This window comes from Arthrobacter sp. HLT1-20, assembly GCF_054510895.1.
The window spans coordinates 1-55,629 of the sequence record NZ_JBTNDR010000015.1 but is presented as its reverse complement, the minus strand read 5'-3'; the positions used below and the strand labels follow the sequence as shown (position 1 = coordinate 55,629).

At 63.2% G+C, this 55,629-nt stretch carries 57 protein-coding genes, 2 tRNA genes and 1 other RNA gene (1 of these 60 only partly in view); 28 read left to right on the top strand and 32 right to left on the bottom strand.

What is annotated here, in order from left to right; genetic code table 11:
• Positions 1–692, bottom strand: the 5' end (the start) of a protein-coding gene (locus ACX80Q_RS10105) for an alkaline phosphatase family protein (protein ID WP_459330402.1). The gene continues 1,480 nt to the left of window position 1, outside the view; the window shows 692 of its 2,172 coding nt (coding positions 1–692); its start codon is at positions 690–692; the stop codon falls past the left edge of the window.
• Positions 693–852: 160 nt separating this feature from the next.
• A complete protein-coding gene (locus ACX80Q_RS10100; RefSeq protein ID WP_459330401.1) occupies positions 853–1,575 on the bottom strand; it encodes a GntR family transcriptional regulator in 723 nt (240 codons plus the stop codon).
• A gap of 205 nt (positions 1,576–1,780) precedes the next feature.
• Between ACX80Q_RS10100 and ACX80Q_RS10095 the strand changes: the two genes are divergently transcribed.
• From ACX80Q_RS10095 to ACX80Q_RS10070, 6 genes are all read left to right on the top strand, one after another.
• Positions 1,781–2,074: a hypothetical protein gene (locus ACX80Q_RS10095; RefSeq protein WP_459330400.1), complete on the top strand. Its 294-nt coding sequence runs from the start codon at positions 1,781–1,783 to the stop codon at positions 2,072–2,074.
• A gap of 233 nt (positions 2,075–2,307) precedes the next feature.
• Positions 2,308–2,796, top strand: coding sequence for a histidine kinase (locus ACX80Q_RS10090; RefSeq protein ID WP_459330399.1), 489 nt, complete (start codon positions 2,308–2,310; stop codon positions 2,794–2,796).
• An 88-nt stretch (positions 2,797–2,884) separates the two neighbouring features.
• Positions 2,885–3,736, top strand: a complete 852-nt coding sequence (locus ACX80Q_RS10085; protein WP_459330398.1) for a DUF4097 family beta strand repeat-containing protein — start codon at positions 2,885–2,887, stop codon at positions 3,734–3,736.
• 33 nt (positions 3,737–3,769) lie between these two features.
• The gene (locus tag ACX80Q_RS10080; RefSeq protein WP_459330397.1) at positions 3,770–4,714 is read left to right on the top strand and encodes an ATP-binding cassette domain-containing protein; all 945 of its coding nucleotides are present in this window, start codon (positions 3,770–3,772) and stop codon (positions 4,712–4,714) included.
• Positions 4,711–5,538, top strand: a complete 828-nt coding sequence (locus ACX80Q_RS10075) for an ABC transporter permease (RefSeq protein WP_459330396.1) — start codon at positions 4,711–4,713, stop codon at positions 5,536–5,538. Before ACX80Q_RS10080 ends, ACX80Q_RS10075 begins: the two co-directional genes overlap by 4 nt.
• Positions 5,539–5,707: 169 nt before the next feature.
• Positions 5,708–6,226, top strand: a complete 519-nt coding sequence (locus tag ACX80Q_RS10070; protein WP_459330395.1) for a hypothetical protein — start codon at positions 5,708–5,710, stop codon at positions 6,224–6,226.
• Between the two features lie 42 nt (positions 6,227–6,268).
• Here ACX80Q_RS10070 and ACX80Q_RS10065 read toward each other — a convergent pair whose 3' ends face one another.
• Complete coding sequence (locus ACX80Q_RS10065) at positions 6,269–6,826, bottom strand: CGNR zinc finger domain-containing protein (protein ID WP_459330394.1); 558 nt, start codon at positions 6,824–6,826, stop codon at positions 6,269–6,271.
• A 26-nt stretch (positions 6,827–6,852) separates the two neighbouring features.
• Between ACX80Q_RS10065 and ACX80Q_RS10060 the strand changes: the two genes are divergently transcribed.
• Positions 6,853–7,074, top strand: coding sequence for a hypothetical protein (locus ACX80Q_RS10060; RefSeq protein ID WP_459330393.1), 222 nt, complete (start codon positions 6,853–6,855; stop codon positions 7,072–7,074).
• Here the strand turns inward: ACX80Q_RS10060 and ACX80Q_RS10055 are convergent.
• Positions 7,071–8,105 carry an NADP-dependent oxidoreductase gene (locus ACX80Q_RS10055; protein WP_459330392.1) on the bottom strand — a complete coding sequence of 345 codons (1,035 nt, stop codon included), beginning with the start codon at positions 8,103–8,105 and terminating at the stop codon, positions 7,071–7,073. The two genes, ACX80Q_RS10060 and ACX80Q_RS10055, sit on opposite strands and share 4 nt — an antisense overlap.
• 139 nt (positions 8,106–8,244) lie before the next feature.
• On the opposite strand from ACX80Q_RS10055, the gene ACX80Q_RS10050 reads away from it, so the two are divergent.
• The 3 genes from ACX80Q_RS10050 to ACX80Q_RS10040 are packed head-to-tail and all read left to right on the top strand — an operon-like array spanning position 8,245 to position 11,507.
• On the top strand, positions 8,245–8,829 hold the full coding sequence (locus ACX80Q_RS10050; RefSeq protein WP_459330391.1) for a TetR/AcrR family transcriptional regulator: 585 nt from the start codon (positions 8,245–8,247) through the stop codon (positions 8,827–8,829).
• A 31-nt stretch (positions 8,830–8,860) separates the two neighbouring features.
• A complete protein-coding gene (locus ACX80Q_RS10045) occupies positions 8,861–10,081 on the top strand; it encodes a YihY/virulence factor BrkB family protein (RefSeq protein WP_459330390.1) in 1,221 nt (406 codons plus the stop codon).
• Positions 10,082–10,085: 4 nt separating this feature from the next.
• Positions 10,086–11,507: a mycothione reductase gene (locus ACX80Q_RS10040; protein ID WP_459330389.1), complete on the top strand. Its 1,422-nt coding sequence runs from the start codon at positions 10,086–10,088 to the stop codon at positions 11,505–11,507.
• Here ACX80Q_RS10040 and ACX80Q_RS10035 read toward each other — a convergent pair.
• Entirely contained in the window at positions 11,423–12,853 is a 1,431-nt protein-coding gene (locus ACX80Q_RS10035; RefSeq protein WP_459330388.1) for an MFS transporter, read from the bottom strand. The two genes, ACX80Q_RS10040 and ACX80Q_RS10035, sit on opposite strands and share 85 nt — an antisense overlap.
• Before the next feature lie 59 nt (positions 12,854–12,912).
• Here ACX80Q_RS10035 and ACX80Q_RS10030 point away from each other — a divergent pair, with 59 nt between their 5' ends.
• Positions 12,913–13,482 (top strand): winged helix-turn-helix transcriptional regulator, encoded by a 570-nt coding sequence (locus tag ACX80Q_RS10030; protein ID WP_459330387.1) that lies wholly within the window; start codon positions 12,913–12,915, stop codon positions 13,480–13,482.
• Here ACX80Q_RS10030 and ACX80Q_RS10025 read toward each other — a convergent pair.
• The 3 genes from ACX80Q_RS10025 to ACX80Q_RS10015 form a co-directional block, all read right to left on the bottom strand.
• Positions 13,417–14,067, bottom strand: coding sequence for a response regulator (locus ACX80Q_RS10025; RefSeq protein WP_459330386.1), 651 nt, complete (start codon positions 14,065–14,067; stop codon positions 13,417–13,419). The genes ACX80Q_RS10030 and ACX80Q_RS10025 overlap by 66 nt on opposite strands.
• Positions 14,058–15,809 (bottom strand): sensor histidine kinase, encoded by a 1,752-nt coding sequence (locus ACX80Q_RS10020; RefSeq protein WP_459330385.1) that lies wholly within the window; start codon positions 15,807–15,809, stop codon positions 14,058–14,060. The genes ACX80Q_RS10025 and ACX80Q_RS10020 overlap by 10 nt, the downstream gene beginning before the upstream one ends.
• Before the next feature lie 114 nt (positions 15,810–15,923).
• Positions 15,924–16,565 carry an NAD(P)-dependent oxidoreductase gene (locus ACX80Q_RS10015; RefSeq protein ID WP_459330384.1) on the bottom strand — a complete coding sequence of 214 codons (642 nt, stop codon included), beginning with the start codon at positions 16,563–16,565 and terminating at the stop codon, positions 15,924–15,926.
• A gap of 131 nt (positions 16,566–16,696) precedes the next feature.
• Here ACX80Q_RS10015 and ACX80Q_RS10010 point away from each other — a divergent pair, with 131 nt between their 5' ends.
• On the top strand, positions 16,697–17,080 hold the full coding sequence (locus ACX80Q_RS10010; RefSeq protein ID WP_459330383.1) for a winged helix-turn-helix transcriptional regulator: 384 nt from the start codon (positions 16,697–16,699) through the stop codon (positions 17,078–17,080).
• Between the two features lie 53 nt (positions 17,081–17,133).
• Here the strand turns inward: ACX80Q_RS10010 and ACX80Q_RS10005 are convergent, their stop codons facing one another.
• From ACX80Q_RS10005 to ACX80Q_RS09995, 3 genes are all read right to left on the bottom strand, one after another.
• Positions 17,134–17,595 carry a DUF3817 domain-containing protein gene (locus ACX80Q_RS10005; RefSeq protein ID WP_459330382.1) on the bottom strand — a complete coding sequence of 154 codons (462 nt, stop codon included), beginning with the start codon at positions 17,593–17,595 and terminating at the stop codon, positions 17,134–17,136.
• A 61-nt stretch (positions 17,596–17,656) separates the two neighbouring features.
• The gene (locus ACX80Q_RS10000) at positions 17,657–18,580 is read right to left on the bottom strand and encodes an oxygenase MpaB family protein (RefSeq protein ID WP_459330381.1); all 924 of its coding nucleotides are present in this window, start codon (positions 18,578–18,580) and stop codon (positions 17,657–17,659) included.
• Positions 18,581–18,639: 59 nt separating this feature from the next.
• Positions 18,640–20,064 carry a DUF4232 domain-containing protein gene (locus ACX80Q_RS09995; protein ID WP_459330380.1) on the bottom strand — a complete coding sequence of 475 codons (1,425 nt, stop codon included), beginning with the start codon at positions 20,062–20,064 and terminating at the stop codon, positions 18,640–18,642.
• A gap of 177 nt (positions 20,065–20,241) precedes the next feature.
• Here ACX80Q_RS09995 and ACX80Q_RS09990 point away from each other — a divergent pair, with 177 nt between their 5' ends.
• Positions 20,242–20,397: a hypothetical protein gene (locus ACX80Q_RS09990; RefSeq protein WP_459330379.1), complete on the top strand. Its 156-nt coding sequence runs from the start codon at positions 20,242–20,244 to the stop codon at positions 20,395–20,397.
• Positions 20,398–20,468: 71 nt separating this feature from the next.
• Complete coding sequence (locus ACX80Q_RS09985) at positions 20,469–20,933, top strand: SRPBCC family protein (RefSeq protein WP_459330378.1); 465 nt, start codon at positions 20,469–20,471, stop codon at positions 20,931–20,933.
• 143 nt (positions 20,934–21,076) lie between these two features.
• On the opposite strand, the gene ACX80Q_RS09980 is transcribed toward ACX80Q_RS09985, so the two are convergent.
• The 3 genes from ACX80Q_RS09980 to map all read right to left on the bottom strand — a co-directional run bounded on the left by ACX80Q_RS09980 (position 21,077) and on the right by map (position 24,296).
• The gene (locus ACX80Q_RS09980; RefSeq protein ID WP_459330377.1) at positions 21,077–22,444 is read right to left on the bottom strand and encodes a glutamate decarboxylase; all 1,368 of its coding nucleotides are present in this window, start codon (positions 22,442–22,444) and stop codon (positions 21,077–21,079) included.
• Between the two features lie 153 nt (positions 22,445–22,597).
• Positions 22,598–23,404: a putative protein N(5)-glutamine methyltransferase gene (locus tag ACX80Q_RS09975; RefSeq protein ID WP_459330376.1), complete on the bottom strand. Its 807-nt coding sequence runs from the start codon at positions 23,402–23,404 to the stop codon at positions 22,598–22,600.
• Between the two features lie 124 nt (positions 23,405–23,528).
• The gene (gene map / locus ACX80Q_RS09970; protein WP_459330375.1) at positions 23,529–24,296 is read right to left on the bottom strand and encodes a type I methionyl aminopeptidase; all 768 of its coding nucleotides are present in this window, start codon (positions 24,294–24,296) and stop codon (positions 23,529–23,531) included.
• 68 nt (positions 24,297–24,364) lie between these two features.
• On the opposite strand from map, the gene ACX80Q_RS09965 reads away from it, so the two are divergent.
• Positions 24,365–25,066, top strand: coding sequence for a DNA alkylation repair protein (locus ACX80Q_RS09965; RefSeq protein ID WP_459330374.1), 702 nt, complete (start codon positions 24,365–24,367; stop codon positions 25,064–25,066).
• A 3-nt stretch (positions 25,067–25,069) separates the two neighbouring features.
• Here ACX80Q_RS09965 and mptB read toward each other — a convergent pair whose 3' ends face one another.
• Entirely contained in the window at positions 25,070–26,659 is a 1,590-nt protein-coding gene (mptB, locus tag ACX80Q_RS09960; RefSeq protein WP_459330373.1) for a polyprenol phosphomannose-dependent alpha 1,6 mannosyltransferase MptB, read from the bottom strand.
• Positions 26,660–26,755: 96 nt separating this feature from the next.
• On the opposite strand from mptB, the gene ACX80Q_RS09955 reads away from it, so the two are divergent.
• From ACX80Q_RS09955 to ACX80Q_RS09925, 7 genes are all read left to right on the top strand, one after another.
• A complete protein-coding gene (locus ACX80Q_RS09955; protein ID WP_459330372.1) occupies positions 26,756–28,225 on the top strand; it encodes a hypothetical protein in 1,470 nt (489 codons plus the stop codon).
• A 312-nt stretch (positions 28,226–28,537) separates the two neighbouring features.
• Complete coding sequence (orn, locus tag ACX80Q_RS09950) at positions 28,538–29,134, top strand: oligoribonuclease (RefSeq protein WP_459330371.1); 597 nt, start codon at positions 28,538–28,540, stop codon at positions 29,132–29,134.
• Between the two features lie 177 nt (positions 29,135–29,311).
• A tRNA-His gene (locus ACX80Q_RS09945) sits at positions 29,312–29,384 on the top strand.
• Positions 29,385–29,503: 119 nt separating this feature from the next.
• Complete coding sequence (gene def, locus ACX80Q_RS09940; protein WP_459330370.1) at positions 29,504–30,076, top strand: peptide deformylase; 573 nt, start codon at positions 29,504–29,506, stop codon at positions 30,074–30,076.
• 233 nt (positions 30,077–30,309) lie between these two features.
• Positions 30,310–31,755, top strand: a complete 1,446-nt coding sequence (locus ACX80Q_RS09935) for a sugar porter family MFS transporter (protein ID WP_459330369.1) — start codon at positions 30,310–30,312, stop codon at positions 31,753–31,755.
• Positions 31,756–31,897: 142 nt separating this feature from the next.
• A complete protein-coding gene (locus ACX80Q_RS09930; protein WP_459330368.1) occupies positions 31,898–32,758 on the top strand; it encodes an acyltransferase domain-containing protein in 861 nt (286 codons plus the stop codon).
• 110 nt (positions 32,759–32,868) lie between these two features.
• Positions 32,869–34,476, top strand: a complete 1,608-nt coding sequence (locus ACX80Q_RS09925) for a peptide chain release factor 3 (protein ID WP_459330367.1) — start codon at positions 32,869–32,871, stop codon at positions 34,474–34,476.
• Positions 34,477–34,546: 70 nt separating this feature from the next.
• On the opposite strand, the gene ACX80Q_RS09920 is transcribed toward ACX80Q_RS09925, so the two are convergent.
• The 3 genes from ACX80Q_RS09920 to ACX80Q_RS09910 form a co-directional block, all read right to left on the bottom strand.
• Complete coding sequence (locus ACX80Q_RS09920) at positions 34,547–35,362, bottom strand: HNH endonuclease family protein (RefSeq protein ID WP_459330366.1); 816 nt, start codon at positions 35,360–35,362, stop codon at positions 34,547–34,549.
• A gap of 409 nt (positions 35,363–35,771) precedes the next feature.
• An RNA gene (rnpB, locus tag ACX80Q_RS09915) (RNase P RNA component class A) lies at positions 35,772–36,152 on the bottom strand.
• A 182-nt stretch (positions 36,153–36,334) separates the two neighbouring features.
• Positions 36,335–37,825 carry a glyceraldehyde-3-phosphate dehydrogenase gene (locus tag ACX80Q_RS09910; RefSeq protein ID WP_459330365.1) on the bottom strand — a complete coding sequence of 497 codons (1,491 nt, stop codon included), beginning with the start codon at positions 37,823–37,825 and terminating at the stop codon, positions 36,335–36,337.
• 242 nt (positions 37,826–38,067) lie between these two features.
• Here ACX80Q_RS09910 and ACX80Q_RS09905 point away from each other — a divergent pair, with 242 nt between their 5' ends.
• Positions 38,068–38,832, top strand: a complete 765-nt coding sequence (locus ACX80Q_RS09905; protein WP_459330364.1) for a YaaA family protein — start codon at positions 38,068–38,070, stop codon at positions 38,830–38,832.
• Positions 38,833–38,931: 99 nt separating this feature from the next.
• Here ACX80Q_RS09905 and ACX80Q_RS09900 read toward each other — a convergent pair whose 3' ends face one another.
• The gene (locus ACX80Q_RS09900) at positions 38,932–39,669 is read right to left on the bottom strand and encodes a zinc ribbon domain-containing protein (protein WP_459330363.1); all 738 of its coding nucleotides are present in this window, start codon (positions 39,667–39,669) and stop codon (positions 38,932–38,934) included.
• A 48-nt stretch (positions 39,670–39,717) separates the two neighbouring features.
• Positions 39,718–40,674, bottom strand: a complete 957-nt coding sequence (locus ACX80Q_RS09895) for a Nif3-like dinuclear metal center hexameric protein (protein ID WP_459330439.1) — start codon at positions 40,672–40,674, stop codon at positions 39,718–39,720.
• A 119-nt stretch (positions 40,675–40,793) separates the two neighbouring features.
• Here ACX80Q_RS09895 and msrA point away from each other — a divergent pair, with 119 nt between their 5' ends.
• The 3 genes from msrA (at position 40,794) to epsC (ending at position 43,059) form a co-directional block, all read left to right on the top strand.
• Positions 40,794–41,318 (top strand): peptide-methionine (S)-S-oxide reductase MsrA, encoded by a 525-nt coding sequence (gene msrA, locus ACX80Q_RS09890; RefSeq protein WP_459330362.1) that lies wholly within the window; start codon positions 40,794–40,796, stop codon positions 41,316–41,318.
• A 102-nt stretch (positions 41,319–41,420) separates the two neighbouring features.
• Positions 41,421–42,356 carry a cysteine synthase A gene (gene cysK / locus ACX80Q_RS09885; RefSeq protein WP_459330361.1) on the top strand — a complete coding sequence of 312 codons (936 nt, stop codon included), beginning with the start codon at positions 41,421–41,423 and terminating at the stop codon, positions 42,354–42,356.
• A gap of 145 nt (positions 42,357–42,501) precedes the next feature.
• Positions 42,502–43,059 (top strand): serine O-acetyltransferase EpsC, encoded by a 558-nt coding sequence (epsC, locus tag ACX80Q_RS09880; RefSeq protein WP_459330360.1) that lies wholly within the window; start codon positions 42,502–42,504, stop codon positions 43,057–43,059.
• 74 nt (positions 43,060–43,133) lie between these two features.
• Here epsC and gndA read toward each other — a convergent pair whose 3' ends face one another.
• The 4 genes from gndA to ACX80Q_RS09860 form a co-directional block, all read right to left on the bottom strand.
• Complete coding sequence (gene gndA, locus ACX80Q_RS09875) at positions 43,134–44,585, bottom strand: NADP-dependent phosphogluconate dehydrogenase (protein ID WP_459330359.1); 1,452 nt, start codon at positions 44,583–44,585, stop codon at positions 43,134–43,136.
• A 138-nt stretch (positions 44,586–44,723) separates the two neighbouring features.
• Positions 44,724–45,779 (bottom strand): L-idonate 5-dehydrogenase, encoded by a 1,056-nt coding sequence (locus tag ACX80Q_RS09870; RefSeq protein WP_459330358.1) that lies wholly within the window; start codon positions 45,777–45,779, stop codon positions 44,724–44,726.
• Positions 45,780–45,792: 13 nt separating this feature from the next.
• On the bottom strand, positions 45,793–46,563 hold the full coding sequence (locus tag ACX80Q_RS09865) for an SDR family oxidoreductase (protein WP_459330357.1): 771 nt from the start codon (positions 46,561–46,563) through the stop codon (positions 45,793–45,795).
• The gene (locus ACX80Q_RS09860; protein ID WP_459330356.1) at positions 46,560–47,570 is read right to left on the bottom strand and encodes an NAD(P)-dependent oxidoreductase; all 1,011 of its coding nucleotides are present in this window, start codon (positions 47,568–47,570) and stop codon (positions 46,560–46,562) included. The genes ACX80Q_RS09865 and ACX80Q_RS09860 overlap by 4 nt, the downstream gene beginning before the upstream one ends.
• 84 nt (positions 47,571–47,654) lie before the next feature.
• Here ACX80Q_RS09860 and ACX80Q_RS09855 point away from each other — a divergent pair, with 84 nt between their 5' ends.
• On the top strand, positions 47,655–48,719 hold the full coding sequence (locus tag ACX80Q_RS09855; RefSeq protein WP_459330355.1) for a D-2-hydroxyacid dehydrogenase: 1,065 nt from the start codon (positions 47,655–47,657) through the stop codon (positions 48,717–48,719).
• A 199-nt stretch (positions 48,720–48,918) separates the two neighbouring features.
• Here ACX80Q_RS09855 and ACX80Q_RS09850 read toward each other — a convergent pair whose 3' ends face one another.
• From ACX80Q_RS09850 to ACX80Q_RS09815, 8 genes are all read right to left on the bottom strand, one after another.
• Positions 48,919–50,277, bottom strand: coding sequence for an MFS transporter (locus ACX80Q_RS09850; protein WP_459330354.1), 1,359 nt, complete (start codon positions 50,275–50,277; stop codon positions 48,919–48,921).
• A gap of 131 nt (positions 50,278–50,408) precedes the next feature.
• Positions 50,409–51,245, bottom strand: coding sequence for an IclR family transcriptional regulator (locus ACX80Q_RS09845; protein ID WP_459330353.1), 837 nt, complete (start codon positions 51,243–51,245; stop codon positions 50,409–50,411).
• Positions 51,246–51,681: 436 nt separating this feature from the next.
• On the bottom strand, positions 51,682–51,978 hold the full coding sequence (locus ACX80Q_RS09840) for a hypothetical protein (RefSeq protein ID WP_459330352.1): 297 nt from the start codon (positions 51,976–51,978) through the stop codon (positions 51,682–51,684).
• Positions 51,979–52,077: 99 nt separating this feature from the next.
• A complete protein-coding gene (locus ACX80Q_RS09835; protein WP_459330351.1) occupies positions 52,078–53,013 on the bottom strand; it encodes an exonuclease domain-containing protein in 936 nt (311 codons plus the stop codon).
• 83 nt (positions 53,014–53,096) lie between these two features.
• Positions 53,097–53,169, bottom strand: a tRNA-Val gene (locus ACX80Q_RS09830).
• A gap of 53 nt (positions 53,170–53,222) precedes the next feature.
• Complete coding sequence (locus tag ACX80Q_RS09825; RefSeq protein ID WP_459330350.1) at positions 53,223–54,191, bottom strand: Sir2 family NAD-dependent protein deacetylase; 969 nt, start codon at positions 54,189–54,191, stop codon at positions 53,223–53,225.
• A 2-nt stretch (positions 54,192–54,193) separates the two neighbouring features.
• A complete protein-coding gene (locus ACX80Q_RS09820) occupies positions 54,194–54,670 on the bottom strand; it encodes a peroxiredoxin (protein ID WP_459330349.1) in 477 nt (158 codons plus the stop codon).
• On the bottom strand, positions 54,670–55,089 hold the full coding sequence (locus ACX80Q_RS09815; RefSeq protein WP_459330348.1) for a DUF3052 domain-containing protein: 420 nt from the start codon (positions 55,087–55,089) through the stop codon (positions 54,670–54,672). Before ACX80Q_RS09815 ends, ACX80Q_RS09820 begins: the two co-directional genes overlap by 1 nt.
• A 308-nt stretch (positions 55,090–55,397) precedes the next feature.
• Between ACX80Q_RS09815 and ACX80Q_RS09810 the strand changes: the two genes are divergently transcribed.
• Positions 55,398–55,629, top strand: a 232-nt coding sequence (locus ACX80Q_RS09810) for a hypothetical protein (RefSeq protein WP_459330347.1), incomplete at its 3' end; no start/stop codon positions are given.

The following is a 55,629-nucleotide window of genomic DNA, read 5'->3' as shown; positions in this document are numbered from 1 at the left end:
GTACCGTTGGATTCGCCGCCGTTGCCGGTAACCCCCTTGGAGGTTCCCGTCCAGTGGTAGAGGCGGTTGGGTGTGGTGGGGCCAATGACGGAACAGTGCCAGGCATCGCAAATGGTGTAGGCGCTGGCGAGCGACCACTGCCAGGGGATTTCCTCACCCGTGACGTACTGCATGGTGGCGGCACCCTTGGCCCCGATCCAGTTGCTGTACGTGCCGTTCGACCATGCCTTCAGTCCGCCGGAGTAGGTGTGGTCAAGGCCCGTGGTGGTGCCAGCCACTGTGGTGACCCGCTTGGGCTTCACAAAGGAGGAGCCGTTGGGCTGCGAGAACACGTCCTTGCCGTTTTGGAACGTCAGCGACTGCTTGTCGTTGAAACCGCGGACACCCGGCAGCGCGCCAAAGTAGTGGTCAAATGAGCGGTTCTCCTGAACAAACACCACCACGTGCTTGATGTCCGTGATGTCGCCCTTGAACCCCTCAGGGAGGGAGTACTGGGCCGGCCGTGCACCCTTGGCCTGCAGCGGCCCCGCCCACGCAGCACCCGCGGCGCCGCTCAGCGTCCCCACCCCACCGAGGAGCCCGAGCGCCTTGAGCATGCCGCGGCGGGAGAGCCCGGAGCGGAGGACCTCCGCAGGGATGCTCTCGGTGCGTTCGTAGGGGTCGGGGGTGAAGTCTTTGGGCTCGCTGGACATTGGCTTCCTTAGTTCGGGTGGGGGCTGGGCCTCAAGTAGAGAACCAGCCCCAAACGAACCGCAGGTGAACAAAAAGCGTCCAGCAGGGCCCTTCCGCCGTGTGGCGGAAAATCCGTGGGCCCACTGTGCGCACTGGGCCCACTTATGGTGCGCCCGCCCCTCACACCGCCGAGCGCGTACTCGCCCCCGCGTTGACGTCGAAGGCAATCACCCCGGCGCGGTAACGGTCCTCCCCCAGCTCAACAACCCGCCCATCGCCGGATGAGGTGAGCCGGCCGACCTGCAGCAGCGGGCTGGCGCGCCGCACAAGCAACAGCTCGGAGTCCTGCTTCGACGCGGCAGCCACCTCAATCCGGTGGTTCCCCACTGCTATCAGAATGCCTGCGTCAGCGAGAGCTGCCGTGGTGGAGACGGCGTCGTCCGGGAGACTGTTCATCAGCGGAGCCACCCAGGGCGCCCACGTGGAACGCTCCACCATGACCGGCGCACCGTCCAGGGTGCGCAACCGCGTGACGCGCAACAGCGGCTCGCCAAGCCCCACACCCAGCAGCTGGGCTTCGCTGGCGCTCGCAGGCAGAAAGTCGCGGGAGACCACTTTTCCGCCCGGCATCCGGCCGCCCGCCTGCGCCCACTGTGCGAATGACTGCATTGAATCGAAGCCCTGAGTCTGGTGGCTCGCCTGAACGAACCAACCGCCGCGCGGACTCGAGCGAACCTGAGCCTGGCGCGCAAGCTGGGCCATCGCCCGGCGCACCAGGCTGCGAGTGACACCATACTCCGCCGCGAGCGCTGCTTCGCTGGGCAAGCGGGCACCCACGGCGAACTCCCCCGCCTCGATGCGCTGTCGCAGTTTGCCTGCGATCGCGGCGTACCCAGTAGTCACTGGTTGCGGTTCCAGCCAGGCCGGCCAGTGGCGGGAGCATCCGTGTGCCGGCCACTGCTCATATTCTTCATGGCTCCATCTTCTCAAACAACGCCCTCTGCACGGGTGCGGCCACCTGGCCAGGCAGCCACCCGCTTTCAGCAGTCTCCGGTGTGGCGCGGATTTTCGAAGGCAAGCAATCGCTAGCCAACAGGCGGCTAGACCTATGGGATTCATGACCTTCCTGGCAGTCATCGGACTGGTCATGGCAGCGGCACTCATCGGTTTTGTGCTGGGAGGGTTTCACGAGACAGAGACAGGAAAGAAGCCTGACACCACAGAGGCCGGAGTGACCTTCACCCTTCTGTTTGACGCTGTCTGCTGCGCTTTCATCTTGGTGGATCCGGCCATCATCGGCCCGCTCTGGCTCCGCTGTGTATCGCTCGCAGCGGTGCCTGTTGCAGCACGATATGGAGCTCGCAGGCTTCTGGCCCGCAAACTCAGCCGGTCCGGAGCGTAGCCCCCGGAATCAGTTCAGGGCAAGGGAGTTTGCTTAGCCCTGGGCTTGCACGAGGGTGTCGGATCCAGGGGATGGATAGGCAAAGAGAGGTGCTTCCTTGTTGAAAAACAGTGCCGTCGACGCACTCTTTTCCAGCGGTAAAAGGGAACACCTTTCCGGTGTTATCCGCCGCCAATGAATATGTGACACCACAAACTCTTGACGTGACACCACTGTGGTGTCATGCTGGTGTCATGGAACTTGGACATTACGTAAACGAGCTGCAGCGCCAATTGCTGGACGCCGCAGACCACGGCTCGGCGGAAACCCGTGCCGCCGCCGAACGCCTGGCCGCAGGCCTTGATGCCGCAACCCGGCTGGTGCTGCTCGATGCCCTCTCGGCAGCCGTTGGCGAAATAACCCGCGACATGGCCCCCGGCTCGGTTGACTTGCGGCTGCGCGGGCGCGACGTCGAATTCGTCGTGTCCGCGCCCAGCGCCGAATCGGAGGACGACGAAACAGCCGCCGCGCCCGTCGACCTCGAGGACGCCAGCACCTCCCGCACCACCCTGCGCCTGCCCGACGCCCTCAAGGTGCGGGTGGACGAGGCCGCCGCGGCCGACGGCACCTCGGTGAACACCTGGCTGGTCCGCGCTATTGCGGCAGCCTTGCAACCCAAACAGCGGCGCATCACGCAGAAGACCCTGCGCACAGGCGACAACTTCGCCGGCTGGGCACGCTAGCCAACCGGCCCACACAAGAAACCACACAGCAGCCACGCGAACCCGCGGGGCCGGCCAAACACACCCAAAAATCGCAGGAGGATCCGCCATGCCCACGTACAACACCCCCACACCCATAGACCTCGCCATCAACGTCCAGGTTGGCTTGCTAGAGGTCTTCGCCAGCGACCGCACGGACACAGTGGTGACCGTGACAGCCACCAACCCGTCGAAGAATGTTGACCGGCGGGGCGCCGAGGACACCAAGGTGGACTTCGATGGCCAGCGGATCACCATCACCGGCCCGCGGCCGCGCCTGAGCTGGATCGGCCCGGGCCCCTTTGACTCGGTGGATGTGAAAGTCGAACTCCCAACAGGCTCCCGGCTCACCGCAGAACTCGCCGTGGGCACGGTGCGGACCTCGGGCCGCCTGGGCGCCACCCGGATCAAGGCGTCAACGGGTTCGGTGGAAGTCGACACCACTGCCGACCTCTGGTTGCGGGCCGGCCACGGGACGGCACGGGTGGGCGCCGTCGAGGGAGGCGCGGAGATCACGGCGGACCACGGCCAGATACGGATCGGCGCCGTCTCCGGGGACGCCATCCTCAAGGCCTCCCATGGCTCCATCTTCGTTGGCGAGTCCGGCGGCGGTCTGGACGCAAAACTCTCCTACGGCGACCTGGAAATCACCAGGGCACGCGGCTCGGTCGCCGCCAAGACCGCCTACGGCACCATCTCGCTGGGGGAAGTCTCGGCCGGCTCCATCGAGGTGGAGAGCGGCTACGGGCAGGTCAGCATCGGCGTCCTGGCTGGCATCCCCGCCTGGCTGGACCTGTCCGCCAAGGAGGGACACGTGCGCAACCAGCTCGACGGCGAGAACGCACCGGCCGCCGCCGAACAAAGCGTGGCGGTACGTGCGCGCACCCAGTACGGCGACATCACCATCCAACGCGCCCCCTAGCGGTGGGCACGGAGCGCAAGAAGGAGAAATGACATGAACACTCCAGCGATCGACGTCCGCGGACTGCGGAAATCCTACGGCACGAAGGTGGTGCTTGACGACGTCGACCTCACAGTCAACGCAGGTACAGTCACCGCCCTGCTGGGTCCCAACGGAGCCGGCAAAACCACCACCGTGCACATTCTTTCCACCCTTGTCCGGCCCGACGGCGGCACCGCCACGGTGGCCGGCGCCGACGTGGTGCGCAATCCCGACGCCGTGCGGGCCCAGATCGGCCTCACAGGCCAGTTCTCCGCCGTCGACAACCTGCTCACCGGCGAGGAAAACCTTCTGCTGATGGCCAGGCTGCGCCACTTGGGCGCCAAGCATTCCAAGACTCGGGTGACCGAGCTCCTGGAACAGTTTGACCTGGTCGAAGCAGCGCGCAAGCCGCTAGCCAGCTATTCGGGCGGGATGCGGCGGCGCCTGGATTTGGCCATGACCCTCGTGGCAACCCCGCGGGTGATCTTCCTCGACGAACCCACCACCGGTCTGGACCCGCGCAGCCGCCACACCATGTGGGACATTGTGCGCAGCCTGGTCGCCGAAGGCACCACCGTCCTGCTCACCACCCAGTATCTGGACGAGGCCGACGAGCTTGCGGACCGCATTGCGGTGCTCGACGGCGGCAGGATCGTGGCGGACGGCACACCGGATGAACTCAAGCGCCTCGTGCCCGGTGGCCATATCAAGCTCCGCTTCGCCGATTCCACGGCCCTCCACTTCGCGGCAAACCTGCTCAGGGGGTCCGCCCCTGACGAAGCCGCCCTGGCGCTCACGGTGCCCAGCGACGGCGGCGTCCACGCACTGCGCACGGTATTGGACAGTCTTGATGCGGCCAACCTTGAGGTCGCGGACCTCAGCATCCACACCCCGGATCTCGATGACGTGTTCTTTGCACTCACCGGCCGGGTCGAGTCGAAGGAAGTACCGTCATGACCACCATCAACGCCGCGCGTCCACACGCTGCGGGCAAGTCCCATGTCGTCACCGATTCAGTCACCATGCTGCGGCGCAACCTGCTGCACATGATCCGCTACCCCGGCCTGTCAGTGTTCACCATCATGGGGCCAGTGGTCATCCTGCTCCTGTTTGTGTTTGTGTTTGGCGGCACCCTCGGCGCCGGCCTGCCCGGCGTTGACCCGGCCGGCGGGCGTGCCGCCTACCTGGCATACGTCATGCCGGGCATCCTGGCCATCACCATTGCCGGCGGGGCTGGCGGCACGGCAACCACAGTGTCCATGGACATGACCGAGGGCATCACGGCACGGTTCCGCACCATGGCCATCTCGCGGTCCTCGGTGCTCGCCGGCCACGTTCTGGGAAACACCATCCAAACACTGATCGCCGTGGCACTGGTACTGGGCGTGGGCCTGGCCATCGGTTTCCGGCCCAACGCCGGAGCCTCCGAATGGCTGGCCACCGCCGGCCTGATGGTGCTCATCGCCTACGCGATCAGCTGGCTCGCCGTCGCCATGGGCATCCAGGCGAAGTCTGTGGAGACGGCCAGCAACCTGCCATTGCTGCTGGTCATCTTGCCCATGCTGGGCAGCGGCTTTGTGCCGACTGACTCCATGCCGGGGTGGATGCAGGGCTTCGCTGACTACCAGCCGTTCACACCCGTCATTGAGACTCTTCGCGGGCTGCTGCTGGGCACCCCGATCGGGTGGAACGCCGCACTGGCGCTGGGCTGGTGCGTGGCAATTGCCGTTGCCGGCTACCTCTGGTCCATGGCCATCTACGAGCGGAAATCGGTGCGCTAACCCAGCGGTGACTATGCAGATAATGCCCTCTCAATGGCTTGAGAGGGCATTATCTGCATAGTCACGAAACAAAAGCAGCCGGAACGGGTGGCGCGAATACATCACTGACACCCATTCTGTTGCGCTGCGCACCGGCGTACCCTGATATCAGCACGTAACCAGGAGGTGCATGATGGAACTATCACCAACCGCCATTGTGGGACTGCCAGAATTGATGCATGCCGTACGCAAGGAAGCGCGGCAGGTCATGGCCGAACACAAGGGAGACTATGTTGCCGAGCACAAGGCCATCCTCGCCAGGCTGACCGCGGCTGAGCTCATCACAGACAAGGAAGCCGAGACCCTCTTGGGGCTGTACAAGACGGGTTACGACGCCGGGGAGCCCAAGGGAGATCCCCAACGCGCCTACTTTGCTACACGGGACGTCTACAGCAAAATGCTGGCACAACCCAAGACCAGCCCGGTGGCCCTGGTGGTTGCATCGGCGGCCCTGGGATCTTTTGAGATCTCCGACGATCCCGACGGGTCAACCACCGTCACCATGGCCCGGGTCAGCTACGGATCAAGTCTTGCCGGGATTGGGGCCGGGATCGGATCGCTTCTTGGGGGTCCCGCTGGCGGCGTCTTGGGCGGAGCCATCGGCGGCCTGATTGGCGGGATTGTTGACGACAAAAAGGGCAAGAAATAGCCGAAATCGCGATCCCGCACCCTGACATTGTCTGGAGCGGGTTTATCCGGCGCGCCGGCTCGTGCGGATTGCCGTGCGCGCCCGGTGCCGGCGGACTGCGGCCCGGTTGGCGCACCGCACGGAGCAGTATTGCTGGCGGCCGTTGCGGGTCACATCCACCACCACTGCGGAGCACGGATCCCCAGGCGCCGCCCCGGCCGCGCACCGCCCCAGCCGGGTCATGCCCCGTGTGGTCAAATGCAGGGCCGTGCCAACGCTGATGACGGCACGCAGCACGTGGGCCAGCGTCTGGTTTTCATCCCTGTAGTGGAGGTGCCAACCCTCGCCGTTGTGGTCGGTGAGCCGCGGGTAGGCGGCTGCGGCCGCCATCTGGGCGTTGAGCAGGGCCGCACGCTCCCCCGGGCTGGGCGCATCAACAACAGCCAGCCAGTTCTCGATCACCCGGCGAACGAATGGATGGTCCTGCTCCTCGGGCGTGAAGTCCATGGTCATGCCAAAATCACGCACCCGCTCAATGAGGCCTGCCCTGTCCGGCGGAAAGTCATTGGCCAGGGAGGCCGCCAGCAGGACAGCGTATTCACCGTAAGGGTTGAGATGCATAAGACCATTACAGCATAGTGGGCTGCATGACCTTTACCATGACCCCTGATACGGAATCATCCACCGGGCAAGACACAGCCCACCAGCACGGCTGGACCATCGAGTCTGCACATACAAGCAGCGAGGGGCGCGTCCTGTACATGCTGTGCCCGGCCCCCTGCGGCGCCCGCCGGGTGGAACTGCGCACCTCACCCAACAGCGCCGCCATCGCAGTGAGCAAGGAGGTGACCGCTGGCCATGTGGCTTAGCTGATAACATCCGCCGTGGCTGCTGTGCGGACCACCATTTTGCCCGTGTTCGCGCCCTGCATCATACTCAGGAGCGCATCAACGGCATTCTCAATGCCGTCCACCACCGTTTCGTCGTAGGCGATCTTTCCTGCCGCGAACCATGCCGTCATGTGTTCATTGAATTCCGGTGCCAAGTCAAGGTAACTGCCCAGGGTGAAGCCCTTGAGGGAAAGCCCGCGGGTGATCATGTTGACCATGTTGTCCGGCCCAACCTTGCGCTCGGTCGAGTTGTATCCGGCAATGGCACCACACAGCGCCGCCCTGCCACCCGGGTTGAACACGTCAAGGGCCGCCTCCAAATGCTCGCCGCCCACGTTGTCGAAGAAGACGTCGATTCCCTCGGGCGCTGCCGCAGCCAACTGCTCGCGGACGGGGCCGCTCTTGTAGTTGAACGCAGCGTCGTAGCCATACTTTTCGGTGAGCAGGGCAACCTTTTCATCCGTGCCGGCGGACCCGATGACGCGGCCGGCACCGAGGAGGCGCGCTATCTGGCCAGCGGCCGTGCCAACGGCACCGGCGGCGCCGGATATGAACACCGTGTCCCCGGGCACCATTTTGGCAACAGCCGTCAGGCCAACGTAGCCGGTGAACCCGGTCATGCCGAGAATGCCCAGGTACAGCGAGAGGGGCATGCCCGGAATCTCCGGAACAATCTTGAAGCCGGCAGCGTCTTCTTGGACAACGTCTCGCCAGCCGAACTGGTGGAGCACCACCGAGCCCACGGGGAAGGCCTCATGGGCGGACTCGACGATGCGACCAATGGCACCGCCCGTCATCGTCTGGTCCAGGCCAAACGGCGCCGCGTAGCTCTTGGCGGCGCTCATGCGGCCACGCATGTAGGGATCAACGGACATGAACTCGTTGACAACGCGGATCTGACTTGGGGCCAGCTCCCCCAGCTCAATCTCCACTGTCGCGAAATCGCTGGGGCGCGGCCATCCCACGGGGCGGGCAGCGAGTTGAATTTGCGTACTGGTAGAAGTGATCACGGGGTGACCTTTCTTGTGGAAACTGGAGGCGCCTGGCTGTTGCCTTGCGGAGCTCAGCGTTCCCGCAGACCCCGGACTTGGCATATTATGTAATGACCAGTCCACTATATATTGGACCGTACGGTTCACAAAATGAGGGATGACATTGGGACGTACACAGGCCTTCGACACTGACGAGGCAGTCCGCTCCGCGCGGACAGTGTTCTGGGAGCATGGCTACGAGGACGCCTCGCTTCCCGACCTTGAGCGTGCCACGGGGCTCAGCCGTTCCAGCATCTACAACGCTTTTGGCAGCAAGCGGGGTCTCTTCGATGCCGCCATCAAGAGCTACCTTGCCGAAATCATTGAACCCCGGCTGCGCCCTCTCAACGCCGCAACCGTTGCCCCGGATGCCGTCACCGACTACTTCACCGGCCTGCGTGCCGCCCTAGCCCGCAGCGACTCGCTGCCAGCTGGCAACGGCTGCCTACTCCTGAACGCGGCCGGCGCACCCATCGCCAACGACTCCGCCGTGAGCCTTGCCATTGCGGGGTACCGGCAGGAACTCAATGCCGCGCTAAACCTTGGCCTTGCCGCCCAACAGCCAAGCCTTGAGGCGAACGCCCGCCAGCAACTGGCAATAGTGCTCACCTCATTGGTCATTGCAGCCATGACCCTCTCCCGGATAGACAACGCCCAGGCACTGGCAACGGTGGACACGGCCCTGGAACTGCTTCAGGGCTGAATGCCACGCCAACGCGGTAGTGTCGTTGGGTATGAGCTCGCAAGAGAAGTCCCCCGAAAGCACCGGCTCCGCGACGGGGCAGGTGGCCGCCCCGGATCCAGAGGATGCGCGCAAACTACAGGGCGTCAACGAACTAAAAACACAGTCATGGAAGTACATAACAAAACGTTCCCTGGCCAAGTTCAGCGCTGACGGCTGCACCGACATGGCAGCATCGCTAACCTACTACGGAGTGTTGTCGCTGTTCCCGGCCATCCTGGCACTTGTTTCCATCGTGGGGCTGGTGGGCCAGGCGGAACAAACCACCCAGGTAATGCTGGACTTGGTGGGCCAGCTAGGCGGAGCGGAAATAGTGAAGACCATCAGTGAACCCGTGAAGCAGCTGGCAAGCTCCCGGGCAGCCGGGTGGACCTTTGCCTTGGGTCTGCTCACCGCACTGTGGTCGGCGTCTGGCTACGTTGGCGCCTTCAGCCGGGCCATGAACCGGATCTATGGCACCGACGAGGGCCGCCCCGTATGGAAGCTCCGCCCGGCCCTGCTGCTGGTGACACTCGCCGCCGTACTGCTTGTAGCCACCATTGCGCTGCTACTGGTGGTCTCCGGGCCCGTCGCCAAGGTGCTCGGTGACGCCATTGGCATGGGCGACGCCGCCGTAACCATTTGGGACACCGCAAAGTGGCCGGTGATTGGACTGCTCACCATTGCCCTCATTGCTATCCTGTATTATTTCACGCCCAATGTGCAGCAGCCCAAGTTCCGCTGGATCAGTGTGGGCGCTGCCGTGGCGTTCGTTTCCGCCGTGCTGGCCTCGGCCGGGTTTGGTCTCTACCTGGCCAACTTTGCTAAATACGACAAAACCTACGGGACCATTGCCGGCGTCATAGTGCTGCTGCTGTGGCTGTGGATCCTGAACCTGGCGCTGCTCTTGGGCGCCCAGGTGGATGCCGAGCTTGAACGCGGCAGGCAGTTGCAGTCGGGCATCAAGGCCGAGGCCCAAATTCAGCTGCCTCCCCGCGACATCAGGGCCAGCCTGAAAAAGCAAGAGAAAGAGCTTTCGCTGGTCACCCAGGGCAGGGACCTGCGCGAAAAATTTGCTCCGGACTCCGAGTTTTCAGAGCCTGCCACCAACCCGGAGAAGAATGTCCTGCTGTGGCTCGCTGGCGCGGGGGCTGCCGTGGCCGCCGTCGTGGCCCTGCGTAGGCGTCGCCACAGGGATTCACCCAAACCCAAGCAAGCCACCTCCAAGGACTGAGCCCATGGCGCATTTTGACCTTGTCATCATTGGAACCGGTTCCGGCAATTCCATTCCCTGCCCCGAGCTGGGCCACCTTCGCATAGCCATCGTTGAGGACAATCTCTTTGGCGGAACATGCCTGAACGTTGGCTGCATTCCCACCAAAATGTTTGTCCATCCCGGCGAACTTGCCGACGCCACACGGCACGGCAGTGCACTGGGCATCGATTCGCAGCTCAACGCAGTGGATTGGCAGGGAATTCGGGACAGGATCTTTGCCCGAATCGATGCGGTTGAGGCCGCGGGCAGGGCCTACCGCGAGGGTCCCGAGTGTGCCAATGTCAGTGTTTTTGCCGGCCACGGGCGGTTCACCGCTCCCAAACAGCTCAGCATTTCCCTGCACGACGGCGGCACCGAAGTGATCACGGCAGAGAAGTTTGTGCTGGCGGCAGGTTCCCGTGCCGTGCTGCCTGACATTGCGGGCTTGGACGATCCCGGGGTGACCGCCCACACCTCCGACACCATCATGCGGATCGACGCACTGCCCGCCAGCATCGCCATCGTTGGTGGCGGCTTCATCGCGGCCGAATTCGCCCACGTCTTCTCGTCGTTCGGGGTGGCAGTAACGCAAATTGCCCGTGGCCCGGCACTCCTGCGCAACCAGGACAGCGACGTCTCCGAACTCTTCACCAGGGAAGCCGCCGCCCGCTATGACGTGCTGTTGAATTCAACTGTTGAACAAGTCACGGCAAGCGGGTCTGGCGTGGCGCTTAGGGTCAGGGGACCTCACAGCCACCAAACCGTCGCCGCTGAGCTGCTGCTCATTGCCATTGGCCGGCAATCAAATGCCGACAACCTGGGTGTGGAGGCCGCTGGCATTGCCGTGGACGGCGCCGGGCGGGTGGTTGTTGATGAGTACCAGCGCACCAGTGTGGACGGGATCTTTGCCTTGGGGGATGTGTCCAGCGCCCATCAGCTCAAGCATGTTGCCAACCACGAGGCACGGGTGGTCCAGCACAACCTGATCCATGCCGGGTCCATGATGCCCGCAGACCACCGTTTCATCCCGGCCGCGGTCTTCTCCGATCCTCAAATCGCCTCCGTGGGGCTGACCGAGTGGCAGGCAAACAGCGCAGGAATTCCCTATGCCGTGAAAACCCAGAAGTACGCGGACATAGCCGCAGGGTGGGCCCGGGAGGACAAGGACCACTTCCTCAAGGTACTGGCTAACCCGGCCACCGGCCAGTTGCTTGGCGCCCACATTGTTGGCCCTGAGGCGGCAACGATCATCCAGCCCCTCATCCATGCCATGGCCTTCGGCCAGAGCGCCCATTCGGTGGCACGGGGGCAGTACTGGATTCACCCTGCGTTGAGCGAGCTTGTTGAGAATGCGCTCCTGGGCTTGCCTGAACCGACGGGCCGATCAGCACCTCCCCGCGACTGACGAATCAACATCGCCGAGACGATCCCCACCAGCCCGGAGGCCGCCAAGACAAGCCAGACCAACCGGTAGCTTTCGGCGTTAGTTCCCGCCCCGGTGATGGCCACCAGGGCCGCTACCCCCAGTGCGCTGCCGATTTGCCGGGCCGTGTTGAGCACGCCGGTTCCTGTGGCATACGCAGCAGCGGGAAGTGCACTGACGCCGCCTGCCAGGAATCCCGTTTGCGCTATTCCAGCCCCGGCACCTGTCAGCATGAGCCCCAGCAGCATCACGGGGAAGTATTGGGCGCTTTCATCTAGGAAGTAGAACCACAGTGCCCCGCCAAGGACAAAGAAGCCGCCGCCAATCCCGGCCAGCCAATGCGGAGCCAGTCGCGTCTTCCCCGCAATCAGCGCGGCAACCACGGCGGTGCCGGGCCCCGCCGCGAAGCCAATGCCGGCAAGCATGGGGTTCCACGCCCACACATTGCTCAGGAATAAGCTGCCGCCAAGCAGCATGGCAGCGAAGCCAACATAGAATCCGGCCATGCCCACGGCGGCGATACCGAAGGAGGGCTGTGCGAAAACCTGCAACTCCACGGCGGGCGAGGCGTGCGTGCGGCACCGCCGGACAAACCAGGCGAAAGCCACAGCACAGGCACCCGCCAGGCCCCACAGGTATGGGCTGCCCACACCCCACTCGCTGACATAGGACAAGGCAGCCACCATGGACCCAATCGCCACAGTGAGCAGGGCAACGCCCACAAGGTCAGGCAGTTTCCCATCCAGCCGGGGTTCCTTCTTCATGGAAACCGTCACCAGCACGGCAAGAATGGCGATGGGGACGTTGATCACAAAGATCCAGCGCCAGTTGTATTCGGACAGGAGTCCGCCCAGCACGGGTCCCGCCGCAGCAGCCACGGAGCCACAGGCGCTCCAGATGGAAATCATTTGCTTGTGCTGGGGCCGTTGATAGCTGGCCAGCAGTAATGCCAAACTGGTCGGCACAACCAACGCAGCCCCCATCCCCTGCACCGCCCGCGCCAGGATGAGCCAGGAAACCTCGGGGGCAATTGCGGCCAGCAGTGATCCCGCGGCGAAAGCAAGCAGCCCGAACCGGAACAGGGACAACCTGCCAAATTTGTCCGCAAGGCGCCCGGACGGGACCAGTAGTGCAGCGAAGACAATGCCGTAGGCGTTCAAGATCCACTGCATGGTTTGCGGCGCCGCATCAGGAAAACTGTCGCTGATTGAGGCGAACGCCAGGTTCACCACAAACAAGTCCAGGGACGCCAAGACGCTGGCGGCCAGCGTCGCTGTCAGCAGCCACCGCTGGCCACGCACGTAACTTGCTTGAGGAAAGCTATTCATTCTTCCACCCTAAGGGGCTAGACTTGCTTTAAGCAAGCGTCTAACGAAAAGAGAATTCCATGGTTCTGCGTTCCGATTGGTCAGCGCGGCCCTGCCCCATAGCGCGCGGTATCAATGCCGTGGGGGATCCTTGGGTGCTGCTCATCCTGCGTGAATTGGTGGCCGGAGTCCACCGTTTTGACCAGATTCGCGAACAGGTGGGCGCGGCGGACAACATTCTGGCGAAACGCCTTAAATACATGGTCGAAGAGGGGCTGGCTGTCCGCACCCCCTACCAAGAAGGCCGTGCCCGTCGCTATGAGTATCACCTCACAGAGGCCGGCGCGGACACCCTGCCCATCCTGCACGCCTACACACTCTGGGCGCAGAAGCACACCCCCAGCGAAGGCCACGAACACCGGCTCGCCATCATCTGCCGCAACTGCGAACACCAGAGCTCCCGCGGTGAGGCTTGCAGCCATTGCGGCGCAATGCTGACCACCGGAAATGTCTCGTGGATCCGGCCCATCTATGCCGACCAAGTACCTCGGCCACTCGCGGGAACGGCCTCATCCGGCGCATCCCTAACTGTGACTGAGGTAGCGCATCACCGCCTGCACGCGCCGGTGGGAGTCGCCGTCGAGCGATAAATTCAGGGCATCATAGATGCGCGAGGTATGTTGCACCACGGCCTTTTCGCTCAGGACAAGCTCGGCGGCGATCCGGGAATTGCTGCGCCCCTCGGCCATCAGCGCCAGGACCTCCTGCTGGCGCGGCGTAAGCGAACGGACCGCGCCGTCGGACAACTTGGCGCGCGCCACCATGAGCGCCACCACATCGGGGTCCAGGGCCGTGCCGCCGGCCGCCACCTCACGGAGGTCAGCCAGGAATGTCTCCACATCGGCGATCCGCTGCTTGAGCAGGTAGCCCACCTTGCCCTCGGAAGACGCCAGCAGCTCGTTCGCGTACCTCCTTTGCATGTGCTGGGAGAGGACCACCACAGCCATCTGCGGATGTTCCTGGCGGATGCGCAGGGCGGACACCAGGCCCTCATCGGTGTGCGTTGGCGGCATGCGAATGTCCGTGATGACCAGTTCCGGGCGGTGGATGGCAACGGCTTCCTCCAACTCGGCGGCATCCCGCGCTGCGGCGATCACCTCAAAGCCGCCCTCCTGAAGGACAAGTTGCAGCCCGTGCCGCAGCAGGGTTTCATCTTCCCCGATGACTACTCGCATGGCAGCTCCACCACCAGGGCGGTGCCGGCACCGGGCTCGCTCACCAGGATGAAGTAGCCATTCAGGACATCCACCCTGTCCGCCACCCCACGTAGGCCCTTACCGTCGTTGAGGCTCGCCCCACCCACGCCGTCGTCATTGATTTCCAACCGCAACCATCCATCCTTTATGGTCAGCCCCACCCAGGCACGGCGTGCGTGGGCGTGCTTCATGGTGTTTGTGAGCGCCTCTGCCAGCACAAAATACGCTGTACTTTCGACGGCGGATGGGCAGGACTGCCCGTCCACATCCAGTTCCAGCGAGGTGGTGATGGGCATCCTGTCGGCTAGGTCTTCCGCTGCCGCGACCAGGCCGCGCTCGATGAGTGCCGCCGGCATGACGTCGTGGACCAGCTGGCGCAGATCTGCCGCCGCCGAGTCGATGCCTTGGCGAAGCGCCGTTGCCCGTGTTTTTGTTGCGGCATCCACTCCGGGCGCATTGGCCAGTTGCTGCGCCTCCAAGGCCAGCAGGACCAAATGCATTTGCAGGCCGTCATGGAGATCCTGGGCAATGCGGCGCCGTTCCCGGTCCGCGGCGTCGACCAGGCGTTCACGCGAGCGCTGCAACGCTCCGTGACTTTCGCGCAGTTCCGCGGAGAGCCGCTCCCGGTCAACCGCGATGGCCACCACCTGCCCGGCCGTGCGGACCAGCTCCGCTGCCTCGATGAGTGAGGCGTCGTAGTGGATGGCGCCCACCGTCCGCCCGCCCAGCTCAATCTCTACCTGGCCCCGGCCGGAATCAGCGAGCAAAGGGGCAATGGGGGCACCTTCCTCATTGACGAACACCCCGCGCTTGGGAACCCAGAAGGACAGGCCAAGCGAGGGATCCCCCAACGTCCTGGACAGGGCGCCGGCCAGGGCCGACCGGGCACCCCCGGAGGCACCCAGCCATGAACCCAGCTCCTCCAGCTCCCCTGTCTTGGCGAATCCGCCACGCAGGATCCCGTGGGAGAAGGCTAGGGGAATGCCGCCTATTACCAGCAGCTGCAACCCCAGCAGCTCCTCCGGCGCAATGCCGAGCAGGGGCACCAGGACGCCAGCGCCGAACGGCACAAAGAGTACGGCGAAGGCACCGTAGGCGAACAGCGGGCGCAGGACCTTGCGCCTCTCGCCGTCGGCCTGGCGAAGCCGCCGCAGCAAGACAAACGCGGTGGCCAGCATGACGGCGGTGCCCAGCCATTGCTGGAGCCGGTCAGTCCCGGCCGCCAGGTCGGGGTAGTGGGCAATCACCAGGAACGGCGCCGGGCCATCGTGGGTGAACAGGTAGCTGGGCGACTGCAGCAGCAGGGAATTTACGTAGGCGGCCATGACAGTGACTTTCGAGATCCGCCCGTGGACCCGACCCGAGGGGAACGCGTGGAGCAGGTGCACCATCACGGCCAGCACCAGGGTGGCACCCACACACCCCGCCGCCACCAGCAACGGGATCCCGGTATTGGCCAGGCCACCGAGGAAAACGGCAAAGCCGCCGGCCACAATCAAGACACCGAAACGGTTCCCCGGGCGGCGGTACCAGGCCCGGACACCGGCACCGAAGTACGCCAGGACCACCAGGGGAAAAAGGACAAGAATATGGCCGGCCGGCCCCCGCAAGGGAAGCAGTGCAGCTTCAATGGCAGCCAGCACCACTCCGGCGCACAAGACCACGATGAGTGAGCGGTCCAGAGACTTGGCAAGGTTGGACCGCACTCCCCTATGTGGCATGGTGTCCAATCTAATCCCTATTGGCAGCCGCAGCGAGCTGCGCGCGGCGCACCGTTCCGAGACGTGTCCCGATCGGGGTTCCCGGCCGGGCGCCGTCCGGTCTCTTGGGCTGGTCTAATAGGCCACAGTGAAACGTGCCCGGCGGTGTGCTGGGGTCTCAATTTCGTCCACTAGGGCTGCCGCAAGGTCGGCGCCCGAGATGTTGGAATTGCCGCTGGCGTCAACCAAAAGAACATCGCCGCCAATGCGGAAGGTTCCTGTTGCCTCCCCCGGCACCCACGCACCGAATGACGCTGCTGGGCTCACGTAGAACCAGTCCAGCTCTTCCGCACTGCCCCGAAGCGCCTCCAGCAGCGCAGCCCCCGTGGTGGCTTCGGGAAGGAATTCGACCGGGAACTCGCCGTCCATGAGCTTGGGGCCGCCCGGGGCTACCAACAAGGAACCGGCGCCGCCCACCACACCTAGGCGAACTCCCGCGTTTTGTGCCAACTCGCTGAGCTCGGCAACCACGCCCTCGAGCTTGCCGGCGAGATCTCCGCGCGGCGAGAGGGTCTCAATCACCACGTCGGCATCGGCCACCACGTGGGCCAGGAAGGCGGGCTCGAACACCGAACCAGTCACGTAGCGGGCACCCGCAACGGGCTCGGCAGGAAGGTTGCGGCTGTAGGAAGTCACCTCGTGGCCGCGCTCTACTGCCACCTTGACAATGTTTCTTCCCGCATATCCGGTTCCACCCAAAACTTTGACCTTTGCCATGATGCATTCTCCTTGCTGAGTGACGACCATTGGCCCGAAGTGGCCAATGGTCTCTAAAAGAGAGTAACACGCCATAGGAGAGTTGCGCACATTGATATACTGGAATCAATGAAATGGCCAAGGAGTAGAAAATGACCGAGTTCGAGTGGGATCCCTACGACCGCAACTGCCCGTCCCGGCAGGTGCTGGACCGCGTTGGGGACCGCTGGACCGTGCTGGTGGTTGGTGCGCTGACCAAGGGTCCACTGCGGTTCTCGGAACTTGCCGAACGCGTGGACGGCGTTTCGCAGAAGATGCTCACGCAGACCCTGCGCAACCTGGAGCGCGACGGTCTAGTCACGCGCACCATGTACGCGCAGATCCCACCCCGGGTGGAGTACCAGTTGACTGACGCCGGCACCAGCCTGCAAGGGCCCATGAAGGCTCTGGAGGATTGGACCAAGGCGCACATGCCGACCATCATGGCAGCGCGCAATCAATACGATGTCCGCAAGGCTGAACTGCCCAAGCCCTGAATTGGCCCGCACCGAGCAAGGTGCTGATTAGTGCCACCCGGAGCCCGGTCCGGCTACGAGCGGCCGCCGGGAGGGCCGATGAATAGCATGGTGGCCATGATGCCGCCAACGAACACCACAAACACCACGCTGAGCAGTGCGGGCCGGTTCAGCATCCAACGCAGCACCACCTGGACCCAGTGGCCGTCGCGGGGGTGGCTGGTCGCTGTGGTGCGCCATTCGCCGTCGAGCTTGTTGTTCTTTTCCAGCCACCTGTCAAAGGGGATGGTCAGGTACGGGACAAAGGCCGTGGCAGCCGCGCCAACAATCAGGCGCTTGGGCCAACGCTGGTTCAGACCCACCAGGACGGCTGTGGTCACATAGCCAATGAACACCAGGCCGTGCGCAAACCCGCCCACCTTGACCGGCCAGTCACCCACGCCCACACCATATTTGAGGATCATGCCGGTGATCAGCAACGTCCAGGTGACGGCCTCGGCGATGGCTACTGTGCGGTAAAAAGTACGTGGCGACATGGGCGCTCTGCAGTCCTTGGATAGTGGGTGAGGTCATGGGGGCAAAAATGCCATCCCAAGCCTAGCCGTGGTTGCTGGGAGTATTCTCAAGGCCCAGCCGCTTCCGGCGTGCCCGGGCCGACTTCTCACTGGGCCCGGTTTCCCCCAAACTCCAGCCCACGACGGCGAGCACGGCCTTGGTGGGGCACCTCACCGGAAGCGGGATGGGACCCAGCCGTGGAGTGTGCAGCGTCAACAGTTCACGGTATTCCGGCGGCAGGGTGGCCACAGCCGCCGCAAACAGCACCTTATACCCAAGCTGTTGGGACCGCGGCAGCGGCGGGTTCCGGATGAACGCAACGGTTTCGGCCACCCGGCGGTCGTAGCGCAGCTCAGGCGTGAAGGCCGCCAGTTGAGTTCGAAGTTCCTTGACTGTCACGGGCGCATTTTCCACCTGCATCAGGGCGCCCGCCACCGCCCAGTCGGCCACATAGGCGTCGGCACCGCCGGGGATGGGCCCGCCGTAGGCCTGGTGGGTGGCCAGGAATGCCTGGGTGAAGGCCAGGTGCACCCAGCGCAGCAGGTCCGGGTCATTGGCCGTGTAGAGGCGCTCTTCCCCACTGTTGCTGGTGTAGCTCCCCCGCACATGCTCGTGGATGCGCAACACCCTTGCCGAAGCGCTCTGCGCCGCCGTGGTGCTGCCGTAGCTGAGCGTAAAAATCCAGCGGATGGTTCCTGCCAGCCGGCCCAGCGGATCGGAACGGTAGTCGGAGTGGTCGTGAACGCCTGCGAGCGCGCCCGGGTGCAGGGCCTGGAGTAGCAGGGACTGGATCCCGGCCACCAGGGTGGTCATTGAGCCATGGACGGCCCACGCGGCCGAGTCCGGCCCAAAGTAACCTCCGTCGTTGCCCAATTCCAGGTCAAGTTCCCACTGCGGGATATCTGCCGAGTTGTTGCTGAAGGTGCCGCGTAATTCCCTGCGCCAGCGGGTCAGGACGTTTTCCATACCCCTTAGTCTGTCCCATTTCCTGCGTGGGCGCATGGGTGCCGCCGGCGGATGCCGTGTCAGCGAAAAACGGGTGCGTCCGGCCAATCCCAGGCCGAGACTTCCAGCTCGCTTCCCTTGATAATGTCCGGCGTGTCCGTGAGCACCTGGGTGGCCGTGAACCCCTCCCCTTCGCTGGGTGCCACCGCCATGGCCGCGGGCAGGATGTGCCCCTGTGTGGTGGAGTTGGCGCCCCAGGCCAGCCTTGCCGTGGCTGTTCCACCCGGCGCCAGGCTGATGGGAGCAGGGCCGGGATCGGAAAACATGTAGGAGCTACCATGGGTCAGCGTCACTGGAATGGGGGCGCCGTCGTCCGCGAAGAACTTGACCGCGGGATACCCCTCCATGGAGCAGCGGGTGGCGCTGGTGTTTGTCAGCAGAAGGGTCATGGCCCGGTGCCCCAGCGCCGCCTCAACCCGCCCTTTCATGGTGGCAGCCAGCTGCCCCACCGTGCACGGGGGTGCCGGAACATAGGACGGCGGCGCATAGGTGGGCGGCCCGGCCTGCGGGTCAACGGGTGGCGGGGGCGGCTGCTGCCCCACGTAGCTCAGGGTGCCGCTGACAAGTGTTTGGCCTGTGTCCTTCTCCGCGATGATGAAGTCTGTAACCACGGCGTCACCCGGCGTGTAGCGCAGGGATGTGCTGCGCAGGTGCTCAAGGATGGGCTGGGATTGGCTGGTGTTGTCCACCGTGACGGTCAAGCGCCGCCTGGGCTGCCCGGACAGGGCCCGGGCGTCCACATCAATGCTGGCCGCCGCGAAGTGCGTGCCAAGTTTTGTCACCAGTTCCGTCAGCTCAGCCCCCAGGGCTTTTCCGTCGGTGGCTATCCGTGCCCGTCCCTGCGACACCACCAGGGTGCCCGCGGTAAGCTGTTTCGCCACCAAATGGGTGCTCACGGGTTTCAGGAATTCAAAGCCGGTGGTGGTCACGGACACCACCCCGTCGTGGTCCATCGTGGCCCGCTCCACTCCGGCAAGCGCGCCAATCTCCCGGGCAACGGCAAAGTAGTGTGCCGTGATCGGCGCCGGGCCCTGGGAGCTGTACACCCCAGCTTCGGCGCCGGCCCCTGTTGCCTCATCGGCGTCGGATATGCCCACCTCCCACGCAAAGCGTTGCTGCTGCCCGGCCACATGTTCGGCGAGGGCCTGCGCCGCGGCAACGGCCGTCCTTGTGTCGCTTGCCGTGGCCACCTTCAGGTGGATGGAGACAAGCCAGGTGGACACATCATCGGCCGCGCTCGGGTGGTCTTTGGGGTCGTGGCCGGGCTGAGCGAAGAACACCCGCACACCGGCCACGCCTTTGAGGGACCGGGCATACTCCCCCGCGGCATCCCCTGCTTCCCGCACGCTCGACGGCGGCTCATTCGGGCCCCAACGGCATCCCGCCATGGCAAGCACCAGTGTGAGCGCCAGCCATGCGGCCAGCAGTTTGTTGCGGTGTTTCATCTGTCCCCCCCGTGTCCTGCACAGCACTACCGCGTCGAGTCTAACGGGCCTGCTCCGGCCGACGGGCCGCGCCGTAATTCCTTCGCATTTCCTTCCCATGACAAAGCCTGCTGTGGGGTTCACAATGAGAGTGAGGCCCTTGGTGCTTTTGTCCTTGGGGCCGGAGAGAAGGTAGCCATGAGCAACACATCAGCATCAATGGACCCGCAGATGGCTGGCACGTCTCGTGAACACAGCGAGACCGCGGCCGAAGGAACTGACGGCCAGGACATGCCGGAGATTCGCATGCATTCCCAGGATGCAGCAGAAGGGCCCGAGGGCGGCAGCGAGTGACAGTGCCCGCCCAGCAGGGAATCCGCCGTCGCGCTGGAGACAGAACAGCGACGGCGGCATAGGCTGTGACCATGACAGGTTTCAGTGTTTCCCGCAGCGCATTTATCCCGGCACCCGCAGAGGAAATTTATCCGCTGGTGACCAGCTTCCGGGAATGGGTCAAATGGTCGCCCTGGGAGGGCTTGGATCCGGCCATGGAACGCAGCTACTCGGGCCCGGTTGAGGGCGTGGGAGCCAAGTATGCGTGGAAAGGCAACGGTAAGGCCGGGGCCGGCACCATGGAGATTTTTGAAGCCACGGAACCTGCCACAATTGGCATCCGGCTGGAATTCAGCAAGCCCATGAAGGCCGTCAACCCCACCACATTCACGTTTGTCCCCGAGGGCAACGGCACCCGCGTCACCTGGACCATGACGGGTGAAAACAAGGGCCTGGGCCGGGTTTTCATGCTGTTCATGAACATGGACAAGCTGGTGGGCGGCGACTTTGAAAAGGGTCTGGCCCAACTCGCAACGGCCGTGGCCCCGCCCACCTGAACCCTAAGGGCACTGTGCTCATGCGCACCGCCGCCACCGGGGCTTGCGCCCGTGTCACAGCCCACCCGTTGTGCCGCGCATCACTTACGCCGTGCAGCCAAGCGGGTCCCCCGGTAGCGGAGGTCTAAAACGCGTGGTTGCAGCTAGTGGTGGAAGGCCACCCTGTCCGGGGCTTTCCCGGAGAGGCGCTGCACTGAGGTGGCCAGGTCAGCCAGAAACATCCCCGCCAAGTCAAAGGTGAAGCCGTGGCGCACCACCACACGCAGCACATCCACGTGGGCCATCCCCTCCGGCATGGGATAGGCCGGCACAATCCAGCCAAAGCTGCGCAGCTCATGGGAGAGGTCATAGACGGTGTACGCCTCCGGCGTCGTGAGGCTGAACGCCAGCACCGGCAGCTCGGTGCCGCGGCTCAGCAGTGTGAAGGACCCCAACGTTTCAATACCATCGGCGATGGCCGCGGCAATGTCCCGCGAACGCTGCTGGATGCGCTGATACCCGTCAAAGCCATACCGCACCAGGGTGTAGTACTGGGCTATGACCTGTGCGGCGGGCCGGGAGAAGTTCAGGGCGAAGGTGAGCATGGAACCGCCCAGATAGTCCACGTTGAAGATCAAATCCTCGGGGAGCTCGGCCGCACTGCGCCAGAGAACCCAGCCCACCCCGGGGTACACCAGACCGTACTTGTGGCCGGAGGCGTTGATGGACTTCACCCGCGCCAACCGAAAATCCCATAGCAGCCCCTCATCCAGGAATGGGGCGATGAACCCGCCGGAGGCAGCGTCAACGTGCAGCGGAATGTCCAGCCCCGTGCTAGCTTGCAGCGCATCCAGGGCCGCGGCAATCTCCGCCACCGGTTCATAGGAGCCATCAAAGGTTGATCCCAGCACGGCCACCACCCCAATGGTGTTCTCATCGCAGGCGGCTGCGGCCTGCGCCGCCGTGAGGTGGGTAGCGCCGTCGAGCGGGACAAGGCGGGCCTCAACATCCCAATAGCGGGCAAACTTTTCCCAGCACACCTGGACGTTGGCGCCCATGACCAGATTCGGCTTGCCAGCGTCAGCCCCCGCAGCCTCCCGGCGCGCCCGCCACCGCCATTTCAGGGCCAGCCCGGCCAGCATGGCCGCCTCCGAGGAGCCGGTGGTGGAGCAGCCCATGGCATCGGCCGTCCCCGTGGGTGGTGGCGCGTTCCACAGGTTCGCCAGGATGTTCACGCAGCGCCGCTCAATCTCGGCCGACTGCGGGTATTCATCCTTGTCGATGATGTTCTTGTCCAACGCATCCTGGATCAGCACCGACGCCTGCGGTTCCATCCAGGTGGTCACGAACGTTGCCAGGTTCTGCCGGGCATTGCCGTCGAGCATGAGCTCGTCCTGGACAAACCGCAGGGCGGCGTCGGCATCCTGGGTCCGCCGCGGGAGCCGGTGCTTGGGGATCGCCCCGATGCCGCCGTCGAAGGCAGGATCAATGAGGTTCTGCCCCTGCTGGTGGTGGTGCCTGTGCAAGCTCATGCATTACTCCCCAAGTTGCGATTTTGCCGTGTAGTACGTCAGGCTATCCGCGTTTGGGGAATTCGGACAGGGCCTCTTGCCACGATGTTCGACGCCGGGCACTCGGCTTTGCGTGGCAGCTCGCGCCGGCCGGGGGCTGGCTTTGCGGAGCATTCAGAGCCGGCCGGTGACCACCGTGCCGTCCAGTTCAGCACTGTGGGAAAGGGTGGCGGTGAAGCCGTTCGCGGCCATGATCGCCGCGCTCATGGCACCCTGGCGAACACTGGTCTCCACCAGTAGGCAACCGCCGGGCCGCAGCCAAGCCGGGGCCAGGGCCGCCAGACGGCGTTGGATGTACAGGCCGTCGGCTCCGCCGTTGAGGGCGGCATGTGGTTCGTGCAGCCGGGCCTCCGGGGGCATGAACGCAATCTGCTCCGTGGGCACATAGGGGGCGTTGGCAACTATGACGTCCACTGTTCCGCGCAGCTTTTGGGGCAGGGCAGCGAACAAGTCGCCGCAGTGGGCCTGCCCATGGACGGGCAGCAGGTTTGTGGCGGCGCACGCCACGGCCTCCGGATCGATGTCCGCCGCATGCAGTTCCAGGCCGGCAATCTCGTGGGCCAGAGCCGCACCAACGGCACCGCTGCCGCAACACAAGTCCACCACTAGTGGTCCGGTCGCGGAGAAACCAGACCGCGTATCCAGGGTGCGCAGGACGTCCAGGGTGCGTCCCACCAAGAATTCGGTGCGCAGCCGGGGCACAAAAACTCCGGGCGCCACTGCGATCCGCAGGCCATGAAAGCGGGCCCAGCCAACCAGCTGTTCCAGTGGAATCCCGGCCACCCTTCGCGCCACCATCCCCGCCAGCTCCTGCCCGGTGCCGGCCGACTCCAACAAGATGACGGCCTCGTCCTCGGCATAAACGCAGCCAGCGGCACGCAGGGCCGCAATGACGTTCTCCGGGTCACGAAATGAGTCCATGGAATCTAGTGTGTAGCCGCCACCAGCGGTTTCGCCAGTGGGGCGTGGCAGGGACCGGCGGCTACATGGGCTGTTCGGACGCGGTCCGGTGCCCGGGGGCGTGCGAAAAGACGGCAACCCGGACCTAGGGCAGCGTCAGGATGACCGGGCCGTCCGCCGTGATGGCGATGGTGTGTTCACTGTGCGCGGCCCTCTTGCCCTTGAGCGAGCGCAAGGTCCAGCCGTCGTTGCCGTGCTGGTAGTCATCGCGCCCGCCGGCTATCAGCATGGGTTCAATGGCGATGACCAGGCCCTCGGTGAGCTTCATGCCCCGGCCCGGACGCCCCTCGTTGGGGACCGACGGTTCCTCATGCATGGCGCGGCCAATCCCGTGGCCGCCGTGGTCCGCCAGCAGTCCGTAGCCTTCCCGGCGCGCCTGCTTTTCAATGGCATGGCCAATGTGGCCCATGGTGTTCCCGATCCGGGCTGCCTCAATGCCCCGCACCAGGGCGGCGTCGGTGGCGGCAATCAGGGCCACATCCTCCGGCCGCGCCTGCCCCACCGTAAAGCTGATGGCCGAGTCCCCGCACCAGCCGTCCAGGAACGCGCCGGCGTCTATACTGACCAGGTCTCCGTCGGCCAGCTTGTAGCCATTGGGGATGCCGTGCACCACGGCGTCGTTGACGCTGGCGCAGATCACGCCCGGGAACGGGATAGGCGCCCAGCGCGGGTGGTAGTTCAAGAACGCGGGGACGGCTCCGGCGTCGCTGAACACGGAGGCGGCAACGGCGTCGAGCTCCTTCAAGCTCACCCCCACACCGGCATGGGCCTTGACGGCGGCCAGGGCATGGGCCACAATCCGGCCGGCCTCACGCATGGCCGCAATTTCAGAAGCTGTCTTGATCTTGCCCATGGGATCCCCCGGTATGTCAGTCTTGACGGTATTGGAACCACAGTACCCAAGGCCACTACGCTGAGGAAATGACGTTCGACGCCGGCTCCCCCAACGCCTTGTTCCTCACCGCCCTGCGCCCCGCCTTGGCGGAGGCGGCCCTCCCGGAAAAGGCCGCGGGCATGGCCGCCTACATGAAATCGACCATGCCGTACTTGGGCGTGCCCTCCCCGTCCGTGCGCAAAACCGTGCGGACCCTGGTCAGGGAACACCCCTTCAGCACCGTGGGGCAGCTGCACGCCACGGCCACAGCCTTGTGGGAGAGTGCGCAATTTCGGGAGGAACGGTACTCGGCCATCATGCTCACCGACTCGCGTCTGGCCCGGGGCGAGTTGGGGCTGCTGCCGTTTTACGCCGTGGTGATTGAGACGGGGCAATGGTGGGACTATGTGGATTCGGTGGCGCCGCGCCTGAACGAGCTCCTGCAACAGCACCGCGAAACCATGGATCCGGTGTTGCGGGAGTGGAGCGTGCGCCCGAACTTCTGGTTCCGCCGGGCAACCATCATTGCGCAATTGCCCGCCAAGGCGGCCACGGACACGCAACTGCTCAGCGACGTCATGGCACCGAATCTGGCGGACAAGGAATTCTTCATTCGCAAGGCCATCGGGTGGGCGCTGCGCCAACATGCCAAGACTGATCCGGCTTGGGTGCGCCGCTATGTTGCGGACCATGCGAGCCTGCTGAGCCCGCTGTCACAGCGGGAGGCGCTGAAGCATCTGACTGCTTAAGGATCAGTTTTTTACCGCGGACGTTCGCTGGGCGGGCTTGTTCCGCTTGAAAAGTTCGCTGGTCTTCCTATCCCATAGGGTGATGTACAGAATGCCGAGCAGGGCAACAACAACAGCAATGCTGCGCACCGCCTCCATGGAAATCCACGGGAAAACGCTCAACTGGTCCGTGAGTGCGATCAGGATGAAGAACGCACTGAGATAGAAGACTGTGCGCAGTGCCCAGCCGTCGTTGATCCCTGTTATGGCGAAGAATGCCAGCAACCACACGGCGTACCACGGCTGAATCATGGGGGCCAGCAGAACCACGGCCGCGAAAGCCCATGCCATACGGCGCACCACGGCGTAACTGTACCGCTGAGGTTCGGGCAGATCTGCGCCGAGTCCCCCCGAAGGCCCCAAGCGGATTTTGACGAACGCCAGAGCCATGACGATCAAAATGGAGATGACCTGGGCAACCTTTTGGATGCCGTCAGCTACGGGGGTACCGTCGCCGCCCAACCAGTCAATGAGGGACCCCAACGAAACCGAGCCAATGCCCACTGGAGCGTACCAATGCCAGATGGTGCCGGGGGTTTGAAGGGCCGCCAACCAGCCGAACCCAAGACCGTTCACGGCTCCCATGGCCCCCATGACGGCCATGGAAATGCCCAGCGTCGCAGCCCAGATGGCAAATTTACGCACCCACCCGGCCTTGGACCCGGCCCACAACAGCCCCACAAAGGGCAGCGCAATCAGCGTGATGGGCTTGATGGCGATGGAGGCGGTGACAAACAAAATGCCCACCACGGCCCGCTTGGTGCTGGCGTAGTACAGGCCCGCCACCACAAGACCCATCATGAGCGAATCGTTGTGCACGCTGGCAATGAAATTCATCAATGTCACGGGGTTCAAAACGGCAAGCCACAGTGCCCGGTGCGGGTTGAAGCCGTGGCGGGCCGCCAGCTTGGGCACGTAGACGGCCAGCAGCACCACGCCGGCAAGACTGGCCAGTCGGAACGGAATGAGCGCAATTTCGGGGCTGTTGGCAGGGATCAGCACCGCCAAATGTTCCAGCCACAACCACAACGGACCGTAGGGCGTAGGGGCTTCGGTCCACAGGGTGTCCGGGCCCAGCAGGAAGTAGTTGTTGAGCGAAGAAATCCCGTTGGTATAGGGGTCAAGGCCCTGTTGCATGAGCCGGCCCTGGCCAATGTAGGCGTAGGCGTCACGGCTGAAGAGCGGCAACGCGAGCATCATGGGCGCCACCCAGAGGATGAGGGCTTTCCGTAGGACAGGCCCGGCGTCGTCGTGCCAGGCACTCAAGTGTTGGCTCAGCCTCAGCCATGCCCTGAACATCAGCAGTGCGCCCAGACACAACAGGACCGTTGCACAGATGACGGCTGCGGGGGTGGTCCGCGCCAGTATGAACAGGGGCGTCCTGATGAGCACTGAGCTGCTGGCCAGCCAACCAACGCCGAGGGAGCCCAGCATCAGCATCACTGAACCGGCAAAGCCCTGCCAGATGGCCGAGGATGAGGTGCCGGTGCGAAAAGGCAGTTTTGCGAACACCCTGTTCCTCATCTCCGGCATGGCAACGTCAGTGCGGCTCAACAACAAACTCCTGAACTATCTTTGACCCTCGTGGCAGGCCCGTTTGGCGTTCACATGGGCGGGCGAACCCGGGGATTAAGTACCGGCTGCGCTAATATGAAAACAGCCAAGGACTCCGTTCTTGGCATTCTACCCACTCCAGCTGAGCATCTCCTACGTACACGGGCCAAACACCAACCACCGCCTAAGGATTGCCAGCACCCGGCCCGGGCCACCGCCAAACTCAAGAAGGACTGGACCATCTCCACGGACACGTTTTTTTCCACCCTTGCCCGCCTACGGGATGCAATACTGCCCGCCCGGATCCAGAACTGGCTGAAAACTCCCTGGGGCATGTGGAGCGTCTTTGCTGTGATTCATCTGGTGTTCCTTGGATTTGCGGCCCTGTTGTCCCTGCGAGGGGAAGCATATAGCGACACTTTCATCTACCGCATCTGGGCCTCAATCGACTTCGACGAGACCCGCGTGCTGGGCCCCAGCCCCTGGGTTTACCCCATTTTGGCGCTGGTCCCCATGGCCGTGGCCTACGTCTTTGGCGAGAGCCCCTTCCTGTTCATCTGGGTTTTGATGATCGCAGTGTTGAACACCCTGGCCGTGGGCAAACTCACCAGTTGGGGTAAAAAGCGTCAGGCCATTCCGGCCGCCCTGTGGTGGATTTCCTTCACCACCTTGATGGCGTGGCTGGGCTTTGCCCGGGTTGATGGGCTCACAGCCCCTGTGGTTCTCATAGCCTTGTCCTTCGGTGTGGCCAGCCCCTTCCTGACGTCCTTCATCCTCAGCGTGGCGACCTGGACAAAAGTCTGGCCGGCCGCCGTCGTCCTTGCATTGTTTACAGTGGTGAAGCAGCGGGTCAGTGTGGTGCTGGCCGGCATGCTGGTCACAGCCTTCGCGGTGGTGCTGGCCCTGAGCATGAATTCGGGCCACAAACTGCTCAATTTCCTGCTGGAACAGGGCGACCGCGGCATGCAGCTCGAGGCCACCTTCACCACCCCTTGGCTGTGGATGAGCGTGCTCGGCATTGGCGACGCGCACATGTACATGAACCAGGACATCAACTCCATGCAGGTGGACGGCCCCGGCACAGAGGTCATGAGTTTTCTCATGCAGCCCCTGCTGGTGGCGGCTGCGCTGCTGGTGGCGGGCCTGATTTTCTGGGCCCTGCACACGGGCAAGCGAAGCGGTGGCGCCGACCGGACCTCCCTGCTGCTGTTCGGCTCGCTTGCCCTGACCACGGCGTTCGTGGTGTTCAACAAGGTGGGCTCCCCCCAGTTCATGGTGTGGCTTGGACCGGCTGTTGCCGTGGGCCTGGCCTACCAATGGAAGGCGTGGCGGGTTCCGGCTGCGATGCTCATTGGCATTGCCATGCTCACGTTCCTCGTCTTTCCGCTTTTTTACAACGACCTTTCCAACAACAATCCCCTCATGGCTGCCGTGCTGACCGCGCGAAACGTGCTGTTGGTGATCTTGTTTGTGTGGAGTGTGCGTCAGTTGTTCCTGCTGGGCCGCATCCCGGCCACAGCTACCCCGCACGACGCCGAATCCTCCGCTGACGCTTCGCCGAGGTAGCGCCGAGTCTGGACAGCGCCATGTCCGTGGCATAAACTCCTGGCATTCTTACGCGGAATCAGGCCTTCGCTATTCACAGAGTGGCCGCTGCCTCCGGCACCCTGCCGGGTGCCGGCCTCAGCCCTCGGTTGCTGCCACACCGTGGCACCACTGCGGTTTCGGTCTACAGCCACACATCGGGACTCAGATTGCCTGGCCCGCCCCTGCGGGCTGCACAGCGGCGGGCTGCCCTGAGACCCAATCCCCCGAACGGCTGCCTGGCACCATGAAGCGGGGCCGCGGGCGCGACGGGGTTCACGGTACATTGGACGCGTGGCTATTAATAATGAACGCATTGTGTGGATTGACTGTGAGATGACCGGCCTGGACGCCGTCAACGACGCCCTGATCGAGGTGGCGGCACTGGTGACGGATTCGGAGCTGAACATCCTGGGCGAGGGCGTTGACGTTGTCATCAAGCCCAGCGACGAGGCCCTGGCGCAGATGGGTGACTTTGTGCGCGAGATGCACACGTCCTCGAAACTGTTGGATGAACTGGCCGGCGGCACCACCATGGAGGACGCGCAGGCACAGGTGCTGGCGTACATCCAAAAGTACGTACCCCAGCCCAACAAGGCCCCGCTGGCCGGAAACTCGATCGGCACCGACAAGGTTTTCCTCAGCCGTGACATGCCCGAGCTGGTGGAGCACCTGCACTACCGGGTCATCGACGTTTCCACCATCAAGGAGCTCTCCCGCCGCTGGTACACGCGCGCCTACTTCCAATCGCCACCCAAGACGGGCGGGCACCGCGCCCTGGGCGACATCTTGGACAGCATCAACGAACTCAAGTACTACCGTGAAGCCGTCTTTGTTCCCGCACCGGGTCCCGACACCAACACAGCCAAGAAGATTGCGGCCAAGTACTAGAGCCAGGTTTCCCGTGTTTCCGGGCAGGTTCCGCCAGAAAAACGCGATCTAGCTCACAAAAGAGGCGAAAGGTCCGGTTTTGGTTTTGACCACCCCGCAGCTCGTGTAGACTATTCGACGTTGCCAAAAGCGCAGAGGACATTCCAAAAGGGTGTTGCTGTGGTTGAAGCGGACATGGTGGGATTAGCTCAGTTGGCAGAGCGCCTGGTTGTGGTCCAGGAGGTCGCGGGTTCAAACCCCGTATCTCACCCCGAAAAGCGATTCTGTGAGGAATCGCAAAAACACCCCGGTCATTTGATCGGGGTGTTTTTCATTGCCATCAAAGATGCAAACCGCGAGCCTGATCCCGAGCATGAAAAGGAATCCGTCATGACCATCCTCCCCGTGACCATTTTGGGTGAGCCCGTGCTCCACCGCCGCGCCGATGAAGTCAAGACTTTTGACGAGGACCTCAAGAAGCTTGTGGCGGACATGCACGAAACCATGGACGCAGCCAACGGGGTGGGCCTGGCGGCACCGCAGATTGGTGTTGGCCTGCGTATTTTCACCTACCAAATGGAGAACGACGACGGCGTCCCCGCCCGGGGCGTGGTGGTGAACCCCACGCTCACGGTGGGAAAGATTTCCGGCAACACCCCGGATCCCGATGACGAAGTCGAGGGATGCCTCTCGGTGCCCGGCATTGATTTCCCCCTCAAGCGGGCCGAATGGGTGCGCGTGCGCGGATTCGACGTGGACGGTAACCCCCTGGACTTTGAGGCCACCGGCTGGTTTGCCCGCTGCATGCAGCACGAGTACGACCACCTGGACGGCAAGCTCTACGTGGACAGGCTCAATGCCCGCTACGCCAAGAAGGCCAAGCGTTCGGCCAAGAACAACGGCTGGGGTGTGCCCGGCCTGACCTGGATGCCAGGAGTGGATCCAGACCCGTTCGGGCACTGATCCCCACCCGCTCCCACTGCTCGCAAGCTCGCAGCGGGGCCCTCGCGGGCGTGGGCCCACCCAACTCTCGCTCGCACTGTGGCACAGCTCCCATGAGTCATTTCTCACGGGATCGCGCACGGCATATTTTGCTCTGCCGTTTACCGGCATGGAGTAGCTTGGCTTAGAGATTAATCTGCTCTTTTTGCCGACCCGGCCAGTTCCCTCATGAATGACGGCCACAAGGGGGAACCATGTCCAGCACCAGCACTCCACACTCCGCCGCAAAGGCCATCCCGCGCAAGGTGGTGGGTCTTGCCGTGGCCGGCGCCGTGGGCGGCTTCCTCTTTGGCTTTGACTCTTCAGTGGTCAACGGCGCCGTCGACGCCATCCAGGGTGACTTCAAACTGGGCGACACCCTCACGGGGTTCGCCGTCGCCGTCGCACTTCTTGGTTGCGCAGTGGGTGCCTTCATGGCGGGCAAGATCGCCGATGCCAAGGGCCGCATCCCCGCCATGAAACTCGGCGCCGCGCTCTTTTTGATCAGCGCACTGGGCACCGGGCTGGCGTTCAACGTCATCGACCTGATCTTCTGGCGGCTGGTGGGCGGTCTGGGGATTGGTTTGGCCTCGGTGATCGCCCCCGCCTACATTTCCGAGATTTCTCCGCGACGGCACCGCGGCCGGCTGGCTTCCTTGCAGCAGCTCGCCATCACCATTGGCATCTTCGCCGCGCTTCTCTCTGACGCCTTGTTTGCCAATGCTGCCGGCGGCGCGGCGCAGGAACTGTGGCTCGGGCTCCCTGCCTGGCGCTGGATGTTCCTGGCCGGCGTGATCCCGGCCATTGCTTACGGCTGGATTGCTTTTGTCCTGCCCGAGTCCCCTCGCTTCCTAGTCCTTCAGGGCAAGGAAGAAGAAGCCGCGAAGGTCTTTGCAACCATTGCCCCGGATGATGACACCGAACGCAGCATCCGCGAGATCAAGGATGCGGTCAAGGAAGATTCCCTCTCAGCCAAGAAGGGCTCCCTGCGAGGCAAGCGCCTTGGCCTCATGCCGGTGGTGTGGATAGGCATCATCCTCTCCGTGCTGCAGCAGTTCGTTGGCATCAACGTCATCTTCTACTACTCCACCACACTGTGGCAGGCTGTGGGCTTCCAGGAGAAGGACTCCCTGACCATCTCGGTGGTGACAGCAGTGGTCAATATTTTGGTGACCCTCGTTGCCATCGCCCTGGTGGACAGGATCGGCCGCCGACCCATCCTGCTCACGGGTTCCATCGGCATGGCCGTCTCCCTGGGCACCATGGCCCTGGCGTTCTCAGCAGCAACGGGTAGCGGCTCGGACATCAGCCTGCCCGGCGCCTGGGGACCTATCGCCTTGGTTGCGGCGAACGTATTTGTGGTCAGCTTTGGCGCATCCTGGGGACCGCTGGTCTGGGTGCTCCTGGGCGAGATTTTCCCGTCACGCATCCGTGCCAGGGCCCTTGGCCTGGCCGCCGCCGCCCAATGGGTTGCCAACTTCCTGATCACCCTGACGTTCCCGGCCATGGCCGCGGCGTCACTGCCGCTGACCTATGGGATGTACGCCCTCTTTGCGGCTGCCTCCTTCTTCTTTGTCATGTTCAAGATCCCCGAAACCAACGGCATGTCCCTTGAACAGGCCGAAACGTTGTTTGTGAAGAAGCCCAAAGCCGAGCAGTAGCCCCGCTTCTTGGCAAGCGGCGCGTGGTCCGTGGTGCATCTGGCGCAGCTTTCAAACTGGCGCCAGATACACCACAAACCATGCGCAGCTCCACGAGCAATGGGTGACAGTGCCGTATCCGCGGGTTCGCTAAACTAGGCCCATGACATCCCGCACCGCCATGAGCCCTGACCTGACACTTGACTACTTGGGCGTTGCCCCCGAGGACCGGGCCGATTGCCTGGCACTCTTGGAGTTCCCGCTCAGCCCGGCCGCGTCCACTGTGCACCAGTATCTTGTGGAACGCCTTGGTATTGCGGATGATTCGGTGCCGGAACTTGGCAGCGATGAAGCCCCGGTCACGGAGCTTGACTGGCTGCGCGCCATGATGGACTTTGTCCCCACACTTCTTCAGTGGCATGCCGGGCGCGCCATTCCCGACGCCGTTTCCCGCGCCACCCTGGCGGACTTTGGCCGCCAGATGGCCGTCAGCCGGCGCGTCCACAACCGCTTCGGCATGGACACCTACAAGTGGCTAAACCACCTATTTTCCGGCCGCATCTACCAGCTGGGCCGCCTGCAGTACCTGATCCACCAGCCCACAGCAGCCATCCCCGGCGTTGGCCCCGGCGAATGGATCCTGGGCGTCCACATCCCCGAAGGCGGCGGATTGGGCAAGGACGCCGTGGCACAGAGCCTGGCCCTGGCCCGACCCTTCTTTGCCGCGCACTTTGCCGACAAGCCGGTCACCACAGCCAACTGCGAATCTTGGTTGCTGGATCCCTACCTGGCCGAACATCTGGAGCCCGGCACCAACATTGCCGCCTTCGCCGCGATGTTCACTCCCTACGGGGAACCCCGCGATGAACCCACCGACGCTGTGTACTTCACCTTCCGTACCCGCAGCATGGAAAACCTGGACGCACTTCCCCGGGCGACAGCGTTGCAAAGGGTGGTCCTGGAGCGCATCGATGCCGGAGGTGCCTGGCAGTTGGGCTTCGGGTCACTGGAACTGCCCCGCTAGACGGCGCCGCCGCCGTACCTGCCAACTTGCCGCCCTAACGCTGCGGTAAACTTGATAGTTGGTGTCCTGCCTCTGCTTGAACATTCTTTTCGCCGCTAGAAAGTAGTCTTGTGTCCTCTCCGGCCCAATCCCCCGCCCGCGCCACCGAAATTACCGGCCAGGCCGAACGCCGTCGAACTTTCGCCGTTATTTCGCACCCTGATGCGGGTAAGTCCACGCTGACGGAAGCGTTGGCGTTGCATGCCAAGGTGATTGGAACTGCCGGCGCCACCAACGGCAAGTCCAACCGCAAGGACACGGTCTCCGACTGGCAGCAGATGGAGAAGGACCGCGGCATCTCGATCAGTTCCGCGGCGCTGCAGTTCTCCTACCGCGACACCGTCATCAACCTGCTCGACACCCCCGGCCACGCCGACTTCTCCGAAGATACTTACCGCGTGCTGGCGGCTGTTGATTGTGCTGTCATGCTGGTCGACGCCGGTAAGGGCCTGGAAACCCAGACCATGAAGCTCTTTGAGGTGTGCCGCCAGCGCAACCTGCCCATCATCACTGTCATCAACAAGTGGGACCGTCCCGGCCTGGATCCGCTGGAACTGATGGATGAAATCACCGAGCGCACCGGGCTCACCCCCATGCCACTGACGTGGGCCATCGGCATTGCCGGCGACTTCCGCGGCGTGTGGGACATTCGTCGCAACGAGTTTGCCAAGTTTGCCCGCAACAGCTCCGGCGCCCAGATCGCCCTGACCGAATACATGACCCCCGAGGCGGCCGCGGAATCCGAAGGCGACGCCTGGGACGACTCCGTCGAGGAAGCCAGCCTGGTGGTCGACACCGACGCGCCTCTGGACTTGGAAGCGTTCTACGCCGGCAAGGCCACTCCCCTGCTGTTCTCTTCCGCCGCACTGAACTTTGGTGTGAAGCAGATCCTGGACACCCTGGTGGACTTTGCCCCGCCGGCCTCACCACGCCCCGATGTGAGCGGCGAGACCCGTCCCGTGGAGGCACCGTTCTCCGGCTTTGTGTTCAAGGTTCAGGCCGGCATGAACCAGGCACACCGCGATCACGTGGCGTTCATCCGCGTCTGCTCCGGCATGTTTGAGCGCGGCATGGTCGTCACGCAAACCCGAACCGGTAAGTCTTTCGCCACCAAGTACGCCCAGCAAGTCTTTGGCCGCGACCGTGAAGTCATCGACACAGCTTTCCCGGGCGACGTTGTTGGCTTGGTCAACGCCTCCACCCTGCGCGTGGGCGACACCTTGTTTGTTGAGGAGCCGGTGGAGTACCCGGCCATTCCGCTGTTCGCCCCCGAGCACTTCCAGGTGGCCCGCTCCAAGGACCCCAGCAAGTACAAGCAGTTCCGCCGCGGCATTGAGCAGTTGGAGCACGAGGGCGTCATCCAGGTGCTGCGCTCGGACCTGCGCGGAGATCAGGCACCCGTGTTGGCTGCCGTGGGACCCATGCAGTTTGAAGTGGTTGAAGACCGCATGCACCACGATTTCAACGCCCCCATGCGCCTGGAGCGCCTCCCTTATACTCTGGCCAGGCTCACGACGCCGGACGCCGCAGCCACGCTGAGCACCGTCCACGGCGCTGAGGTTCTTGAGCGCAGTGATGGTGAATTCCTGGCACTGTTCAACGACATTTGGGCCATGCGCCGGGTCGAAAAGAACTACCCGGAACTCCCCCTGACGGAGATCGGCACCAAGCGCGAATAACTTCTGTGCCGGCCCAGCGAGGTGGAGTACTTGCGACTATGCAAACACTCCACCTCGCTGGCATTTAAGGCTATTTGAGGTAGCCACTGGCCAGCGCCGCCTGTTGGGGGCAGCGGCCCAGAACGTTTACCATCGCTCCTTTCTCCGCAGGCGTCACCCACAGCCGATAAGCAGCCTTGACTGATATTTGCCGGGCCACATAGTGGCAGCGGAACTTCTTTGAGGGCGGCAGCCAGCTGGCGGCATCCGAAGCGCCCTTGTCCTGGTTGGCGTCACCATCCACGGCCAGAAGATTGAGCGGATCATTGGCCAAGCTTTGCCGTTGCACCGGAGTCAGTGCGGCGGCTCCCGTTTGCCAGGCATTGCCCAAGGCCACCACGTGATCAATTTGGACGGCCGCGCTGCTGTCTTTGCCGCGTTGGAATGGCACATTTTTGCCGATGTATGGCTCGTTCAGCGTCCCGGCTGCCACAAGACACAGCGATCCGGCCGTGAACTGCACCGCCGCTAGATCTCGGCGCAGCACGTCATTGCGGGTGTCGCAGCCATTGGCATCCGCATCCAACCACGCTTCGCCGAAAGCACTGCGCTGATAGTCGGTGGGTGGCGCCTTGCCCTTGACCTGAAGGGTTTCCAATACGGCCAGGGCTGTTGCGGGCGAGAGGATCACCACCGGCCGGCCCAGTGCTGGCGACGGTGTGGTGAAAGCGGGCGCTGGACCGGCATCCTGCATAAACGGCCAACGACCCGAGCTGTGCAGCCAGCCGGCCAAAACCACCAGGACCACAACGGCCAGCAGGGCGGCCGCCCGCACGGGAGCCGTTGGCACCTTATTAGTGGGCTTGTCGGTGCGCTGTTGGGTGAACTCCTGTGCGTGCCGTGCCATGGGACATCCTCACCCCTGACCCACCCCAAGCCTGGACTCGGCCGCAAGTCTGCGCGAACTTGGACAGTGGGAGTCTGTAGCCGAAGCGTTGTAGTGCCGGTAATTCGGTCACACTAAGTCTAGAGGGGTGGCGGTGATGGTGGCGCCGGTTATCCACAGGCCAGTTACCCTTGGCAGACAACCCGTTCACAATGGCGACGGCGACGGCGAACCATATTTCACGAGATTCCACGTCTACTGACCGTAACTGCGAGATGCATGGTTACACACGGTATTTTGTGGCTACGGTCAGCACAAGAATCCTAAAAAGCTACCCATGACCGTTTTCGCGGCGGACCGGCCAAGCCGCAGAGCAGAGACAAATAGGCGTGCCCGCCCCGTGCAAAAACGGGAACACACGCCATGAAGTTGGATAGGGCAGCCGTTACGCCGGGTTTTGTCATCCGCCGCAGTTACCCGCGGCGGAGAGGCAACCATCCATCTACGAACGCCGTTGCCGACGCCCTCTAGCAGCCTACCCAGACACTCGGGCGAACAGCCCTCAAACATGCCCTGTCTGGCCTTGCTCCGGGTGGGGTTTACCTAGCTTCCCTAGTCACCTAGGGAACTGGTGGTCTCTTACACCACCGTTTCACCCTTACCAGCTTACGGCCGAAGCCGTGCGGGCGGTCTATTCTCTGTGGCACTGTCCTGCGGGTTACCCCGAGTGGGCGTTACCCACCACCCTGTTCTGTGGAGCCCGGACGTTCCTCGAGCCACTTGCGTGACGCGCGGTTGCCTAGCTGCCCTATCCAGTGACTAAGTCTACAGGGCGAGGGGCCACAAACGAGCGCAGCCAGTTTGGGGAGCCCTGTGGACGCTAGCTGCTTGGGCGTCCTGCCGGGGACGCACCCGAGGTGGGCTGGCACGCAAAAGGCGGGTCCGGCGTCGAACATTCACGTTCGACGCCGGACCCGCCTTAGGTGCCAAACGCTAGACGAGCGCCGCTACCGGCTGGGCAGGGGCGTCAAGGAGAGGGAAGGCGCGCGGGTGGACCCCGGCCATTTCCTCCATGACGCGGACCACCTGGCAGCTGTAGCCGAATTCGTTGTCGTACCAGACGTACAGCACCAGGTGCTTGTCGTTGCTGATGGTCGCCAGGCCGTCCACAATGCCGGCGCGGCGGGAGCCAACAAAGTCGCTGGAGACAACCTCAGGGGAATCGATGAAGTCGATCTGCTTACGCAGGCCCGAGTTCAGCGACATGTCGCGCAGGTACGTGTTGACCTCATCCTTGGTGGTGCCGTTTTCCAGGGTCAGGTTCAAAATGGCCATGGACACGTTCGGGGTGGGAACGCGGATCGAGTTGCCGGACAGCTTGCCCTCGAGCTCGGGCAGGGCCTTGGCCACGGCCTTCGCAGCACCGGTTTCGGTCAGCACCATGTTCAAGGCTGCCGAGCGCCCGCGACGGTCACCCTTGTGGAAGTTGTCCGTCAGGTTCTGGTCATTGGTGAAGGAGTGGACTGTCTCCACGTGGCCGTGCACAATGCCGTATTTGTCGTTGAGGACCTTCAACACTGGCGTGATGGCATTGGTGGTGCAGGACGCGGCCGTGACAATCTTGTCTTCCGCCGAGATGGTGGCGTGGTTGATGCCGTGCACAATGTTCTTCAACGAGCCCTTGCCCGGCGCCGTCAGCAGGACCTTGGCCACGCCTTTGCTGGCCAGGTGCTGGGACAGGCCTTCCTCGTCGCGCCAGCGGCCCGTGTTGTCCACCACCAGGGCGTCGTGGATGCCGTAGGCCGTGTAGTCAATGGTGGCCGGGCTGTCCGAGTAGATGACCTGGATGGCTGTGCCGTTGGCCAGGATGATGTTGTTCTCCTGGTCAACCGTGATGGTGCCGTTGAACGGACCGTGGACGGAGTCGCGGCGGAGCAGGCTGGCGCGCTTGGTCAGATCGGCGTCGCCGCCCTTGCGCACCACAATGGCGCGCAGGCGCAGACCGTGGCCGCCACCGGAGTGCTCAATGAGGATGCGGGCCAGCAGGCGGCCAATGCGACCGAACCCGTACAGGACCACATCGGTGCTGGTGCGCTCGTCGGCGCCGAAGCGATCTACGACGTCGGCCAGTTCAGTGCGCAGGAAAGTCTCCAGGTCGCTCTCGTCCGAGGCCTTGAAGTTGGAGAGGAGCCGGGCCAGGTCAAGCGAGGCGGCACCCAGCTGCAGGGTTGCAAGCACCTGGAGCAGGGGCAGGGTTTCTTCCACGGGAAGTTCCACGTCGTCAACCTGGCGGGCAAAGCGGTGGGCCTTGAGCAGGCTGATGACGGACTGGTTGATCAGTGACCGGCCATGGATGCTGGTGAGGACATTGTTGTCCCGGTAGAGCCTGCCGATGAGCGGAATCATTGCTTCCGCCATGGATTCACGTCCAATCCAGGAATCCAAGATTGTGTCGCAGTTGTTTGTCACGAGTTGTTGCACCACGTAAATAACCTCTTCTAGCTCAAAACACCCTTGGTTCAAGCCAAATCCAGTGTGACAGTGCGCCGGGGCTACGCGCGAGTTCAGTGATTCAATTCACTAGACCGGTCTACGTCAACCCCCGGCCCGGGCCTCGCGAACGTACAGTTAATGCCTATGTTCCGCGCCAACATCGGCATTAACTGTACGTTCGCGAGGCCGGAGGGGGTGGAATGTGGGCAGTCAAGCGGCCGCTAAGCTCAAGTGTGCTCATTTTGCTGCCCCCTTCCGAAGGTAAGACCCCCGCCGATGCAGGAAATCCTGTGGACTTGGCCGAGCTCAGCTTCCCCGCGCTGACACCGGCACGGGCGGAGGTGGCCATGGCCTTAGCCGCCGTCTCCGAGCAGCACGACGCGTTGAGCCAGCTGGGCGTTGGGGCAACCTTGGCCCACGAGGTGCATCGGAATACCCGGCTGATCCAGGAACCGGCAGCCCCGGCCCACACCATTTACACAGGGGTGCTCTTCGATGCCCTGGGCTACAGCAGCATGACTGTCGCACAAAAAAAGAAAGCCGACGCAACCGTGATGGTCATTTCCGGGCTGTGGGGCGCTGTGCGCTTTGGCGACAGGATTCCGGCCTACAGGCTTTCCATGTCCGTGGGTCTACCGGGTCTGGGCAAGCTGGCCAGCTTTTGGAAGCCGAAACTGGCCGCGGCGCTCAATGAGCATGCTGCGGAACACCTCCTGGTGGATTGCCGCTCCAGCAGCTACGCCGCAGCATGGACGCCCGATCCGCAACACACCGTGGCCATCAACGTCTTCACCGAACGCGACGGCACCCGCAAGGTGGTTTCACACTTTGCCAAACACACGCGCGGGGAGCTGGCGCGGCACCTAGTCACTCGCCGCGGCAAGGACCCGCAGACGCCCGAACAGTTAGCCAAGGCTGCCGGCGAAAAATGGCACGTGGAGCTGGTGGCCGGCACATCCCGCAAGCCACACGCACTGAACATCATCCTGGCGGACTGAGTCTAGTCACCAAACGCAACTGGCCCGCAGAAAACGCCGAAAATCGCGCCAAAAGCGCGCATTTTCGCCGTTTTCTGCGGGCCAGTTGCTAGGGGGCGGCTAGTTCCACTCGTCCGAGCGGACCAGAACGGCGCCGGAATCCGGGCAGAAAACGATCGTCTCCGGTGTTGCCTTCTTAATGTCAGCCAAGTCCCCCGCACTGAGGTGCATGCCTGATCCTTCCGATTTCCCGTGGAACAAGCGGGCGGCACCCACCCCGTATTTGGCCAGGGAACGCTCGTAGATGGCCAGCAGTTCAGGGGCAAAGGTTGCGGTCAATTCGGCACGTTCGGCCAGGGTGGCGTCGCGCTCCATTTTCAGGCCACCCAGTTTGCTGCGCAGTTCATCAACCACTTCATCAAGCACCGACTGCATCTGCTTCACCAGGGCCTGCTGCGCCCCTTGGCGCGCCGTCGCCTCCTCGAACCCCTCCATGATCTCCAACTCGGTGTCTTCAAGTTCGCCGCGGCGCTTGTTCAGCGACACCAGCTCGCTCTGCAACGCCATGAGGTCCTTCGACAGGCCCGTGCCGCTGTTGAGCTTGGCGTCGTCGCGCTCAATGCGTGCCACCACTGCTGCCACATCATCTTCGGCCTTTGTCAGTGCCCGCTGGGCGTCGCTGACGGCCGTGTCCAGAACCACCAGATCGCTCTTGGCCACGGTGAGCCCCGAGTGTAGATCCGGAAGCCGAGGGTCCTCTTTCAGGGCCTTGGCCTGAACATCTAGAGCCCGTAATTTGCCATCCAGTACCTGGATATCCAGCAAACGCATCTGCTCTGCCGGTGCTGCCTTAGCCATGTAAGTCCTCCTGCTACATCAAGTGGGTGGTGCAATCCTAGTTACAGCCTAGTTGCCGGGGGTCAGGATGAAGTCCCACGGATCCGTGTTGGTCTGGCTGACAACCAGTTCGGCCTCAAAGCCCTGGTCTGCCAGCACGTTGCCCAATGCCTTGGCCGCCGCCGGCAGCCACAGCCATTCGCTGGCAAAGTGTGAAAGGTCTATCAGGTACGGCTTGCCGTCAACCCTTGCCTCACGAGCTTCCGACGCCGGATGGTGACGCAGATCTGCCGTGACGAAAACGTCGGCGTCACTGGAACGCACAGCATCAAACAAACTGTCCCCGGACCCGCCGCATACGGCTACTTTGCGCACCAGTGCGTCCTTGTCACCCGCAACCCGCACACCACCGGCCACGGCGGGTAGGGTCAGGAACACCCGGCCAGCCAAATCGCCGAGCTTTTCAGCACCTGGTAGCAGGCCCACCCGGCCTATACCCTCTTCGACCAGGCCGTGGGCTGCGGGCATCAGCGGCTGGACATCGGTGAGTCCCAGGGCATCGGCCAGAACGTCGGAAACACCGCCCACGGCGCTGTCACCGTTGGTGTGCACGGTCAGCAGGGCGCAGCCACCTTCGATCAACCTGTGGATGGCCCTCCCCTTGCCAGACGTTGCGGCTACTGAATTCACGCCTTTCAGCAACAAGGGGTGGTGAGTGATGAGCAGTTGGGCCCCCCAGTCGAGGGCCTCATCGATAACCTCCAGGGTGGGGTCCACGGCAAACATGATCCGGTCCACCTCGGCTTCGGGCCGGCCCACCACCAGGCCTACACGGTCCCAGTCTTCGGCGAGCGATTCCGGCCAGAGCTCTTCCACTGCCAGCAAAACGTCCGCAAGCACGGGTGTTTCTAGGCCCTCGGGGCTACCAGGCTCGGCAGCTTCAGTATCCGGTTCCGTGCCAGCGTCGTCCATGTCCTGCGGGGATTCCTCCGGGGAATCCTGGCGTTCTGCTTCTGCGTCTGCCATGTCTGGAACAGCGTGCGGCGTGGGAAAAGTGGGTTCCTTGCTCATGCTCCTACTTTACTGGCGTGCGGGCCCTGCGTGGCGCGGGAATGGACGCGGCGCATAATGACTTATAAATGATCATGAAGACTTTTGTATTGGGTGGCGGTTGTTTTTGGTGCTTGGATGCCGTTTACCAGATGACTAGGGGTGTGGAATCAGTGGTGTCCGGATATACCGGCGGCGCGGTTCCCAACCCCAGCTACGACCAGATCTGTTCAGGGCGGACAGGACATGCTGAGGTGGTCTCGGTAACGTTCGATGAGGATGTCATCCCGGCGGAGATCATCTTGGACATGTTCTTCACCCAGCATGACCCCACCACGCTGAACCGGCAGGGCTATGACACCGGAACCCAGTACAGGTCATCCATGTTCTACGCCAATGCCGAGGATGAGGTCGCCTTCCGGGACGCCATTGTGCGCAACCAGCCCAATTGGCAACACCCTATAGTGACCGAGGTGACGCGCCTGGGCCACGTGTACGAGGCCACCGCGGACCATCAGGACTTTTATGCCAAGCGCCCGGAAGTGGGCTATTGCCGGGTCATTATCGACCCCAAGATTGCAAAAGTAAGAAAACATTACGCCCAGTGGCTCACCGCCTAGAATCCGGCAGAACCGCTGGCTACGCTGTGAATTAAGCACCCATCCACGCGGGCACTTGGCACCAGCTAAGCTCGTGACGACTTCTTGAGAGTAGGACCTTACATGGCACGGATTTACGACAACGTCACGCAGCTTGTGGGCGGCACCCCCTTGGTTCGCCTGAACCGCCTGACGGCGGGCCTGAACGCCACTGTGGCTGTCAAGCTCGAGTTCTACAACCCGGCCAACAGTGTCAAGGACCGGATCGGTGTTGCCATCATTGACGCCGCAGAAGCTTCCGGGGAACTCCAGCCCGGCGGCACCATTGTGGAAGGCACCTCAGGCAACACGGGCATCGCCCTGGCCATGGTGGGCGCAGCCCGCGGCTACAAGGTCATCCTGACCATGCCGGAGACCATGTCCACCGAACGCCGCGTCATGCTGCGCGCCTACGGTGCCGACATTGTCCTGACCCCGGGTTCCGAGGGCATGCGCGGCGCCGTGGAAAAGGCCAAGGAAATTGTGGCCACCACTGAGAACGCCATCTGGGCCCAGCAGTTCGCCAATCCCGCCAACTCGGCCATCCACTTCGCCACCACGGGTGAGGAAATCTGGGATGACACCGACGGCGCCGTGGACATCCTGGTTGCCGGTGTGGGCACCGGCGGCACCATCACCGGTGCCGGCCAGCTCCTGAAGAAGCGCAACCCCAACGTGAAGGTTGTTGCTGTGGAGCCGATTGATTCGGCCATCCTCAACGGCGGCGCACCCGGTCCGCACAAGATTCAGGGCCTGGGCGCCAACTTCATCCCGGATGTTCTGGACCAGGACATCTACGACGAGGTCCTGGACGCCACCTTGGAGGACTCCGTGGCCACCGCACGCGCCCTCGGCAACCAGGAAGGCATTCTGGGCGGCATCTCCGCCGGCGCAGCCGTGTGGGCCGCACTGGAGCTGGCCAAGCGTGAAGAGAACGCCGGCAAGCTCATTGTTGCTGTTGTCCCCGACTTCGGCGAACGCTACATCTCCACCGTCCTCTACGACGACATCCGGGGCTAAACCCCGCACCAAGGACCCGGCAGAACCGATTGTTCCCGCATCATTGGCGCTCCTGCGCCGGTGATGCGGGTCTTCTGGTCTGTGGGTCCACCTGCATTGCGAGCTCCGCCGAAGCAGCACGACGGCGACCAACTGAAAGAAGTCTGTGGGATTTTTCGGCAGAATACGTGAAGACCTCGAGTCCGCCCGGTCACATGACCCCGCAGCCCGTGGTTCCATGGAGAATTTTTTTGTCTACTCCGGCCTGCACGCCATTTGGATGCACCGGCTGACGCACAAAATGTGGGCCAACCCCGGGCTGCGTTTCCCCGCCCGGGTACTCTCGCAGCTGACGCGTTTTGCCACAGGCATTGAGATTCATCCCGGCGCCACCATCGGCAAACGGTTCTTCATTGACCACGGCATGGGCGTTGTTATTGGCGAGACAGCCGAAATCGGCGACGACGTCATGATCTACCACGGCGTCACCTTGGGCGGACGCTCACTGGCCAAGACCAAACGCCACCCCACCATCGGCAACCGGGTCACCATTGGTGCCGGGGCCAAGGTCCTGGGCCCCATCTACATTGGCGACGATTCCGCTGTGGGCGCCAACGCCGTGGTGGTCAAGGACGCCCCGGCCAATTCCATCCTGACGGGCATCCCGGCCAAGATGCGGCACCGCGATGCGAGCAAGGAGATGGCGCCCGCCGTCGTACTTTAAGAAACTATGGCGCAGTTGTTGCTAAAAACGGAGGCGTTTTTAGCAACAACTGCGCCATAGATGGGCCGGGGGTGCTAGTGAGTGTCCACTGCACTGATCTCGGACTTGTCGCCGCTCCACTGGGTGTGGAAGGTGCCCTCAGCGTCAACACGGCTGTAGGTGTGTGCGCCGAAGAGGTCGCGCAGGCCCTGGGTCAGTGCGGCGGGCAGGCGCGGCCGGCGCAGGCCGTCGTAGTAAGCCAAGGAGGAGGAGAACACGGGAACCGGAATGCCCAGCTGCACGGCTGTGGAAACCACGCGGCGCCAGGCCGGGAGCACCTCAGCAATTTCGGCTGCGAACGCCGGGGCGAACAGCAGGTTGGCCGGCTTGTCCTCGGCCGCGTAGGCCTTGGTGATGTCCTTGAGGAGCTCGGCACGGATGATGCAGCCGCCGCGCCACAGCGAGGCGATCTCATCGAGCTTCAGGTCCCAGTTGTATTCCTTGGCGGCGCTGGTCAGCATGTCAATGCCCTGCGCGTAGCTGATGAGCTTGGACGCGTAGAGTGCCTGGCGCACGTCTTCAACGAAGTCGGCGCCCAGTTCAACGGCAACCTCGTGCCCAGCCAGGACTTCCTGGCCGATGGCACGCTGGTCACGCTGTGAGGACAGACCGCGGGCAAAAACAGACTCGGCGATGGCGGAGATGGGTGAGCCCAGGTCCAGGCCGGACTGAACCGTCCAGCGGCCCGTGCCCTTCTGGCCTGCGGAGTCAACAATGACATCAACCAGCGGCTTGCCGGTCTTGGCGTCAACGTGACCCAACACTTCAGCCGTGATCTCGATCAGGAAGGAGGCCAGCTGGCCCTCGTTCCACTTGCCGAAGATTTCAGCCTGCTCTGCCGGCTCGATGCCGGCGGCGCTGCGCAGGAGATCGAAGGCCTCTCCGATAACCTGCATGTCGGCATATTCAATGCCGTTGTGAACCATCTTGACGAAGTGGCCGGCGCCATCAGTGCCGATCCAGGCGCAGCATGGCTGGCCGTCAACCTTGGCGGAAATCTTTTCCAGCAGCGGACCCAGGGCATCGTAGGATTCCTTGGAGCCACCGGGCATGATGGACGGGCCCAGTAGAGCACCTTCCTCACCGCCGGAAACGCCAACGCCCACAAAGTGCAGGTTCTTCTCGGCAAGGGCAGCCTCACGACGGCGGGTGTCCTGATAGTGCGAGTTGCCGCCGTCAATGATGATGTCACCCTCTTCCATGAGAGGCACGAGTGCATCGATCACGGAGTCAACGGGGCCACCGGCCTTGACCATGATGAGCACGCGGCGGGGCTTCTCCAGGGACTCGACCAGCTCGGCCAACGTCTCGGTGCGGACAAAGTTGCCCTCGTCGCCGTGGGCGGCCAGCAGTGCGTCCGTCTTCTCCACCGAGCGGTTGTGCAGGGCAACGGTGTACCCGTTGCGGGCCAGGTTACGGGCCAGGTTGGCGCCCATGACGGCCAGTCCCGTCACGCCGATCTGTGCGGAGCCGATTTGTGCAGACATAGTACCTCCAGGATGAAATGAACAGTTTCCTACAGCTTATCGGGGATGGCCCCGGTTCCCCAGCCGGTTCCATGATTTGGATACGCACTGTGACATGTGACGTAAGCAATGATGGCAACCGAATGCCAAGGGGTCAACTCAGGCGCCGAAATTCAGCAGAACTTTGCCGGACATGGCTGAATTCTTGGCCATCTCAAACGCCGCCAGGGCGTCGGAAAGTGCGTATTCATGCGTGATGACGGGATCTACCAGCAATGATCCGTCGGCAAGTGCCGCGATGGCCTCGTCAATCTCGTCATTGAAGCGGAACGAGCCCATTAGCACCAGCTCGCGAGTGATCGCCAAGGATATGGCAACCGGTTGCTGACCGGAGGGTAAAAGCCCAACCATGACAACGCGCCCGCCCCGAACGGCCCCCTTAATGGCCGACGCCAACCCGAAATGGTTCCCCGAGGACTCGATGACAACATCTGCCTCAACAGCAGCAATGGAATCCTCATCGGTGGCCCGCAAAAGTACGTCCGCCCCCACGGCAGCCGCGATCTCCAGGGGCTTGGCATGCATGTCCACTGCGGTGATGTGGCTGGCACCGGCCCTTTTGAGGACTGCGATGGCCAGTGCACCGATGGGTCCGCAGCCCACAACGAGCGCCGACTTGCCGCGAACATCGCCGGCACGGGCCACGGCATGCCACGCCACACTGGCTGGCTCAACCAGCGCAGCCCGGCGCAGCGGCAGATTGTGAGGCAATGTCCGCAACATGCGGGTGGGCAGGTTTGCGTAGCGCAGGAACGCCCCGTCGGTATGGGGATGGCGGGCTGCACTGCCCAGATACGTGCATCCGGGGGAAAGGTTGGGCCTGTCCCTGGGGAACTTGGCCGCTCCCGGCCCCGGCGTGGCGGGGTGGACGGCCACGGGGGTTCCCACGGCAGGCCCCGTGCCGTCCGCGGCGGCCCGGGCCACCACGCCAACAACTTCGTGCCCCAACACCATGGGGTCCTGCAGGATTGACTCCCCCGCAGCACCGTGGAGCCAGTAGTGCAGATCGGAGCCACAAATGCCCCCGTAGGCAATCTCAACCACGGCCTGATCGGGCGCCGGTTCGCTGAGCAAAACGTCCTCTATCCGCAGATCTCCCTTGCCGTGGGCCACAACCGCTGCGGCCTGTGCGGGAAGTGCTGTATGTTGCGTCATTGTTGCCAGCTCCCTAAACCACTACCGTCATGCCGCCATCAATGAAGATGGTCTGGCCGTTGACAAAATTGGACGCATCGGAGGCCAGCCACACGGCCGGACCGGCCAGGTCCTGCACGGTCCCCCACCTATTGGCCGGTGTCCGCCCCAGAATCCAGGCGTTGAACTTTTCATCGTCCACCAGATTCTGTGTCATCTCCGTATGGATGTAGCCGGGAGCGATCCCGTTGATCTGCAGGCCGCCGGCCGCCCACTCGGCAGTCATGGCCCGGGTGAGGTTGCGCAGCCCGCCCTTCGCAGCCGTGTAGGCGGCGATGGTGGGGCGGGCCAGGTCTGTCTGCACGGAGCAGATGTTGATGATCTTTCCATGGCCGCGGGCCAGCATGCCCCGGGCGGCCTCACGCCCCACCAGGAATGCGCTGGTCAAATCGGTGCTGATGACCCTGTTCCAGTCCTTCACCGCCAAATCGAGCAAGGGCACCCGGTGCTGGATACCGGCATTGTTGACCAGGATTTCCAGCGGCCCAACGTTTTCCTCGATCCAGGTAACCCCCTCGGCGGCGGCCTCCTCGCTGGTGACGTCAAATGCCAGTGACCGGATCTGGTTTGGGGCGTAGTCAGCCGCCATGACCGCTTGAGCTGCCGCCAGCGTTTCCGGGTTCAGTCCGTGGAGCACCACTGTTGCCCCTGCGTCGGCCAGCCCGCGGGCCAGGGAGTTCCCAATGCCCCGGCTGGATCCTGTCACCAGCGCAACGCGGCCGGTCAAGTCAAACAATCCACTCATTCGTCAATCCTTTTCGGTTCAAAACTGTCATTTTCGTACGACCTGCCACCGTTGAGATGGGAGGTCGCACCGGGTCGGGGTGAATCAGGCACCGGGGCCAGGCGGGAGATGCTTTCCCTGACCACCGCCAAGTCCATGTCCCCCAACCCCTGGTCCTTGAGGGTTCCGTAGAGCGCATGGCCGGCCGTGGCCATGGGCACGGCCGTGCCGGCCGCCTCGGCCCCCTCAAGCACGAAGCCCAGATCCTTGTGCATGAATTTGGCTGGCCCGGTGGGAGCGTAATCCTTAGCAGCAATCCGCGGCCCCACAATGTTCAGGACGGCGCTTCCCGCCAGGCCGCCGCCCAACACCTCAAACAGGGCTGTGACATCCATGCCCGACTTCTCGGCCAGTTCGGCCGCTTCGGCCAGGGCCGCCGTGGTGGTTCCCACGAGGAGCTGGTTGCACGCCTTGGCCAGCGACCCAGCTCCCGTGCCGCCCAGCAAACGCACAGTGGTCCCCATGCCCTGCAGGACCGGCAGGACATGTTCAAAGTCGGCACGGGCACCGCCGACCATGATGGCGAGTGTGCCATTTTCCGCCCCCACCGTGCCGCCGCTGACGGGAGCATCAAGGACCGTTGCGTGTCCGGAGCTCGCCTGTTCCACGGCGGCACCGAACCGCCGGACGCCTTGCGGGGAGACGCTGCTCATCACGACGACGACGGTCCCCTGCGCGGGCGGGATGGCCCGCCAGGCGTCCAGCAGGGGCGCCGCGGCGTCTTCAATAAAGCCAAGGTCCGGCAGCATGAAGATGATGACGCTATGGTCCCGCAGCTCAGCGAGCCTTCCCGCTGAGGACGCGCCGCGTGCAGTGAGCGAATCCACGGCTCCGCCCGAGCGATTCCAAACAGTGACGGGCCAACCGGCCCGAAGCAGATTGGCGGCCATGGGCAGGCCCATGTGGCCCAGGCCAACAAAGCCGACCGTGTGCACGGCCGCGTGCCTAGCGGGTGGGGATTGCTTCATGGCGTACCTTTTCTCACAACTTTGTGGTGGGGGCTTGCTGGTGACCCATTGTCACAATGTTCAGTATTCTAACCACAATTCAGTATGATGAACATCATGACCATTCAAAATCTCACCGTCGCGATTGCCGTCCCGCTTGAAGCGGAGCATGTGGCTGCCATCAGGGCCGCCCACCCAGCCGTCACCGTCCTGTACGAGCCGGAACTGCTCCCGCCCGAACGGTTCCCCGCAGACCACGCGGGCGATCCGGCCTTTGCGCGCACAGCCGAGCAGGAGGCTCGCTACTGGGAACTACTAAACGGCGCCGACGTGCTCTACGGATTCCCGAACGAGAATCCTGCCGGGCTGGCAGCCATTGCCTCCAGCGAAAAACTCCAGTGGATTCAGGCCATGGCGGCCGGCGCCGGCGGCGCAGTGAAGGCCGCCAATCTCTCCCCCGAAAACCTTGCCCGCATTGCTGTCACCAGCTCGGCGGGCGTGCATGCCCTGCCGCTGGCCGAGTTTGCCATGATGGGGGTGCTGAACGGATTCAAGCGCACCACCGAACTGGCTGCCGACCAGGCCGCAAAGCACTGGCCAGCACTGCGCACCCCCACCCGCCTAGCCAGCGGCTCCTCGGTGGTCATCACCGGACTGGGCGAGATCGGGATGGAGACGGCGCGGCTGGCCCGTGCCCTGGGCATGAAGGTCAGCGGCACCAAGCGCACTGTCGAAGCCCTCGAGGGCATCGAGACCGTCACCGACACCGCCGGCCTGCCGGCCCTGGTGGCCACTGCTGACGTGCTGATCAATACCCTGCCGGGAACGCCCTTCACGGAAAAGCTGATCAACGCCGAAATCTTCAACGCCATGAAGCCCGGCACCGTGCTGGTCAATGTTGGCCGCGGCACTGTGGTTGACGAGGATGCGCTGCTGGAGGCACTGGACAATGGCCAGGTTTCCTACGCGTGCCTTGACGTTTTTGCCGTGGAGCCCCTGCCGGCCAGCAGTCCGCTCTGGAACCATCCGCGCGTCATGGTGTCCCCACACACCTCGGCCCTGAGCGCGGCCGAGAACCGCCTCATCGCCGAACGGTTCATCGAAAACCTGGGCCGTTTCCAGAACGGCGAACCCCTGCTGCACACCGTGGACCCGGTCCACTTCTACTAGAACCCAAAAAAGGAAGCTTCCGTGATGGAGGCTTCCCTTTTGCGTGCCCGCCCCCAGGTGTTGCACGACGGCGGCCGGCCAGGTCCCAGCGCCAGGTGCGGTCCAGCGCAAGGACGGCTCCCGGCGTCGGGCATGATCGGGATGGCTAAACGCCAAACGGCGCCCGCCGAAGCGGACGCCGCCGTGGTCCGGCTTGCGGTTACGCGGCGTCCTGAACCAGGTTGAGGTCGCGGCCCACGGTTTCCGGTGTGAAGAAGGTGGTGATGAAGGAAATGGCAGCCAGTATGGCGGAGTACACGGCCAGCACCACCCAGGAGTAGTTGGTGACCGCCAGCAGTGACACGCCGACGATCGGGGCGAGGCCTCCGGCGAACACGGCCGAGATTTCCCGGCTCATGGCGACGCCGGTGAAACGGTGGGTGGAGCCAAACAATTCCGGGAGCAGCGCACACTGCGGGCCCAGCATGGACTGCACGCCCAGCGCGATGCCGACGCTCATGACGACCCACACGAGCGTGACGTTGCCCAGCGAGACCAGGTAGAACGCCGGTACTGCCAGGAGCAGCTGGAACAACGATCCATAGCGGTAGACGGGGACGCGGCCCACCTTGTCGGACAAGGCACCGAAGGTGACCACCATGATGGCCGAGAATCCGGCGGCTATCAGCAGGCCGGCGGGGCCAATGAACTTGTCGCCGTGGAAGACACCGCCCTCAACAGCCAAGAACGCCACCAACAATGTTGAGTAGATGCTGGAGTTGCCGTTTTCGCCCATGCGCAGGCCGATGCCGATCAGGACATTCTTCTTGGAGGTGCGCCACAGGGTGCCCAGCGGGTTCTTGGTGACGTTTTTGTGCTTTTCCAGTTCCTGGAATACGGGGGTTTCCTTGAGCCGGAGGCGGATGTAGACGGCCACGCCAATCAGGAGAATGCTGGCCAGGAAGGGCACCCGCCACAGCCATCCGGTGAGGATTTCGGGGTCGGCCAGGCCAAGGAGCGCAAAGGTGCCCGCCCCGAGCAGGGTGCCCACCTGGATGCCCACGAACGGCAGTGCCGCGAAAAAGCCACGGCGCTTGCGCGGGGCTACCTCGGAAATGAGCGTGGTGGCCCCGGCCTGTTCGGCCCCGGCACCCAGTCCCTGCAGGATGCGCAGGATCACCAGGAGGATGGCCCCCAGCATGCCGGCCTGCGTGTAGGTGGGCAGCAAGCCAATGGCGAACGACGCGGTTCCCATGAGCCCGATGGTCAAAAGCAGCACCTGCTTGCGGCCAAAACGGTCGCCAATGTAGCCGAAGACGAGGCCGCCGAATGGCCGGGCCGCGAAACCAACACCATAGGTGGCAAAGGAGGCGATCAAGGCCCCGGCCGTGCCGAGTGGGGCAAAGAACAACGGCCCGAAGATCAGCGCGGTGGCGAGGCCGTAGATGTAAAAGTCATAGTATTCGAGCGCCGAGCCGACGGAGCTGGCCAGGGTGGCCCGGCGAAGCTGGTCCGGGTCAACCCGCTCATCCACCTGCGGGACGCTGGGACGGCTGGGGCGTAATGGCTGTGTAGTCACTGGTTCTCCCTTGAAACTTCCCGAACCACCATTGGTCCAGGCAGGCGACAACGACCTATGAGGTCGATCACTATGTTGAACAGCGTACATCATAGTGAACACTTCGCCAAGGGAAAATGTTTCCTGCGTCACTAGCCCATAGGATTGCCCAGCATTTTTGTCAGATCCTTCAACTCCCGCACCATTGCTTCACGCTGCCCAGCGGAGAATGTTGCCTTCAAGGCCGTCACGGAAACACCCAGGCTGGGACCATGGGCGCCTCGCGTTGGAACGGCCACACCCAGGCTCACGACACCCAGGGTGGACTCCTCGTCCTCAAAGGCAAAGCCCTGCGCGCGAATGTCCGCGATTTGCGCCTTCAATTCCCGCCCAGTCTTCAGCGACCGGGCCGTCATGACCGGCAGCGCCGCATCGTCGGGGAAAAGTTCGTCCAGGTCATGGTCGTGCAGTTTAGCCACCAACGCCTTGCCGACGGCGCACAGCGTGACAGGCATCTTGTCGCCAATGTTGGACGTCAACCGCACGGCAGGGTGCCCTTCGTAGCGCGCCAGATAAATGACATTGTCACCGTCAAGCATGGCAATGCGCACCGTCTCGCCCTTAAGAAGGGGAGCCTGCTCGCAGAAGCGGTAGAACTCCCGAACCTCGTCCCGGCGGCTCAAATAGGCCGCACCCAGTTCCACCAACTTCACACCCAGGGAGTAGTCGGAGCCCATTCGGGTGATAAGTTCGGCGTCCTCAAGCGCCTGCAACAGATTTGAGGTGGAGGACTTGGGGATGCCCAGTTCCCGAGCCAGGTCACTGAGGGTCAGGCGACCCGTGCCGGATTCAGCCAGGGCGTCAAGCACGGCCGCGGCCCGGGTGACAGCCGGTGCTGGGGTTGCATTGCCTCGGGAATCCTGACTTTTCCCCGCCACGACCCCCGGCAGGGTGGCGGCACCCTGGGGCTTGGCCTGAACTTCACTCATGTAACTTCCTCGACGCTGAAGGCGGTGGCCCATGGGCCCGGCATTGCACCACAAACCATGGACATTGCAGTGAACAACTTCCAGCATACTGTCCGATTCAAGAGGTAGAACGTCCGGTATTGTGTTTTTCGGGCGAGCGCTGTATATTTTTTTCAGACCTTCCACTGTGGCGTCCCCCAATAGCCACAGTGGAGGGTCCTCCACGTTAAGTGCCCGTTTTTGAGAACCCGCTCCGGGCCTGCGCCGCATCAATATGACTATCCGTTTGGACAGTACGCCCCTGTCCATAAGGACAATCAGGAAATTTGGCGTGTCAGTTTGCATCCTGCGGTTTGAACGGTTATATTTTTAGTACTGGTTCCCCACCACAGCGTCCCCCAATAGCTGTGGCGGGGAACCTTTCACTTTAAGCGGCCACCCCAACGGGTATCACCGGTTAGGCATCTTGCGCGGCACGAACCCGCCACGCATCGCCAAAAGAGTCGCATTCCAGCTCCATGGTGACGAGCTCGCTGCGGGGATTGCGCCCCAGACGTGCCTGCACCTGCCAGACCTGGACATCCACCCGGCCCTGCCCCTTTGGCATGCGGAGCGCATGTTGCCACCACTGGATCCGCTCAAACCAGCGCACCGGTTCGGCACCAACCACCCACTCACGGCCATTGCGCTGTACGGCCACCGGCACACCGGCAGGGGATGTGCGCACCTCAATATGTTCCAGTGGAGACTTCATGCCCTGTACGCTACGGGCAGGCTCTGACAATCGCGGCAACGCACGAGCCGAACAAGGCTTGAGAGCCTGCGGCGAAGGTCCCAGCAGTGGAGGAGTTCCCTATTTGAAGGCCATGAGCCGCAGGAACTGCTGTTCGTTGAGCACCTGAATGTCTTGTCCGGCCGCGGCAAGTTCGTAGGCGCGCTTGACCTTGGCACTGGGCGGGCGGCCGGCGCTGCCCGGGTCGGCACACACCACCATGGTGACCTTTTTGGTGGTGCTGTTGGCTATGGTGGCGCCCTTGGCGGCCGCAGCGTCCTGCGCCTGGTCCCTGGGCATGGCATCCAGATCACCGCTGAAGACTATTGTCTGACCAAAAAGCGGGCCATAGGGGTTCGCCAGCTCATTGGCAGGCGGCAACTCAGCCAGCCTGCGCGTGTAGCCGGCAGAGACGTAGCTGGGCTGCTTGGCGACCATTCTGGCCCCGGGTGCCGGCCACAGCTCCCCCAGCGTTGCAACGCCATTTCGCCTGGCCAGTTCAACGGCAATCAGGGCGCTGGCACGTGCGTCGTCGCCGGCGTCGTGGTGGTTGAAGGCCGGCAGTTCCAGGGCACCCACCACATCGGAGAGTGTGTAGTGCGCCAGCTCCAGATGCTTTTTTGCCAAGGCCAGGGTGCAGTGAAAGTCCACAGTGGGGGCTGGCAGCCCGCACGCTTCGTTGGCCTTGGAAATGACCGACTTTTCAAAGCTGACATTGTGACCCACCAGGGCATCGCCGGCAATGAAATCCATCATGGGGCCGTAGATGCCATGCCAGCTGGGCATGTTGCGCACCTGCGCGGCGGTGATGCCGTGGATGCCAACATTGACCGGATGGAACTCTTCATAGCCGGGCAGCGGCTTCATGAGCCAGGAGACCTGCTCGGTCACCCTTCCGGCCCGAACCTTTGTCAGCCCGACGGCGCACGCAGAGGCGCGGTAGTTGTTGACTGTTTCAAAGTCGATTGCGGTAAAGGAAATACCGTGCATCTTTTTCCCCCTCAAGATGTGAACCATCAGCCACCCTCCAGGCGGCCGGACATGCAAAGAACCCCGCGGTTTCAAGACTGTTCGCCTTGAACCGCGGGGTTCTTTTACTGTGGGTCCTACCGGGATCGAACCGATGACATCCACGGTGTAAACGTGGCGCTCTACCAGCTGAGCTAAAGACCCATTCATTACTCAGGCTTCCTCGCTATGCGCTTGTTGGCCTGACCAACGAGAAACTACTGTACACGATGTTTTGGTGCTTGCGCCAATCGAGGCCTCAACGCGTGTGTGATATGGGTCATGGACTCGCTGACCCCGGCATCGATCTTCATATTTGCCAGCTCATCACCGCGCGTGGCACCCCTGTTGATAATGATGACGTGTTTACCTTCCTTGGCCGCCTTCTTCACAAATCGAAGCCCGCTCATCACGGTCAGCGACGAACCCGCCACCACTATCCCCGCAGCCTCCTCCACCATGGCAAAGGAACGCTCCACACGGTCCTTGGGGACATTCTCACCGAAGAACACAAAGTCGGGCTTGAGCATGCCGTGGCACACGGGGCAGGCCGGAACATTGAAGGAAGCGATCAGCACCTCATGGTCCAGATCGGAATCGGCGTCGGGGCCGGCCGCAGCTCCCCCGGCGTGGGCCACCGCCTCGAGGAACTCGGGGTTGGCGTCACTGAGCAGCGTGGCCACAAAGATGCGGCTGAACGTTGTCCCGCATTGCAGGCACGCCACCCGGTCAAACCGGCCGTGAAGGTCAACCACGTTGATGGCGCCGGCTTCTTCATGGAGCCTGTCAACGTTCTGGGTGATGATTCCGCTCAACAGCCCATAGCCTTCCAGCACGGTTGCCGCGACGTGGCCGGCGTTGGGGGCGGCCTGGCGCATGAACTGCCAACCCATGTGATTGCGGGCCCAGTAGCGTTGGCGCAGCAGGGCATCGCCCACAAATTCTTGGTACGTCAGCGGGTTTCGGGGCACCGATGTAGGCCCCCGGTAGTCCGGGATGCCTGAATCAGTGCTTAATCCGGCGCCGGTGAGCAGCACAAATTTTTGGCCGCGCCACAGCTGCACCGCCTGCTCCAATTGTGCTGTGACCGCCAGAGTGAGGGGCTGCTCAGGGTTGGGAAGGTTCGACGGCGGCAAACCTGCGGTCACGAGGGCCGTCAGGCCAATGCCGGGGCGCACGGGATCCATGGCTATAGCCGTTCCAGGGCCTGCCAATACCGCTCAAGGGAGCGGGCCTGGCCGATGGGCGTGCTGAACGCATCAGCAATGAGTCCATCAGCGCCCATAAGAAAGGTGGCGCGTCCGGACATGCCACGGATGGGGTCAAAGACTCCGTAGGCATTGGCAACCTCACCATGGGGCCAAAAATCGGCCAACAGGTCAAAGGTGTAGCCTTCGGCCTTGGCGTAGGCCCGCAAGGTGTATTTGGTGTCCACGGAGATGCCCAGGAGCCGCACACCGGCCGCCGCAAAGCCGGCCAAATTGTCCCGCAGCTCGGCCAGCTCGCCGGTGCAAATGCTTGAGAAGGCAAAGGGATAGAACACGATTACCACGGGGGCGCCACGCAACCCAGCGAGCGAAATTGGCTCACCAAACTGATTTGGCAAGGAAAAGTCCGGGGCAATGTCCCCTGCTTGCAACCCTGGGCGCGTGCCGCCGTCGTGCATTATTGGCGCTTGCGTGGAACCAGTCGCGTCGCAGCCCAATCCGCTGAAACACCCTCTGTGGTGGTGACATGAAGTCCTGCGGTGGGTGCCGCTTCAAGGATCTCTGCCGGCGGCACATAGCCGTCACGGCCTGACTTGGGCGTCAGAATCCACACGATCCCGCCCTCGTCCAGGGATGTCAATGAATCCACCAGGGCATCTACCAAGTCCCCGTCATCCTTGCGCCACCAGAAGATGATGGCGTCAACTACGTCGTGGTCCTCTTCGTCAAACATTTCCGAACCGATGAGGTCCTCAATGTTGTCCCGAAGCAAAAAATCAACGTCGTCGTCATATCCGAGTTCTTGGATGAGATCCCCATCCTTGAACCCCAAAATGCCTGCCACCTTGGCTACAGTGCCGGCGTCGGCCTCGCTCACGTGATTCCTCCTGCGTTCAACGCTTTCGCGCTGGTTTGTTGGTCAGTACCCCCAGTCTAGGGGCTGCGCCCATCTTGCCTCTACTTAGCGGCTCTATGCAACAAACATGCCGGTAGGCAGCTCACAAAATTGTGATTTCCGTTACCAACACACCTTTTTGGGGCCTAGAGTGAACGGCACCCCGCCCCGTAAAGCGGGTCATGCAGTGGGCGCAGCTACGCACATTCCTTACCGGCGGTCTAGAGTGTTTGTACACGCCCACGGCCACAGCCATGGGCGCCACACACTGCTTTTAAGAGAGGTTGGACGTGGCTGCAGGAGACGAAAATTCCCACATCCTTAGCGGGTTGACAAACCAGCTGCCTGATCGCGATCCGGAAGAGACTGCCGAATGGCTTGAGTCCTTGGATACGCTGATTCAGGAACGCGGCACTGAGCGTGCCCAGTTCATTATGCGTAGTCTGCTGCAGCGGGCAGGCGCGCAGAGCGTTGGCGTGCCTATGGTCACGACCACCGATTATGTGAACACCATTCCGGCGG

Bases quoted from the DNA above. Each gene is read 5' to 3' on its own strand.
- ACX80Q_RS10095 (WP_459330400.1), top strand. From the start codon at position 1,781: ATGGGATTCATGACCTTCCTGGCAGTCATCGGACTGGTCATGGCAGCG.
- ACX80Q_RS10090 (WP_459330399.1), top strand. From the start codon at position 2,308: ATGGAACTTGGACATTACGTAAACGAGCTGCAGCGCCAATTGCTGGAC.
- ACX80Q_RS10085 (WP_459330398.1), top strand. From the start codon at position 2,885: ATGCCCACGTACAACACCCCCACACCCATAGACCTCGCCATCAACGTC.
- ACX80Q_RS10080 (WP_459330397.1), top strand. From the start codon at position 3,770: ATGAACACTCCAGCGATCGACGTCCGCGGACTGCGGAAATCCTACGGC.
- ACX80Q_RS10075 (WP_459330396.1), top strand. From the start codon at position 4,711: ATGACCACCATCAACGCCGCGCGTCCACACGCTGCGGGCAAGTCCCAT.
- ACX80Q_RS10070 (WP_459330395.1), top strand. From the start codon at position 5,708: ATGATGGAACTATCACCAACCGCCATTGTGGGACTGCCAGAATTGATG.
- ACX80Q_RS10065 (WP_459330394.1), bottom strand. From the start codon at position 6,826: ATGCATCTCAACCCTTACGGTGAATACGCTGTCCTGCTGGCGGCCTCC.
- ACX80Q_RS10060 (WP_459330393.1), top strand. From the start codon at position 6,853: ATGACCTTTACCATGACCCCTGATACGGAATCATCCACCGGGCAAGAC.
- ACX80Q_RS10050 (WP_459330391.1), top strand. From the start codon at position 8,245: ATGACATTGGGACGTACACAGGCCTTCGACACTGACGAGGCAGTCCGC.
- ACX80Q_RS10045 (WP_459330390.1), top strand. From the start codon at position 8,861: ATGAGCTCGCAAGAGAAGTCCCCCGAAAGCACCGGCTCCGCGACGGGG.
- ACX80Q_RS10040 (WP_459330389.1), top strand. From the start codon at position 10,086: ATGGCGCATTTTGACCTTGTCATCATTGGAACCGGTTCCGGCAATTCC.
- ACX80Q_RS10035 (WP_459330388.1), bottom strand. From the start codon at position 12,853: ATGAATAGCTTTCCTCAAGCAAGTTACGTGCGTGGCCAGCGGTGGCTG.
- ACX80Q_RS10030 (WP_459330387.1), top strand. From the start codon at position 12,913: ATGGTTCTGCGTTCCGATTGGTCAGCGCGGCCCTGCCCCATAGCGCGC.
- ACX80Q_RS10025 (WP_459330386.1), bottom strand. From the start codon at position 14,067: ATGCGAGTAGTCATCGGGGAAGATGAAACCCTGCTGCGGCACGGGCTG.
- ACX80Q_RS10020 (WP_459330385.1), bottom strand. From the start codon at position 15,809: ATGCCACATAGGGGAGTGCGGTCCAACCTTGCCAAGTCTCTGGACCGC.
- ACX80Q_RS10015 (WP_459330384.1), bottom strand. From the start codon at position 16,565: ATGGCAAAGGTCAAAGTTTTGGGTGGAACCGGATATGCGGGAAGAAAC.
- ACX80Q_RS10010 (WP_459330383.1), top strand. From the start codon at position 16,697: ATGACCGAGTTCGAGTGGGATCCCTACGACCGCAACTGCCCGTCCCGG.
- ACX80Q_RS10005 (WP_459330382.1), bottom strand. From the start codon at position 17,595: ATGTCGCCACGTACTTTTTACCGCACAGTAGCCATCGCCGAGGCCGTC.
- ACX80Q_RS10000 (WP_459330381.1), bottom strand. From the start codon at position 18,580: ATGGAAAACGTCCTGACCCGCTGGCGCAGGGAATTACGCGGCACCTTC.
- ACX80Q_RS09995 (WP_459330380.1), bottom strand. From the start codon at position 20,064: ATGAAACACCGCAACAAACTGCTGGCCGCATGGCTGGCGCTCACACTG.
- ACX80Q_RS09990 (WP_459330379.1), top strand. From the start codon at position 20,242: ATGAGCAACACATCAGCATCAATGGACCCGCAGATGGCTGGCACGTCT.
- ACX80Q_RS09985 (WP_459330378.1), top strand. From the start codon at position 20,469: ATGACAGGTTTCAGTGTTTCCCGCAGCGCATTTATCCCGGCACCCGCA.
- ACX80Q_RS09980 (WP_459330377.1), bottom strand. From the start codon at position 22,444: ATGAGCTTGCACAGGCACCACCACCAGCAGGGGCAGAACCTCATTGAT.
- ACX80Q_RS09975 (WP_459330376.1), bottom strand. From the start codon at position 23,404: ATGGACTCATTTCGTGACCCGGAGAACGTCATTGCGGCCCTGCGTGCC.
- map (WP_459330375.1), bottom strand. From the start codon at position 24,296: ATGGGCAAGATCAAGACAGCTTCTGAAATTGCGGCCATGCGTGAGGCC.
- ACX80Q_RS09965 (WP_459330374.1), top strand. From the start codon at position 24,365: ATGACGTTCGACGCCGGCTCCCCCAACGCCTTGTTCCTCACCGCCCTG.
- ACX80Q_RS09955 (WP_459330372.1), top strand. From the start codon at position 26,756: ATGAAAACAGCCAAGGACTCCGTTCTTGGCATTCTACCCACTCCAGCT.
- def (WP_459330370.1), top strand. From the start codon at position 29,504: ATGACCATCCTCCCCGTGACCATTTTGGGTGAGCCCGTGCTCCACCGC.
- ACX80Q_RS09935 (WP_459330369.1), top strand. From the start codon at position 30,310: ATGTCCAGCACCAGCACTCCACACTCCGCCGCAAAGGCCATCCCGCGC.
- ACX80Q_RS09930 (WP_459330368.1), top strand. From the start codon at position 31,898: ATGACATCCCGCACCGCCATGAGCCCTGACCTGACACTTGACTACTTG.
- ACX80Q_RS09920 (WP_459330366.1), bottom strand. From the start codon at position 35,362: ATGGCACGGCACGCACAGGAGTTCACCCAACAGCGCACCGACAAGCCC.
- ACX80Q_RS09900 (WP_459330363.1), bottom strand. From the start codon at position 39,669: ATGGCTAAGGCAGCACCGGCAGAGCAGATGCGTTTGCTGGATATCCAG.
- ACX80Q_RS09895 (WP_459330439.1), bottom strand. From the start codon at position 40,674: ATGGCAGACGCAGAAGCAGAACGCCAGGATTCCCCGGAGGAATCCCCG.
- msrA (WP_459330362.1), top strand. From the start codon at position 40,794: ATGAAGACTTTTGTATTGGGTGGCGGTTGTTTTTGGTGCTTGGATGCC.
- cysK (WP_459330361.1), top strand. From the start codon at position 41,421: ATGGCACGGATTTACGACAACGTCACGCAGCTTGTGGGCGGCACCCCC.
- gndA (WP_459330359.1), bottom strand. From the start codon at position 44,585: ATGTCTGCACAAATCGGCTCCGCACAGATCGGCGTGACGGGACTGGCC.
- ACX80Q_RS09870 (WP_459330358.1), bottom strand. From the start codon at position 45,779: ATGACGCAACATACAGCACTTCCCGCACAGGCCGCAGCGGTTGTGGCC.
- ACX80Q_RS09865 (WP_459330357.1), bottom strand. From the start codon at position 46,563: ATGAGTGGATTGTTTGACTTGACCGGCCGCGTTGCGCTGGTGACAGGA.
- ACX80Q_RS09860 (WP_459330356.1), bottom strand. From the start codon at position 47,570: ATGAAGCAATCCCCACCCGCTAGGCACGCGGCCGTGCACACGGTCGGC.
- ACX80Q_RS09855 (WP_459330355.1), top strand. From the start codon at position 47,655: ATGATGAACATCATGACCATTCAAAATCTCACCGTCGCGATTGCCGTC.
- ACX80Q_RS09845 (WP_459330353.1), bottom strand. From the start codon at position 51,245: ATGAGTGAAGTTCAGGCCAAGCCCCAGGGTGCCGCCACCCTGCCGGGG.
- ACX80Q_RS09840 (WP_459330352.1), bottom strand. From the start codon at position 51,978: ATGAAGTCTCCACTGGAACATATTGAGGTGCGCACATCCCCTGCCGGT.
- ACX80Q_RS09835 (WP_459330351.1), bottom strand. From the start codon at position 53,013: ATGGTTCACATCTTGAGGGGGAAAAAGATGCACGGTATTTCCTTTACC.
- ACX80Q_RS09825 (WP_459330350.1), bottom strand. From the start codon at position 54,191: ATGGATCCCGTGCGCCCCGGCATTGGCCTGACGGCCCTCGTGACCGCA.
- ACX80Q_RS09820 (WP_459330349.1), bottom strand. From the start codon at position 54,670: ATGCACGACGGCGGCACGCGCCCAGGGTTGCAAGCAGGGGACATTGCC.